Below are 56,399 nucleotides of genomic sequence, written 5' to 3' on the forward strand. Positions count from 1 at the left end.
GGGAAAAACACGCGCACGGAGCCGTGCGACAGGGGCAAAGCGCCCGTAGCGTAAGCGCATGATCGAGCTCACCGGCTTGACCAAGCACTACGGCGAGAAGGTGGCCGTAGACCACCTCACCTGCACCGTCCGCCCAGGCATCGTCACCGGCTTCCTCGGACCCAACGGCGCCGGCAAGTCCACCACCATGCGGATGATGCTGGGCCTGGACCGCCCCACCGCGGGCGACGTCCGCATCGACGGCAAGCACTACGCCGACCTGCACGACCCCCTCACCTACATCGGCGCCCTGCTGGAGGCCGAGCCCTGGCATCCGGGCCGTAGCGCGTACCACCACCTGCTCTGCCTGGCGCAGTCCAACCGCATCCCGGCCCAGCGGGTGCACCAGGTGCTGGACACCGTCGGCCTGACCTCGGTCGCCAGAAAGCGCACCAAGGGCTTCTCGCTCGGCATGGGCCAACGCCTCGGCATCGCCGCCGCCCTGCTCGGCGACCCGCGGGTGCTGCTGTTCGACGAACCGGTCAACGGCCTCGACCCCGAGGGCATCCACTGGATCCGCAACCTGATGAAGGACCTGGCGGCCCAGGGCCGCACCGTCTTCGTCTCCAGCCATCTGATGAGCGAGATGGCGCTGACCGCCGACCACCTGGTGGTCATCGGCCAGGGCCGCCTGCTCGCCGACACCTCGATGGCCGAGTTCATCGCGCGCAACTCGCGCTCCTTCGTACGCGTCCGTACCCCGCAGCCGGAAGCCCTGCGGGACGCCCTGCACTCCGCCGGAATCACCGCGCAGTCCTCCGCCGACGGCGCGTTCGAGATCCGCGACGTGGGCGCGGCGCGCCTCGGCGATCTGGCCGCGGAACACGGGATCGTGCTGCATGAACTGTCACCGCAACACGCCTCGCTGGAGGAGGCGTTCATGCGGCTGACGGCGGAGACGGTGGAGTACCACGCACATGACGGCGAGCCGCTGCCGGAGGAGAAGCAACCCGCCTGGGGTGCGGACTGGCGACAGCGGCGGGGCAAGGGAGCGTGACCATGGCGGCGACGGCGGCGGTTGTTCGGTCGGAGTGGACCAAGATCCGGTCAGTGCGGTCCACGGGGTGGACACTGTCACTGGCGGCGGTCATCACGGTGGGGCTCGGCCTACTGATCTCCTTGCTCACCAACAACGAGTTCACCAAGATGCCGCTCAACGAGCGGATCACCTTCGACCCGACGTACACCAGCTTCGCGGGCATGCGCATCGGCCAGCTGTTGATGATCGTCTTCGGGGTGCTGGTGGTGTCCAGCGAGTACTCCACCGGAATGATCCGCAGCTCGCTGGCGGCGGTACCGCAGCGCGGCAGGTTCCTGTTCGGCAAGATCGCGGTCGCCACCGCGCTGGCCCTGGTGGTCGGCGAGGTCACCTCGTTCGTCTCGTTCTTCGTCGGCCAGGCGGTACTGGGCAGCCACCGCACCGGGATCGGCAGCCCCGGCGTGCTGCGCGCGGTGGTCGGCGGTGGGCTGTACATGACGTTGATGGCGGTGTTCGCGATGGGATGTGCGGCGATGCTGCGCAGCCCGCTGCTGTCGTTGTCGATCCTGATGCCGTTCTTCTTCCTGATCTCCAACATCCTCGGCGGGGTCAGTGCCACCAAGAAGATCGCCCGCTATCTGCCCGACCAGGCGGGCCAGAAGGTCATGATGGTGGTCACCCGCAACGACGGCCGCCCGTACGGGCCTTGGCTGGGCCTGCTGATCATGGTGGCTTGGGTGGCCGCCGCACTGGTCGGCGGCTACGCGCTGTTGCGGAAGCGGGACGCCTAGGCGCGGTACCGTGGCGGTGTGGTGACACGGAGCCTTGAGGCGCTCGGGCTGGACGCCATCGCCGCCCAGCAGCCGCTGCGCTACCCGGGCGGCCGGGTGTCGGAGCCCGCGCTGCTGCACCGCGACAAACTGCTGCCGCTGCGCCCGCTGGCCGGACCGCTGGGCGGGTGGCAGGTCGATGGTTCGGGGCGCCAACTGGATGAGTTCCTCACCGAGTTGGACCTGCCGCCGACCGGCAAACGCGTTCCGGTCATGGCCGTCGGCTCCAACGGCTCCCCCGGCCAGATGCGGCACAAACTCACCTCGACCGGACTGACCGCGACGGTTCCCATGGTTCCGGTACGCGTCACCGGCATCGCGGTGGGCGTCTCCGCGCACGTCAGCGTGCACGGGTACGTGAGCGCTTCGCCGTATCTGGACGGCGCGCGGGAATCGACGCTCGTCACCTCCTGGCTCGACGCCGATCAGCTCAGGGCGATCGACGCCTCGGAAGCGCTCAACTTCCGCCGTGTGAAGATCACTTGTGACCGTTTCCCCATGCGGCTGGCGAGCGGCACCCCGCTGCCGGTCGCGTATCTGTACGCCAACATCCACGGCGTCCTGGCCCTGGACGGCCGCACCCCCCACCCCACCACGGACCAGCACACCCTGCTGACCGAACTCCTGGCCGCCTCCCCCCAGTTGCACGAGCTGCTGGGACCGACTCCCCAGTCCTGGGTACAACGCGCCGCCGCCACCCCGCAGGCTCGCACCCAGGCCACCCAGCTCTTCAAGTCCCAGGGCTGGACCCTCCCGCAGCCCGAACTCCTCTCCCACCAGGTCCACACCTGACCAGCACGGACCGCGCACCCAGCGCCGGAACGCCCGGGAGCGAAGCCCCCAGGGAAACCCCCACTCCGGGAACCCGCGCGGAGTCCCGCCTAGTGGCGCGGAGCGTTCCGGGATCGCAGGAGCTTCGCGCTCCGACGGTCCCTGGCCTCCCAGCAGGAGCGGTGCCAGTGGCGCCGGTCGTCCACTCCCCCGTACTCCGGCCAGGCCACGACATGGCCGACGCCGGGCGGAATCTCCTGGTCACAGCCGGGGCACCGGTACGTCTTGCCGCCGGTGCCCGCGACAGGGCGCATCACCCACTCCTCGCCCTGCCAGGTCTCCACCCGCTCCAGGCCGTGCCGGTCGCCCTCCGGCCGCGGTTCGAACTTGTCGGCCCGGTACGGGCGGTTTCGGCGCGGCGACACGGGACACCTCACGGACGGGTGGCTTGCCAAGGGTCACCACCAGCGTACGCGGCGCGCTCGCCCTCGGGTAACCGCCGGATTCCGGGGTGGACGCCTGTCCGACAATCACGCAGTCACGAAATAACGGCGCCACCCCGTGCCTTCGGCACGTGTCGCGCGTTATTGCCAATGGGGAGCCTCGCCGGGCGAGGAGAGGTGAATCAACAATGCGCGTAGGGCTGTTCGCGCTCTCGGCCCAGTTCCCGGGCCAGGGCCACACCGAAGCGCTGCACCGTACGCTGCGCACCGCGGACGCCGCCGAGGCCGCCGGGCTCGACGCCGTGTGGCTGGCCGAGCACCACTTCATGCCGTACGGGGTGTGCCCGCAAGGCGCCACGCTGGCCGCGATGCTGCTCGGCCGTACTCGCCGGATCGGCGTCGGCACCGCCGTCAGCGTGCTGCCCACCGCCCACCCGGTCACCCTCGGCGAGCAGGCCGCCCTGCTGCACCTGACCTCCGGCGGCCGCTTCACCCTGGGCGTCGGGCGTGGCGGCCCCTGGCAGGACCTGGAGGTCTTCGGTACCGGCCTGGCCGCCTACGAGGAGGGCTTCCCCGAGGCGCTCGACCTGCTGCTGCGCTGGCTGCGCGAGCCACGGGTCGGCGCGGACGGGGCGCGCTACCGGTTCCGTGAGGTCCCCGTGGTGCCCCGCGCCGACGAGTTGGAGGACTCGCCCGGACCACCGGTGGTGCTCGCCTGCACCTCACCGGCGAGCGTACGGCTCGCCGCGCGGCACGGTCTGCCGATGCTGCTCGGCATGCACTGCGGCGACGAGGAGAAGGCGGAGATGACCGCGCTGTGGCGCAACACCGCGCTGGTGCTGGGGCGTTCACCCGAAGAGGTGGACCGGGTAGCGCATGTCTCCGCCGGAGTGGTGCAGTTGGCGGACACCGAACAGGACGCCGTGGAGACGCTGACCAAGGCCATGCCGGAGTGGCTGCGTCAGGGCCTCGCCGCACATGTGACGGTGGACGGCCGGCCCCGCCGAATGCGGGACGCGGACGCGTACACCGAGTTGCTGTGCCGACTGCACCCGGTGGGCACCCCCCGGCTGTGCGCCGACCGACTCGCCGCGACCGCGGAGCGCACCGGTATCAGCCGCTTCGCGCTGCTCGCCGAGGGCTCCGGCGATCTGACCGGTACCGAACTGAACGTGGCGCGGTTGGGCAGCGAAGTGCTCCCGCTGCTGACGTAGCAGCGGGAGACCCAAGTCGGCGTCGGTAGGTACGCTCAGCAGTCCCTCAACTCGGGGGACTGATTGAGCAGTTGGGCCCGCACGGAAGTGAAGCGGGCGTACGTCGGGTCGACGGAGGAGTCGAGTGGGAAGACGGCGACCCGATGGCAGTTCTGGAATGCGAGCCGGACCCCGAAGTGCCGCTGCAGAGCGCCGCGTATGGCGTCGCTGGCGAGTGCGCGCAGCAACTGGCCGCGCGCCTGCTCGTCCGGCGGCGGGACCTGGTTGTCGGCGAACTCTCCACCGTCCACCTTCAGTTCGGCCACCAGTGAGCTGATCAGCTCCCATGCGTACGGCAGGGAGGTCCGGACGCAGTCGACGAATTCCGCTTCGTCAACCTCGCCTCGCTCGGCCTGTTCGAGGAGGGCCGGTGAGACGTCGAGCGACATGGGGTTCTCCTCTCGCGACCCCGCGCGGCGCACGGGGCCTAACGGATGTCGGAGGGAAGCCACCGAAATATCTCCCGCACGGCGGACTCCCGCTACCCACGGTATGGGGATCGGTACTGCCGCACCAGAAGCTTGCGCCCACAACCAGCCAACCTCGGTTGCCCGCCCTGTCCCCGAATGCGCCTCCTGTCGCGCGACCGGCGCGGATCCAGCACAGGTAGGGGTACGGGTTCCGGGACAGCCAAGATCAGAATGCGCGGCGGGGGCAGGTTCGAGTAGCGTTGCGGACCGTGCGTCTCGTCATTGCTCGTTGCTCCGTGGACTACGCGGGTCGGCTCACCGCCCATCTGCCGTCGGCGCCGCGACTTCTCCTGATAAAGGCCGATGGCAGTGTGTCGATCCATGCGGATGACCGCGCCTACAAACCCCTCAACTGGATGTCGCCGCCGTGCACCCTCAAGGAGGGGGACGGTGTGTGGACGGTGGTCAACAAGGCGGGGGAGAAGCTCATCATCACCTTGGAGGAGGTGCTGCACGACTCCTCCCACGAACTGGGCGTCGACCCCGGTCTGATCAAGGACGGTGTGGAGGCACACCTCCAGGAGCTCCTCGCCGACCGCATCGAGACCCTCGGTGCGGGCTGGACGCTCATTCGACGCGAATACCCCACGGCCATCGGCCCGGTGGACATCCTGTGCCGGGACGCCGACGGCGGTACGGTCGCGGTGGAGATCAAACGGCGCGGCGAGATCGACGGTGTTGAACAGCTCACGCGCTATCTGGAACTACTCAACCGCGATCCGCACCTGGCCCCGGTGAAGGGCGTCTTCGCCGCCCAGGAGATCAAGCCGCAGGCCCGCGTACTGGCCACGGACCGTGGCATCTCCTGCGCGGTCCTGGACTACGACGGCCTGCGCGGCATCGAGGACGACAAGCTACGCCTTTTCTAGGGCTTCGGGGCAACGCGCCCTCGCCCTGCACTTGGGAGCTCCGCTCCCCGAACCCCCGGTGCCAAACGCTCCGGGGGTTCGTCTTCCCTTGGGTTTCTTTGGGCGGCTTCGCCGCACATCCCCAACTCTGTTACGCGGTGCTGCCGCTGCGGGTCGCGCTGGGCGTCGCTGAACCGCCGCGGGAAGCTGGCCCGCTGACCGACTCGCTGGGTGCCGCCCCGCTGGCCGCCGTGGTCGTGCCGCTCGGAGGGACCGGGGACTTGGACGACGGCGAGGTCGCTGACGAACTCGGCGATGGCGAGGTCGACTTGGTCGGCGATGTCGTTGGCGATGACGGCGGCGCCTGGGTAGGTGGCGTCGTCGTCGGCGAGGTCGTCGACCCGGTACCGCCCGGCCAGGTCGCCCCGGTGGGCGGTGCCGCCGGTGCCGGGCTCTGCGACCTGGCCGCACGGTGGCTCGGCGAGCCGGACGGCGCCGCGTGCCGTGGGGTACCGCTCCTGGTCGACGGCTGCCCGGCGGGCAGATCACCGTCGTTGTTGGTGTCCTGGGTGGCCGATTCCGAGGTGTTGACATTCATCGGCGCGTTCTGCTCCGGATTGTGCCCGGAGGTCGCACCGATCGTCACCACGGTCCCGAGCACGGCGACCAGCACCGCCCCCGCCCCCGCGGCGACGAGGTTGCGCTTCGACCCGGCGAGCGCCCCGAACCGGCGGCGGCCCGGCGCCTCCTCGGCGGCGACGGCCCTCGGGGTCACCACGGTCGGCGCCGTCTGTTCCAGCGCGGACAGCGGCCGAAGGGTCAGCGGAGACGGCGACGCCTCACTACGGGAGACCGGGATCTCCTCCGCGGACTGGGTGCGCACCGGTGACGGCCCGGCCGCCCGGTCGGTGACCAGCGCGAGGGTGCGCCGCCCGACGATGGTGCCCTGCCGATCGGCCAGCACACCGCGCATCCCGATGGACGCCTCCAACTCGGTGCGGGCCCGCTCCAGATTGCCGGTGCACAGCGCGAGTACGCCCAACTCATGGTGGAAATAGGCCTCTTCGCCCACCTCACCGGCGAGCCGCGCGGCCTCCTGCCCGATCCGCAGCGCGCGCTCCCACGCGCTCCAGTTCAACGCGGCGGCGAACGCCGGTGCCGCGGTGTGCGCCAGCAGCACCGCCGCGCTGGGGTGGCCGCCGTCGCGGCTGGCGGACATCGCGGCGAGGATCGCGTCCGCCTCGGCGGCGACCCGTTCCGCGTCGACCGACGGATGCCCCGCCCACCACGCGTAGTGCTGTGCGGGCGCCTGGGAGCGTTCCCGCTGCCCGGCGTCGCCTCCGGCGGTGAGCTGCTGGAGCACCCCGGCGGCCAGCCGGAAGTGCGAGCCGACCGGGGTGGCCAGCCCGGCCTCGACGAGTTCGGCGAGCGCCGCGTCGGCGTGCGTGTCCCCGACCAGCGCGGGCAGGTGCGACTGGTGCGGGCACTCGCCGCCGAGCGCGATGGCGAAGGCGAGCGCCTCGGCGGCGTTCTCGCTCAGCCGGGAGGCGAGTAGCTGGGCCGGGGCGGCGCTCTCCGCCAGCGACGGCAGCGCGGTACGGCCGGATATCGCGTTGGGGTCGAACGGGTTGTCATCCACCCGTTCCGCGGACCGCTCGGCGTCCTCCGTCGCGGGCTGTAGCGCCACCTCGCGGTGCCGCAGCAGGGCGGCGGCCTGGACGAAGCGCAGCGGCAGGCCCTCGGACTCGAACCACAGGTCCGCCGACCAGGCTGTCTCCTCGTCGGTGAGCGGACGCTCGACGGCCCGCTCCAGCAGTTCCGCGCAGGCGGCCTTGGACAGGCCGGACAGGAAGACCTCTTCGAGGTGCGAGTCGGGCGAGGGGGCGGCCACCTCGGGGGTGGCGGAGATCAGGAAGGCGCATTCGGGAGCCGAGGCGAGGAACTCCTCCAGCGCCGCGCCGCCGAACTCGATGTCGTCCAGGACGACGACGGCGCCGACATCGGCCACCAGCTCCCGCAGCCGCGGCCGGTCCGGACGGTGGCCGTCCGCACGGTAGACCGCGGTGTAGAGGTCGTACAGCAGGTCGGCGGGGGTGCGCCGGTAGCCGGACAGCCGTATGACGCCGTCGGGCGCGAGGCCCACGCACCGGTCGGCTGTCACGGCCAGCAGCGCGGTGCGCCCGGAACCGGAGGGTCCGGTGACCCGTACCGAGCGGCCCCGGCCGAGCAGCCGTACCAGCCGCTCGATCTCCTCCGACCGCTCCAGCAACGGCCGTTCGGGCACCGGCGTACCGGCGGTGGCCACCGGACGCGCGGAGGGGGTACCTCCCATGCCCTTGAGGCTATGGGGCAGATCTCGGGCCGCCCGCTCCTCCGGGGTTCGGCGAGCGGCCGCGGGTATCCGGTCGGGCGGGCAGAGGACGACCTCGCTGCCGTCTATCGGGTTGACGGTCAGCAGGTACTCCCCCGCCACCACCTGGACGACCCGCGCGGCGGTCTGGCCGCCGGTGGCCGCTTCGCCGAGCGGGGTGCGCGGCGGGCGCCGGGTCGACAGGGTGTCCTCACTACCCGTCACCGGTGGTCCCGGCGTACCGGATGCCTCGTGGTCCTCGGGGCCACGGTTGTGTGGTTCCATCGTCTCCGCCCCCCATAGCGACTCGCGTACGGGATGTCGTACCGGAAGCCCGTACGCCCGAACATGGGACCGGCCCGGTTGCCTTGCGACGGCGTGCCGGACGGCACGCCGGGACCGAACCCTACTGTGTTCTCCCCCAGACCGTGACACCCCCGGTCGGCATCAGCGGAACCGGCCCCCGGCGCTAGGAGCGTGGCGACGGGTCCGCCGTGACACCGCGCTCGATGGTGAGGATCCGGTGCAGCCTGGTCGCCACCAGCAGCCGTTCCATCTGCGGGGGCACACCCCGCAGCACCAGCCGTCGATTGGCCCGTCCGGCGCGCCGGTGCGCGCCCATGATCACGCCAAGGCCCGTGGCGTCCCACGAGTCCAGTTCGGTCAGATCCAGCACCAGGTCCCCGTGGCCGGAGTCGACAGCGGAATGCAGGACGGTACGGGCGTCCGCCGCGCTCCGGACATCGAGGCGGCCCCCGACGCTGAGCTGGGCATGGTCGCCCCTGATGTGCATGCGCGCTCCCAAGGTGTGTGGATCCCCGTTGTCCGTACCGATCGTCTCTCCAGTCTCACCGCAACTGACGATTCGTCGCATCCGAGGGTTGCCGTCCGTGAGCGAACCGATACCGAATTCACTCGTCGGGGTGAAGGCGTGAGTACCAGCGCGGTTGTCGGCGCTGGTACTGACGCGCCGTTCGCCGCTTCAGTAACGGTAGAAGCCCTGGCCGCTCTTTCGGCCGATGTCACCAGCGTCAACCATGCGCCGCATCAGCTCCGGCGGGGCGAACTTCTCGTCCTGGGACTCGGTGTAGATGTTGCCGGTGGCGTGCAGCAGGATGTCGACACCGGTCAGGTCGGTGGTGGCCAGCGGTCCCATGGCGTGGCCGAACCCGAGCTTGCAGGCGGTGTCGATGTCCTCGGCGGAGGCGACGCCGGACTCGTAGAGCTTGACGGCCTCGACCACCAGGGCGGAGATCAGCCGGGTGGTGACGAAGCCCGCGACATCGCGGTTGACGACGATGCAGGTCTTGCCGACCTCCTCGGCGAAGGCCCGGGCGCGGGCCAGCGTCTCGTCGCTGGTCTTGTAGCCGCGCACCAGTTCACACAGCTGCATCATCGGCACCGGCGAGAAGAAGTGCGTACCGACCACGCGCTCCGGCCGCTCGGTCACCGCGGCGATCTTGGTGATCGGAATGGCGGAGGTGTTGGAGGCGAGCACCGCCTCCTCGCCCACCAGCTTGTCGAGGGCGCGGAAGATCTCCTGCTTGACCTCGATCTTCTCGAAGACCGCCTCCACCACGATGTCCGCGTCGGCGGCGGCGTCGAGGTCGGTGGTCGTGGTGATACGGGCGAGTGCGGCCTCGGCGTCCTCGGCGGCGAGCTTGCCCTTGGTGACGAACTTCTCGTACGACGCCTGGATCCCGCCCTTGCCACGGGCCAGCGCCTCGTCGGTGACATCGCGCAGGATGACCTCGTAGCCCGCCTGGGCGGATACCTGTGCGATGCCGGAGCCCATCAGACCGGCCCCGATGACGGCGAGCTTCTTCGCCACGACACACCCCTCTATTTGACGTCTTTGGGCGGACCTTAACGCCCGTTCACCACTGCGCGCAGTATGAAGAGGCTCGCGTCACTATGTGTTCTTCACCGCATAGTTGAGGACCCGCTCGCCCAGCAGGTCCTCCATCTCGTCCAGCAGGGCGAGCGCCTCCCGGGAGACCTCGGCGGGCTTGCGGCCCGCCACCATCTGGCGGCCGACGTATGCCATCAAGGTGGCCTGCAGCCAGGCCAGTTGGGAGCCGACGAGGAGCGGCAGCGGATCCCCGGCATCGGCCGCCGTCTCCTCGCGCAGGGCCCGCTCGGCGGCTTCGATGACCTCCTGTTGCAGGTACCACAGGCGCGCCTTGAGGGCGTGCGAGCCCTCGATGACGCGCATGAAGCGGTCATATCCGTCGAACAGCCCGACCGACGGCGACACTTCCTCCACCTGTCCGCGCAGTTCGCGCAGTACGGCCGCGGCGGCCGACTCCCCCCTGTCGCGGCCCCGCACATACCGGGGGAGACGGTCGATGACGCCCTTGCTCCGGTCGAAGAAGAGGTCCTCCTTCGCGGGGAAGTAGTTGTAGACGGTGTTGACGGAGACATCGGCCGCGGCGGCGATCTCCGCGATGGTCACCGCGTCGAACCCGCGCTCCAGGAACAGCCCGGTCGCGATGTCCGAGATGTTCTGCCGGGTCTGCCGCTTCTTCCGCTCCCTGAGCCCCTCTTCCGCCATGCACCCATCCTAGCTTCGCTGACCTCTCTTAAATTTTGGAGCCGTTGCAAAATTTAAGCGTCCCTGGTTTTCTTGCACCATGGCAGTCATCAGCACGGCCGGGCTCGCCCGGACCTTCGACACCAAACGCGGCCCGGTCCACGCGGTACGCGGCATCGACCTCACCGTGGAAGCGGGCGAGATCCTCGGCTTCCTCGGCCCCAACGGCGCCGGGAAGACCACCACCTTGCGGATGCTCACCACGCTGCTCGCACCGACCGGCGGAGCCGCCACCGTGGCGGGCTGCGACCTGCTCCGCGACCCGGTCGGGGTGCGGCGGCAGACCGGGTACGTCGCCCAGTCCGGCGGCGTCGACCCGAGCATCCGCGTACGGGAGGAACTGGTCACCCAGGGGCGGCTCTACCGGCTGTCCAAGGCCGAAGCCGAGGCGCGCGCCGAGGAGTTGGCCCACGAGCTGAACTTGACCGGACTCCTGGAGCGCAAGTGCGCGGCGCTGTCCGGCGGGCAGCGGCGGCGGTTGGACATCGCCATGGGCCTCACCCACCGGCCCGCGGTGCTCTTCCTGGACGAGCCGACCACCGGACTCGACCCGGGCAGCCGCTCCGACCTGTGGGACCTGGTCCGGCGGATCCGCGCGCAGTGGGGCACCACCGTCTTCCTCACCACGCACTACCTGGACGAGGCCGACGCGCTCTCCGACCGCCTGGTCGTCGTCGACCAGGGCCGGGTCGTCGCGGAGGGCACCCCGACCGCCCTCAAGACGCGGTACGCGGGCTCACCCGACGCGAGCTTGCAGGACACCTTCCTCGCCATCACCGGGCGCGGGGTCGCGCCGCAGGACACTACCCCCATCGCCGTCTAGGAGCCCACGTTGACCACTCTCGTCTCCGACACCGCGCTGGTCTTCGGGCGCTACGCGCGGCAGACGCTGCGCTCGAAGATGCAGATCTTCTTCGGCGCCCTGATGCCGGTGCTCTATCTGTTGTTCTACGGACCGCTTCTGACCGCTATGCCGCTTGCCTCCCGCGGCAGCTCCTGGCAGGTACTGGTGCCCGGGCTGCTGCTCCAACTCGGGCTGTTCGGCGCCGCGTTCTGCGGTTTCGCCATCATCATCGAGAAGCAGCACGGCGTCGTGGAGCGGATGCGGGTCACCCCGGTCAGCAGGCTCGCGCTGCTGCTGGGCAGGGTGCTGCGGGACGCGGCGCTGTTCGTCTTCCAGGCCGTGCTGGTGATCCTCGTCGCGCTGGCCATGGGGCTGCGCGCACCGCTGCCCGGCATCCTGATCGGCTTCGGGTTCGTCGCCGCGATGACGGTCTCGCTCGCCTCGCTGTCGTACGCGCTGGCGCTGCGGGTGTCCACCCCGCAGTCGTTCGGCCCGCTGGTCAACGCGGTCAACATGCCCGCGATGCTGCTGTCCGGCCTGATGCTGCCGATGTCCCTCGCGCCCGGCTGGTTGAACGTGCTCTCGCACTTCATGCCGTTCCGCTACCTGGTCGACGCGGTCCGCGCCGCCTTCGTCGGCGACTACGGCGGCACGGCGATGCTGTACGGGGTCCTGGTGACGGCAGCGTTGCTGCTGGCCTCCGTGGCCACGGGGACGCGCCTGTTCCGCCGAGCGGGGGCGTAGGGCTAGCGCGGGGGGTAGAGCTTGAAGGCCGAGGTGTCGAGCACGAAGTCAAAGGGCGCGGGAAGCGGGATGGGCTCGCCGAACTGGCTTTGGTGGATGGTCCGGTAGGTGCCGCCACGGGGTTCGGAGTGGAGTTCGCAGGAGCCGTCGTTGGGGTCGATCAGCAGGTAGAGCGGAATGTCACTGGCGGCGTACCACAGGCGCTTCTTGAAGTAGTCGGGACCCTTGTCGGTCGACACGATCTCGACGACCAGTTCCACACGGTCGGCGGGCAGGGGATTGGCGTTGTCGTCGGCCTTCCCCATGGCGGTGACCACCACGTCCGGTTTGGGCTCGAAGCCGGGTCGCGGCGACATGAGCGCCTGCTCGGTCATGGACCACCAGCCGCGCGTGACGAACGCGGCCGTCACGTGGGACTGGATGAAGTTGTGAATCGGAGGCGCCGATGCCTGCATCACGATGTTCCCGTCGATGAGCTCGATCTTGTAGCCGTCGAGCTCGGGAATCTTCTCCAGCAGGCGTACCACGTCGTGGGTGCTGCCCAGTTCCATCACCGTCATGGCACCTCCTCGCCTCCCCATCGTAGCCACGGCCCCTCAGCCCGAGGCTGACAGATAGCCTGACCCCATGGTTCACCTCACGCGTATCTACACCCGGACGGGTGATGACGGCAGCACCGCCCTCGGGGACATGAGCCGGGCGCCCAAGACCGACCCGCGGATCGCGGCGTACGCCGACGCCAACGAGGCGAACGCCGCGATCGGCGTGGCGATCGCGCTCGGCGCACTGCCGGACGAGGTCACCAAGGTCCTGGTCCGGGTGCAGAACGATCTGTTCGACGTGGGCGCGGACCTCGCGACCCCGGTCGTGGAGAACCCCAAGTACCCGCCGTTGCGCGTCGAACAGGGTTACATCGACAAGTTGGAGGCGGACTGCGACCGCTTCCTCGCCGACCTGGAGAAGCTCCGCAGCTTCATCCTCCCCGGCGGCACCCCGGGCGCCGCCCTGCTCCACCAGGCCTGCACAATCGTGCGCCGCGCCGAACGCACCACCTGGGCCGCACTGGAGTCACACGGCGAAACGATGAACCCGCTGACGGCGAAGTACCTCAACCGCCTCTCGGACCTGCTGTTCATCCTGGCCCGCACCGCGAACAAGGAACGTGGCGACGTGTTGTGGGTTCCAGGCGAGAACCGCTGAGCGCTCCGCTGGCAGTGCGGGGAATGTGCCGTCGCTCATCTGCGGAATCATCGTGGCTGGTCGCGCCCACGCGACGGTGCCGCACATGAACACAGCCCCGCGCCCCTTCGGGGCGCTGCCGACCGTGGCTGACTTCGCCCGGTCTATCAGGCCACGTTGACCCGCTGGCCCGGAGGCGCGGCCTCCAGCCAGGCCAGGAAGCCCGTGAGGGCGTCCTCGCTCATCGCGAGTTCGAGGCGCGCGCCTCGATGCGTACAGACCAGCACCACCGCGTCGGAGAGCAGCGCCAGCTCCTCCTCGCCCTGCGGGGTGCGTCGCTGGATGACCTCGATCGCGGAGCGTTCCAGAACGCGACGCGGCCGCGGGGCGTAGGAGAAGACCCGGAACCACTCGACCCGGTCACCGCTGTACCGGGCCACGCCGTACACCCAGCCCTTGCCGGTCGGCTCGACGGCCGTCTCCTCGGCGGCCCGCAGACTGCAGTCGAAGGTGCCGCCCGGCCGCTGGATCAGCCTGCGGCGAAGTCCGAAGACGAAAAGGCCGACCGCGGCCACCGCGACGGCCAGTCCGAACAACTGCAAGGCGAGGACCACGCTGACTGACCTCCTCGCCTTCAGGTCCGGGGTGCCCGGACACCTTTACAGACTGTTCCTACTGCGGCGGGGCCGCGGACCCCCGGTTCGGCGGTCCGCGGCCCAGCTCGCGTTTCAGTACGTGCCGGTGGCGACACGCAGTCGCGCCGCGGCCTTGAGTTCAGCCTGCGCGTCCGCGTCCGCCTTGGCGACCTCAAGCTCACGCTCGGCGCGCTCGACGTCGATCTCCTCCGCGAGCTCGGCGATCTCCGCGAGAATCGAGAGCTTGTTGTCCGCGAACGAGATGAACCCACCGTGCACCAGCGCGACGACCGGGCCGTCGGCGGTGCGGATGGTCACCGGACCGAACTCCAACACACTGAGCAGCGGCTGGTGGCCCGGCATGATGCCTACGTCGCCCGACACCGTGCGCGCGACGACGATGGTGGCCTCACCGGTCCAGACCTTGCGGTCGGCGGCGACCAGCTCGACGTGCAGCTCGGCCAAGATGGCTCCTCGGGTCTCCACCCACCGCTGCCGGCAGGTGTTGGGTCACAGGATAACGGGGTGCGAGACGGGGGGCGGGACCAGCCCGCCCCCCATCACACGTGCGAAGCGTCAGGCGTCAGGAGACGCCCAGATCCTTCGCGTTCTTCTTCAGGTCCTCAAGACCACCGCACATGAAGAACGCCTGCTCCGGGAAGTGGTCGAACTCACCGTCGGCGATCGCGGTGAACGCGGCGATCGACTCATCCAGCGAGACGTCCGAACCGTCCACGCCGGTGAACTGCTTCGCCGCGTGGGTGTTCTGGGACAGGAACCGCTCGATGCGGCGGGCGCGGTGGACGGTGAGCTTGTCCTCCTCGCTCAGTTCGTCGATACCGAGGATCGCGATGATGTCCTGGAGGTCCTTGTACTTCTGCAGGATGCTCTTGACGCGCATCGCGCAGTCGTAGTGGTCCTGCGCGATGTAGCGCGGGTCCAGGATGCGGGACGTGGAGTCCAGCGGGTCCACCGCCGGGTAGATGCCCTTCTCCGAGATCGGCCGGGAGAGCACCGTGGTCGCGTCGAGGTGCGCGAAGGTGGTCGCCGGGGCCGGGTCGGTCAGGTCGTCCGCCGGGACGTAGATCGCCTGCATCGAGGTGATCGAGTGGCCGCGGGTCGAGGTGATGCGCTCCTGCAGGATGCCCATCTCGTCCGCGAGGTTCGGCTGGTAGCCCACCGCGGACGGCATGCGGCCGAGCAGGGTGGAGACCTCGGAACCGGCCTGGGTGAAGCGGAAGATGTTGTCGATGAAGAACAGCACGTCCTGCTTCTGCACATCGCGGAAGTACTCCGCCATGGTCAGACCGGCCAGCGCGACCCGCAGACGGGTACCCGGGGGCTCGTCCATCTGACCGAAGACCAGCGCGGTCTTGTCCAGAACGCCCGACTCCTCCATTTCCTGGATGAGGTCGTTGCCCTCACGGGTGCGCTCACCGACGCCGGCGAAGACGGAAACACCTTCGTGCAGCTTCGCCACACGCATGATCATTTCCTGGATCAGAACGGTCTTGCCGACACCGGCACCACCGAACAGACCGATCTTGCCGCCCTTGACGTACGGGGTCAGCAGGTCGACGACCTTCAGACCGGTCTCGAACATCTCGGTCTTCGACTCGAGCTGGTCGAAGGCCGGGGCCTTGCGGTGGATCGACCAGCGCTCGGTGACCTCGGAGGCCGCCTCCGGCTCGTTCAGGATCTCGCCGAGGGTGTTGAACACCCGGCCCTTGGTGACATCGCCGACCGGCACCGAGATGCCCGCGCCGGTGTCGATCACCTCGGCCTGGCGGACCAGGCCGTCGGTGGGCTGCATCGAGATCGCGCGGACCAGGCCGTCACCCAGGTGCTGGGCGACCTCCAGGGTCAGCGTGCGCTTCTGCCCGGCGTTGGCCGGGTCGGCGACCTCGACGTGCAGCGCGTTGTAGATCTCCGGCATCGCGTCGACGGGGAACTCCACGTCGACGACGGGGCCGATGACCCGGGCGACCCGGCCGGTCGCCGCAGTCGTCTCAACAGTGGTGGTCATGATTAGCGGTCACTCCCCGCGGTCGCGTCGGCCAGGGCACTCGCGCCACCGACGATCTCGCTGATTTCCTGGGTGATATCGGCCTGGCGGGCCGCGTTGGCAAGCCGCGTGAGCGACTTGATGAGTTCCTCGGCGTTGTCGGTCGCCGACTTCATCGCCCGGCGGCGGGCGGCGTGCTCGGAGGCAGCCGCCTGCAGCAGGGCGTTGTAGACCCGGCTCTCGACGTACCGCGGCAGCAGCGCGTCCAGCACGCCCTCCGCCGACGGCTCGAACTCGTACAGCGGCATGGGCTTGCCGTCGTGCGCCTCAGCCTCCTCGACCGCTTCCGCGGTCTTCTCCAGGCTGAGCGGCAGCAGCCGGTCGCCCACCGGCGACTGCGTCATCATCGACACGAACTCCGTGTAGACGATGTGCAGTTCGTCGACGCCGCCCTCCTCCGAGCCCGCGACCACGGACTCGATCAGCGGGTCGGCGACCCGCTTGGCGTCCGCGTACGTCGGGCTGTCGGTGAAGCCGGTCCACGAGTCCGCGATGGCGGTACCGCGGAAGTTGTAGTACGCCACACCCTTGCGGCCCACGACGTACGACACGACCTCCTTGCCCTCGGAGCGCAGCCGCTCCGTGAGCCGCTCGGCCGCCTTGATGGCGTTGGCGGAGTACCCGCCGGCCAGACCGCGGTCACTCGTGATGAGCAGCACCGCGGCGCGCGCCGGGTTCTTCTTCTCGGTGGTCAGCGGGTGCTTGTCGTTGGAGCCGGTGGCCACCGCCGCCACCGCGCGGGTCAGCGCGGAGGAGTAGGGGGTGGAGGCCGCCACCGCGCGCTGCGCCTTGACGATGCGGGCAGCGGCGATCATCTCCATCGCCTTGGTGATCTTCTTGGTTGCGGAGACGGAGCGGATGCGGCGCTTGTAGACCCGAAGTTGAGCGCCCATGCTCAGCCCTCACCCAGCAGCTTGCCGTCCGAGGTCTCGAACTGCTTCTTGAAGGTGTCGACCGCCTCGGAGATCGCCTCGATGGTCGCGTCGGACATCTTGCCGCCCTCGCGGATGCTGTTGAGCAGCTCCTTCTTCTCGCGCTCCATCCAGTCCAGCAGCTCACGCTCGAAGCGGCGGATGTCCTCGACGGGCACGTCGTCCAGCTTGCCGTTGGTGCCGGCCCAGATGGAGACGACCTGCTCCTCGACCGCGTACGGCGCGTACTGGCCCTGCTTGAGCAGCTCGACCATGCGCTTGCCGCGCTCCAGCGACGCCTTGGAGGCCGCGTCCAGGTCGGAACCGAAGGCGGCGAACGCCTCCAGCTCGCGGTACTGGGCGAGGTCGACCCGCAGGCGGCCGGAGACCTGGCGCATCGCCTTGTGCTGCGCGGAGCCACCGACACGGGAGACCGAGATACCCACGTTCAGCGCCGGGCGCTGGCCCGCGTTGAACAGGTCGGACTCCAGGAAGCACTGGCCGTCGGTGATGGAGATGACGTTGGTCGGGATGAACGCCGACACGTCGTTGGCCTTGGTCTCCACGATCGGCAGGCCCGTCATGGAACCCGCGCCCATGTCGTCGGAGAGCTTGGCGCAGCGCTCCAGCAGCCGCGAGTGCAGGTAGAAGACGTCACCCGGGTAGGCCTCACGGCCCGGCGGGCGGCGCAGCAGCAGGGAGACCGCGCGGTAGGCGTCGGCCTGCTTGGACAGGTCGTCGAAGACGATCAGGACGTGCTTGCCCTGGTACATCCAGTGCTGGCCGATGGCCGAACCGGTGTACGGCGCAAGGTACTTGAAGCCCGCCGGGTCGGACGCCGGGGCGGCGACGATGGTGGTGAACTCCAGGCAGCCCGCCTCCTCCAGCGCGCCGCGCACGGACGCGATGGTGGAGCCCTTCTGGCCGATGGCGACGTAGATGCAGCGGACCTGCTTGTTCGGGTCGCCGGAGCGCCAGTTGTCGCGCTGGTTGATGATCGTGTCGACGGCGAGCGCGGTCTTGCCGGTCTGCCGGTCGCCGATGATCAGCTGACGCTGACCGCGGCCGATCGGGGTCATCGCGTCGACGGCCTTCAGACCGGTCTGCATCGGCTCGTGCACCGACTTGCGCTGCATGACCGTGGGGGCCTGCAGTTCGAGGGCGCGGCGGCCGTCCGTCTCGATCTCGCCGAGGCCGTCGATCGGGTTGCCCAGGGGGTCGACAACGCGGCCGAGGTAGCCCTCGCCCACCGGTACGGACAGCACCTCGCCGGTGCGGCGAACGGTCTGCCCCTGCTCGATGCCGCTGAACTCACCGAGGATGACGGCACCGATCTCCCGCTCCTCGAGGTTGAGGGCGAGGCCGAGGGTGCCGTCCTCGAACTTCAGCAGCTCGTTCGCCATGGCCGAGGGCAGGCCCTCGACGTGCGCGATGCCGTCACCGGCATCGCTGACCGTACCGACCTCCTCGCGCGAGGCCGCGTCCGGCTTGTACGCCTGGACGAAGTCCTCCAGCGCGCTCCGGATCTCCTCCGGCCGGATCGTGAGCTCCGCCATCTGGGTTCCCTGCTCTCCTTGTTGGGCCCTAAGTATCTTTACGGCCCAACTCGGGCCGCTTCAGTGCTAAGCGTGTTCTTCGGGGGCTGTCGCCAGCCCCCCATCGGTGGCTGGTCAGCCGGTCAGCCGCCGGGTCGCCTCTTCGAGGCGGCTGGCGACCGTGCCGTCGATGACCTCGTCGCCGACCCGCACGCTGATCCCGCCGAGGACCTCGGGGTCCACGTCCAGGTTCAGGTGCACCTGGCGGCCGTACAGCTTGGCCAGCGCCGCACCGAGACGCTGCTTTTGCTGGTCGGACAGCGGCACCGCCGACGTGACCACCGCGACCAGCCGACCGCGACGCTCCGCTGCCAGCTTGGAGAGGGCGTCGAGCCCTGCTTCCAGGCTACGGCCCCGCGGAAGTGCCACAAGACGCGCGACCAGACGGACGGTGACGTCGTGCGCCCGGCCGCCCAGCAGCGTGGTGATCAACTCCGCCTTGGCCGAGCCGCTGGTCGCGCCGTCGGTCAGTGCGGCGCGCAGCTCGGTGGACGAACCGACGATCCGCGCGGTGCGGAACAGCTCGTCCTCCACGTCGTCCAGCGCACCGGAGCGCTGGGCGCCGATGAGCTCCGCGGTGTCCGAAAGGTTCTCGACCGCGTCGACCAGGTCGCGCGACGCCGACCAGCGCGACCGGACCATGCCCGCGACCAGGTCGACGGCCTCGCCGCCGACCTGCCCGGCCAGCAGTCGCCGGACCAGTTCCGCCTTCTCCTCGCCGCCCTGTGCGGGGTCGGTGAGGAGTCGGCGCAGCGACACCTCTCGGTCGAGCAGTGCCGTTACGGCAGCCAGTTCCTCGGCGAGCTGCGCCGCGTCGACGGAGGTGTTGTCCGTCAGCGCGTCGAGCCGCTCGCGTGCGGCGGCCAGTGCCTCGCGGCTCGCTCCATTCATCGCGTGGCCTCGGCCTTCTCCTCAAGCTCGTCAAGGAAGCGGTCGATGACACGGCTCTGCCGGGCGTGCTCTTCGAGCGACTCGCCGACCAGCTTGGCGGCCAGTTCGGTGGCGAGCTTGCCCACGTCCTGGCGCAGTGCGAGGGCGGCCTGCTTGCGGTCGGCCTCGATCTGGGCGTGGCCCGCGGCGATGATCTCCTCGCGCTGGCGCTGGCCTTCGCTGCGCATCTCGGCGATGAGCGCGGCACCCTGCTCCTGTGCCTCCTGGCGCAGGCGGTTGGCCTCGTGGCGAGCCTCGGCGAGCTGCTGGCGGTACTGCTCCAGCGTCGCTTCGGCCTCGGCCTGGGCGGCCTCGGCCTTCTCCATGCCGCCTTCGATGGCCTCGTGCCGCTGCTCCAGCACCTTGTTGATGCGCGGCAGCAGCACCTTGCCGAGGAAGCCGAAGACGATGAAGAAGGCGACCAGGCCGATGACCAGCTCCGGCAGCGGCGGAACGAGCGGATTCTCCGCCTCCGCAGCAATCTGAAGGAGAGTCACATCGGGACCTTTCGTCGGTTAAGGGCTGTCGATCGGCTCGGTCAGTTCTGGCCGAACACGAACGGCATGACGATGCCGATGAGGGCGAGCGCCTCACAGAGCGCGAAGCCCAGGATCATGTTCTGGCGGATGAGGCCGGTCGCCTCGGGCTGACGGGCCATGGCCTGGACACCGTTACCGAAGATGATGCCGATGCCCACGCCCGGGCCGATGGCGGCGAGACCGTAGCCGATGGAGGCGACGGAGCCGTAGACGTGCGTCTTGGGGGTAGCAGCGGCGGCAAGAGTGACGAGCTCGTGCATCATGTCGTTTTTCTTCCTTAGTGTCTTGTCACAGCCGGTGGGCGGGCCACCGAGGGCGGGTCGGAGGTCTTGTCGGACGCGGCGTCCGTCAGTGGCCGGCGATCGCGCCGCGGACGTAGTCCGAGGCGAGGACGACGAACACGTAGGCCTGCAGTGCCTGGATGAACAGCTCGAAGAGGGTCAGCACCACGACCATCACGAACGCGACGGCGGAGTACGCGATCCCGATGCCGTTCAGCGTGTACCAGGCGCCGACCGTGAAGATCAGCAGCAGCAGGTGGCCGGCGAACATGTTCGCGAAGAGTCGGACGGTGTGGGTGAACGGCCGGATGATCAGGTTGGAGAGGAACTCCAGCGGGAACACCAGGAAGGCGACGGCACCGAGGCCCTTCTGGTAGCCGCAGAAGCTCTTCACCGCGCCGACGAAGCCGTGCCGCTTGAAGGTCAGCGTCACCCAGGTCAGCCAGACGATCGCGGCGAGACCGGCCGGGAAGGCGATGATCGACGTGACCGGGAACTGGGCGATCGGGATGATCGCCCACAGGTTCATGATCCAGATGAAGAAGAAGAGCGAGACCATGAGGGGAACGAACTTCTCCCCCTCCTTTCGGCCCATCGTCTCGTGGACCACACCGCGCCGCACGAAGTCGTAGCCGGCCTCGCCGACCATCTGGAGCTTGCCCGGCAGCACCTTCGGCTTGGCGAACGCGGCCCAGAAGAAGCCGACCACGACGATCGTGCTGAGCACGGCGAGCAGCATCGGCTTGTTGAAGTGGAAGCCGCCGACCGTGAACAGGGGCTTGAAGATGAAGGAGTTCAGGCCGGGAGACGGGAAGCCGCAACCGCTGAAGATGTGGCAGTTGGTCTCGAAGGCGAGCATCTGGGGGTCAGCACTCACCACGGGCTCCTTCGGCGGCTTGACGCATGGTTACGGCAACCTCGGTGTGTCGGCGTGACGCGTGGCCACGGTGCGGCACTGGACTGGTCTCACTGATCAGGGGGTGGGACCGCAGCGGGCCAAGAGGACCGGCGGTCAGCGGCAGCGGGGGCCGTCGCACCGGGTGGTGGCGCGACGCAGCCCGGATCCGCACGTCCGCGTGCTGGCACGGACCATAGCAGGACGTGAGGAACAGATAAGAACGGGGGATCACCGTACGGAAGCGGCTCACCATGATCACGGCTTGCGCTCCACCACGGGCTGTACGTAGAAGGTCTTCGCCTTCAGGTGCCCACGGGTCTGCCCGATGAGCCAGACCACAGTCGCGGCGATCACGGTGAAGGCGAACGCCCGGGGGCTGAGGAAGCTGACGCGCTGGAAGACGGCGATCAGGACGGCCATGGCCAGCAGCTGGGTCATGTACATCACCAGCCCGGCGGCCATGAACATCTCGGGGAACTTCTCCGCCGCCTTGTTCAGGCCGACCACGGCGAGGCCGAAGAACAGCCCGGCCACGGCGACTCCGATCACGGAACCGATCGCACCTTTGCCTCCGGCGAGGACGGTGCTGAGGACGACCGCGATGACTCCCACGGCGAACGTGGGAATCGCGGCGCTCCGCAGGATCCGGGCGTCGTTGGACTGCATGGGGGCGGCTCCGAAGCTGGAGTCGGGGGCGGAAGTTCGGGGCGATCGTACAACCGGGCGGAAGGCATTCTTCCGGCCGGAAGACCGTCTCGGCGGGGTCTTTCGGCTGTCGTCCCGTGTTTCGTGAACGGTATCACAAACTATTTGATGAGGTCTTTACCTACATCGTGTGCTCACAATCACACCTAGGGGTGACAGATGAGCGCGACCGGCTGACAGTCGTCCCAGTGCCTGCTATGCGAGGAAACGGGTCGTTCTGTCGGGTGGAAATCAGCGCGCGCTGCTGACCCGGCGCCGGTCCGGCAGCCGCGAGCGGTCGCCGATCGCCGTCGAGCCGTTCAGCCCGGCATGGGGCAGCGGCTGCTCCGCGGCGGTCGTCGCGGCGAGCGCCGAGTCGGCCTCGGCCACCATCGCGGCCTCGGGAGCCCGGGCCGCCTTCGCCGCCCGCGCGGCCTGCCGCCGACTGCTGCGGTAGCGCGGCGGAACGAAGGACTCCGCCCAACGCGGCGCCCGCGGCTTGAACCGCGGCAGCAGCAGCACGATCAGCCCGACCGCGCTGAGCGCCACCACCACCAGCACGGTCCACAGGCTGGACTCGGGCACCGAGAACGCCACCGTGCCGAAGGCGATCAGCGCCGACCAGAAGTACATGATCAGCACCGCCCGGCTGTGCGAGTGCCCGATCTCCAGCAGCCGGTGGTGCAGATGGCCGCGGTCGGCGGCGAACGGCGACTGGCCGTTCCAGGTGCGCCGCACGATCGCCAGCACCAGGTCGGCGGCCGGAATGGCGATCAGCGTCAGCGGCAGCAGCAACGGGATGTACACCGGCACCATCTGGTGCACCGCCTCGCGCACCGAACCCGCGTTGCTGGTGATCACGTCCGGGTCCACCTGGCCGGTGATCGAGATCGCGGAGGCGGCCATCACCAGGCCGATCAGCATGGATCCCGAGTCGCCCATGAAGATCCGCGCCGGGTGGATGTTGTGCGGCAGGAAGCCCATGCAGATGCCGACGAGGATGGCGCTGAACAGGGTCGCCGGAGCGGCGTTCTCCACCCCGTACCCGAACCACAGCCGGTAGGCGTACATGAAGAACGCGATGGCCGCGATGCCCACCATGCCCGCGGCCAGACCGTCGAGCCCGTCGACGAAGTTGACGGCGTTGATGGTGATGACCACCAGCGCCACCGTCAGCAGGGTGGACTGCGTCGGGCTGAGCGCGACCGGGCCGATGCCGGGCACCGGCAGGTAGAGGATCGTCAGTCCCTGCATGACCATCACGCCCGCGGCGATCATCTGGCCGCCGAGCTTGATCAGCGCGTCCACGCCCCACTTGTCGTCCAGCACGCCGAGCAGCCAGATCAGCCCGGCGCCCGACAGCAGCGCGCGCGGCTCGTTGGAGAGGTTGAACACATCGCCCAGGTTGGGCAGCGCCGAGGCCACCAGCAGCCCCGCGCACAGCCCGCCGAACAGCGCGATGCCCCCGAGCCGCGGGGTGGGCTCCCGGTGCACGTCACGTGCCCGGATCTCCGGCATCGCGCCCGCGGCGATGGCGAATTTCCGCACCGGGCCGGTCAGCAGATACGTGACCGCCGCTGCGACGCACAGTGTCAGCAGGTATTCGCGCACAGCGTCACACCTTATTCGCCTCCGAGCCGGGAGCGTGAACAAAGATGAGGACACACAGGAACCCCGAACGGTTCCACCGCGTCTTCACACTGTTCACAGTGGTGATCGGCTGCCGCATCACAACCGGGTGTACGGCGGAAAGGCGGCGGCCAGCTCGGCGACCTCCCCCGCGACTCCTTCCTCTCCGCGCAGCGCCCGCCCCAGCAGTTTCGCGATCCGCTCCATCTCCGGCTCCCGCATGCCCTGCGTGGTCACCGCCGCCGTGCCCAGCCGGATCCCGGTGACCGAACCGGCCGGGGCCGGATCGGTCGGCAGCGCGCACTTGTCCAGCGAGATCCGGGCGGCGGCGCACCGCCCGCGGGCCTCCAGCCCGGTCAGGCCGAGCGCCGAGACGTCGGCGGCGATCAGGTGGGTGTCGGTGCCGCCGGTCTGCGGGGTCAGCTCCTGGGCGCCGAGCGCGGCCGCGAGCACCTGGGCGTTGGCGACGACCTGGTGCGCGTACGCCGCGAACGCGGGCGTGGCGGCCTCGCCGAGGGCCACCGCGGTGGCCGCCACGGTGTGCATCTGCGGGCCGCCCTGGGTGAACGGGAAGACCGCGCGGTCGACCCGGTCGGCCAGCTCCGGGCCGCACAGGATGAGGCCGCCGCGCGGGCCGCGCAGCGTCTTGTGCGTGGTGGCGCACACCACGTCGGCGTACGGCACCGGGCTGGGCGCGGCACCGCCCGCCACCAGGCCCAGGGTGTGCGCGGCGTCCACGATCAGGTAGGCGTCCACCTCGTCGGCGATCTCCCGGAACGCGGCGTAGTCGATGTGCCGGGGGTACGAGGTGGAGCCCGCCACGATCGCCTTGGGGCGGCGGGCACGGGCCAGGGCGCGCAGCCGGGCGTAGTCGATCAGACCGGTGGCCGGGTCCACCCCGTACCCGGTGAAGTCGAACCACCGGCCGGAGAAGTTCGCCGGGCTGCCGTGCGTGAGGTGGCCGCCGTGCGCCAGCGACATGGCCAGCACGGCGTCGCCGGGCACCAGAAGGGCCGCGTAGACCGCCAGGACGGCCGAGGAGCCCGAATAGGGCTGCACGTTCGCGTGGGCGCAGCCGAACAGCGCACAGGCCCGTTCGACGGCCAGCCGCTCGGCCAGGTCCACCAGCTCGCAGCCGCCGTGGTGCCGGTGGCCCGGGTAGCCCTCGGCGTACTTGTTGGCGAACGGGGAGCCGAGCGCCGCCAGGACGGCGGGAGAGGCGAAGTTCTCGGCGGCGATCAGTTGGAGCCCGGCGGTCTGCCGCTCGTACTCGGCGAGCAGCACGCCCGCCATCTGCGGGTCCTGGCGGCGCAGCACGTCGAAGTCGGCGGCGTGCGCGGCGGCGTGCGGCGCCGTTGTGGCGTCCGTCTTGGGAGGGGTTCCGGCAACCGCCATAAACCCACGATAGGCGCGCTGTCACAACGGCGCGCCCCGGCGACGGTTCCTTTTGGGTCCGCGGGCCCGTTGGCAGCCGGGCGTTGCGGGGCGCGGCCGCCGAAAGGGGGTCTGGGGGGCGCGGCCCCCAGACGAAACCCTCAGCTCACCGGGGACGGTACGCCCGTCAGCGCCGTCACCACGGGATCGAGCGCGGAGTGGATCTCCGCGCCGATGTGCCGGAAGACGGTGACCGGCGCCCCGTACGGGTCGTAGACCTCGTCGTCCTCCGCGTTGGGCGCCTGCAGCCAGCCGCGCAGCGCCGCCGCCGCGCGGACCAGCGCACGGGCACGGTCGATCACGCAGCCGTCCGGCAGCGTCGCCGGGTCTATCGCCCGCACCAGCCGGGTGAACTCCTTGAGCGTGAAGGTGCGCAGGCCCGCCGCGTGCCCCATCGACACCACCTGGGCGCGGTGGTCACGGGTGGCGGTGAGCACCAGGTCGGCCTCGATGACGTGGTCGTCGATGAGTTCCCGGCCGCGGAAGCCGTCCGGGTCCGCGCCGTACTCGGTCAGCACGGTCGCGGCGTGCGCCTCCATGGGCGCGCCGACATGGCCCCAGGTGCCCGCGCTGCGCACGGCGATCTGCGACGCTCCGTCGCCCAGCCTGCGGTCGAGCTCCAGCCGGGTCAGCCGCTCGGCCATCGGCGACCTGCAGACGCTTCCGGTGCACACATACAGCACGCGGAAACGGTCCTCCGTGTTGCTGCCGCCCGTTATGCCCCGCTCCTCAGGGCTGGTCAGCACCATGGGTCCGCCCCGCCGCGGAAACAGCCGGTGGTACCGCTCACTGCGCTTCCTCCAGCTCCGGTACGACCTCGCGCAGCTGCGCGGCGCTGAGCGCACCGGCCCGCAGCAGCACCGGGACCTTGCCGGTGACGTCCACGATGGAGGACGGCACGTTGTCCGGGGTCGGGCCGCCGTCGAGGTAGACGGAGACCGAGTCGCCGAGCATGTTCTGGGCGGCGTCGCAGGTCTGCGGGGACGGCTGGCCGGTCAGGTTGGCGCTGGAGACGGCCATCGGCCCGGTCTCGGTGAGCAGTTCGATGGCGACCGGGTGCAGCGGCATCCGGATGGCGACGGTGCCGCGGGTGTCGCCCAAGTCCCACTGCAGCGACGGCTGGTGACGGGCCACCAGGGTCAACGCGCCCGGCCAGAAGGCGTCCACCAGTTCCCACGCCTGCTCGGAGAAGTCGGTGACCAGGCCGTGCAGCGTGTTCGGGGAGCCGACCAGCACCGGTGAGGGCATGTTGCGGCCCCGGCCCTTGGCCTGCAGCAGATCGCCGACCGCCTCGCCGTTGAAGGCGTCCGCGCCGATGCCGTACACGGTGTCGGTGGGCAGCACCACGAGCTCGCCACGGCGCACCGCCGAGGCGGCCTCGCGCAGCCCGGTGGCGCGGTCGGACGCGTCGGAGCAGTCATAACGCCGAGCCATTAGCTGTCCTCCATCTGATGGGCCTGGGGGTTGTACGGGCGAAGCGGGTTCACGGCATCGGGGAGACCCGGCACCATCATGGCGTCGCCTGACGGGCCGTGGTACCGCGATCTACCGGGGGACAACCCCCGGACCCCCGGCCGAACGCGAGGGAACCCAGCATCATCATGGCGCCGCCTTACGGGCCGTGGTGAAGCGCGGGCGGTTGTTCAGGTCGCGGTGGTCGGCCGCGTCGGCCCAGCCGGTCTCCTCGTTGAAGATCCACGGGACCTGGTGGCCCTGGGTGTCGGCGTGTTCCACCACCACGACACCGCCGGGCCGCAGCAGCCGGTGCGCGGCGCGCTCCAGGCCGCGGATGGTGTCCAGACCGTCCTCGCCGGAGAACAGCGCAAGCTGCGGATCGTGGTCCCTGGCCTCGGGCGCCACGTGCTCCCACTCGGTCAGCGGGATGTACGGCGGGTTGCTGATCACCAGGTCGAACTGGCCGTTCATCTCCGGCAGCGCGGTCAGCGCGTCCCCCTGGTGCAGCGTCACCCGGGAGCCCTCGACGTTCTTGCGCGTCCAGTACAGCGCGCCCTCGTCCAGCTCGACGGCGTGCACCCGGGACCGCGGCACCTCCTGGGCCAGCGCCAGCGCGATGGCGCCGGAGCCGGTGCACAGGTCCACGATGAGCGGCTCGGCGACATCCATCGCCCGTACCGCGTCTATCGCCCAGCCGACCACCGACTCGGTCTCCGGCCGGGGCACGAACACCCCTGGCCCGACCTGGAGTTCCAGGTACCGGAAGAAGGCGCGGCCGGTGATGTGCTGGAGCGGCTCGCGGTTCTCCCGCCGGGCGACCGCCTCCCAGTACCGGGCGTCGAAGTCGGCGTCGGCGACGTTGTGCAGCTCACCGCGCTTGACCCCGTGCACGTACGCGGCCAGTTCCTCCGCGTCGAAGCGGGGCGAGGGCACACCGGCATCGGCCAACCGCTGGGTGGCCTGGGCCACCTCCGCGAGCAGCAGGTTCACGCGCGATCCGTCCTTCTCGGTGAGCCGCCTGGGGCGGGCTTACTGTGCCGCGGCCAGCTTCGCCGCGGCGTCCGCGTCGACGCACGCCTGGATGACGGCGTCGAGGTCCCCGTCGAGTACCTGGTCCAAGTTGTACGCCTTGAAGCCCACCCGGTGGTCCGAGATCCGGTTCTCGGGGAAGTTGTACGTCCGGATGCGCTCGGAGCGGTCCACGGTGCGCACCTGGCTGCGGCGCGCGTCCGAGGCCTCCCGCTCGGCCTCCTCCTGGGCGGCGGCCAGCAGCCGCGAGCGCAGGATGCGCATCGCCTGCTCCTTGTTCTGCAGCTGGCTCTTCTCGTTCTGGCAGGAGACCACGATGCCGGTGGGCAGGTGGGTGATGCGCACCGCGGAGTCGGTGGTGTTCACCGACTGGCCGCCGGGTCCCGACGAGCGGTAGACGTCGATGCGCAGGTCGTTGGCGTTGATCTCCACCTCGACCTCCTCGGCCTCCGGGGTGACCAGCACGCCCGCGGCCGAGGTGTGGATCCGGCCCTGGGACTCGGTGGCGGGCACCCGCTGCACCCGGTGCACCCCGCCCTCGTACTTCAGCCGGGCCCAGACGCCCTGCCCGGGTTCGGCGTTGCCCCTGGCCTTGACCGCTACCTGTACGTCCTTGTAGCCGCCGAGGTCGGACTCGTTGGAGTCGAGGATCTCGGTCTTCCAGCCGACCCGCTCGGCGTACCGCAGGTACATCCGCAGCAGGTCTCCGGCGAACAGCGCGGACTCCTCGCCGCCCTCGCCCGCCTTGACCTCAAGGATCACGTCCTTGTCGTCGCTGGGGTCGCGCGGCACCAGCAGCAGCCGCAGCCGGTCGGTGAGCTGCTCGCGGTGGTGCTCCAGGTGCTTGACCTCCGCGGCGAACTCCGGGTCGTCCTGGCCGAGTTCGCGGGCGGTCTCGATGTCGTCGCCCGCCTGCTTCCACTCCCGGTACGTGCTGACGATGGGGGTCAGCTCGGCGTATCGCTTGTTGAGCTTGCGTGCCTCGGCCTGGTCGGCGTGGACCGCCGGGTCGGCAAGCCGCTTCTCGAGGTCGGCGTGCTCGCCGATCAGTTCCTCGACCGCCTCGAACATCTTCGGTTCCCTTGGTACGTACGGGATTGGGGGGTAGGACGCCAAAAAAGCCGGTCCGGCCGCCCCTGGCAAGGGGCGACCGAGGACCGGCGTACGGACCCGCTACTTCTTGGCGGAACCGGCGTTCTTGCCGAAGCGGGCCTCGAAGCGGGCGACGCGACCGCCGGTGTCGAGGATCTTCTGCTTGCCGGTGTAGAAGGGGTGGCACTCGGAGCACACGTCGGCGCGGATGGTGCCGCCGGCGACGGTGCTACGGGTGGTGAACGACGCGCCACAGGTGCAGCTGACCTGGGTCTCGACGTACTCCGGGTGGATCTCGCGCTTCAAGGGATTCTCCTAGGTTCGGGAGGGCACCGGGTCGTACCGCGGGATTGCGGGACGTGAACCGGGGCCGACGTACCAGTCTGCCAGCACTGGCCCGTACTCCCAAAACCGGGGAGCGAGGTCCCGTTATTCCCCGGGCTGGCCGCGGCCCCGGTGCCCGCTTTCCCGGCCCGGTCGCGTTGGGTTCGGGCCGCCGTCATCTGACCCAGCCGCGCGCCAGGGCCTCGTCCCCGGCGGAACCCCGCACCGCGCTGGCCGGGACCGGCCGGTCCGCCCGGAGCGCGGCCCAGACCTGCTGCGCCTTGGCGTCCATCGGAACCACCCGGTTCGGGTCGGCCTGGTCGTACTGGACCGGCATGGTCACCATGTCCAGATCGCCGGACCTGATGTCCTTCAGGCCCGACGCGAAGCCCACCAGCGCGTTGACCGACGCCAGCTCGGAATCGGTGGTGAGGGCCTTGGTCGCGGTGTCCGCGACGTCGTACAGCTTGGCCGGGTTGGTCAGCAGCCCCACGCTGTGCGCCTGGCCCAGCAGCGCCTTGACGAACGCCTGCTGCAACTGGATGCGGCCCAGGTCGCTACCGTCCCCGACGCCGTGCCGGGTGCGCACCAGGGCCAGCGCCTGCTCGCCGCCCAGGGTGTGGGTACCGGCGGGCAGGTCGAGGTGGCTGTCGTTGTCGTTGATCGGCTTGGTGGTGGTGACCGGCACCCCGCCCATCGCGTTGATCAGGTTCTTGAAGCCGGTGAAGTCGACCTCGACGTAGTGGTCCATCCGGATCCCGGTCATGGACTCGACCGTCTTGACCGCGCAGGCCGGGCCGCCCACCGAGTAGGCGTCGTTGAACATGCCGCGCGAGGCGGGCACCGTGGTGCCGTCGGGCTTGGTGCAGGCCGGGCGGTTGACGAGGGTGTCCCGCGGAATGCTCACCACCGTGGCCTTGCGGTGGCCCTTGTACAGGTGGACGATCATCGCGGTGTCGGACCGGGCGCCGCCCTCATCGCGGCCGTACTCGCCGTTCTTTCCGGCCCGCGAGTCGGAGCCGAGGACGAGGAGGTCCATCGAGCCGTTGTCGATGTTCTTCGGGCGGTCCTTGCCCAGCTGGGCGTTGATGTCGACGCCGGTGATGTTGCCGTTCAGCCTGAAGTAGGCGTACCCGAACCCCACGCCGCTGAGCGCGACGGCTCCGGCGAGCGTCCAGGCGGTGATCCACACCGCCTTGCGGCGCGGTTTGCGGCGGCGGCCCGGGCCGCGCGGTATGCGGCCGGTCGTCGACTGGTCGTTGTCGCCCATGCTGTCCTCGCTTCTTCCTCCGGGTACCCCCAATCGCCCGCGGGAAATGCCGTCGGAACGGTCCATTCCGGTGTGTCAGACGTCTGCTCGCTCCACACCAGTTCCAGTCCGGGACGTGGCGAACGTCTCGTATGCCGCCAATGCACCGGTACACAGCGAGGACAGAAGAAGGGCCGCCCCCGTCACCGAAGTGACGGGGGCGGCCCTTCTCCGACAACTCGCCTGCTACTCGCCGCCGTTGCCCGGCGTCGTCTTGGCGATCTGCATCAGGAACTCGGCGTTGGACTTGGTCTGCTTCATCTTGTCCAGCAGCAGCTCGATCGCCTGCTGCGAGTCCAGCGCGTGCAGCACCCGGCGCAGCTTCCAGACGATGCTGAGCTCCTCCGACGCCAGCAGGATCTCCTCCTTGCGGGTGCTGGACGCGTCCACGTCCACCGCCGGGAAGATCCGCTTGTCGGAGAGCTTGCGGTCCAGCCGCAGCTCCATGTTGCCGGTGCCCTTGAACTCCTCGAAGATCACCTCGTCCATCCGCGAGCCGGTCTCGACCAGCGCGGTGGCCAGGATGGTCAGCGAACCGCCGTCCTCGATGTTGCGCGCGGCACCGAAGAACTTCTTCGGCGGGTAGAGCGCGGTGGAGTCCACACCACCGGACAGGATGCGGCCGGAGGCTGGCGCCGCCAGGTTGTAGGCGCGGCCCAGACGGGTGATCGAGTCCAGCAGCACGACCACGTCGTGACCCAGCTCCACCAGGCGCTTGGCGCGCTCGATGGCCAGCTCCGCGACCGTGGTGTGGTCCTCGGCCGGGCGGTCGAAGGTCGAGGAGATGACCTCGCCCTTGACCGACCGCTGCATGTCGGTGACCTCTTCCGGACGCTCGTCGACCAGGACGACCATCAGGTGGCACTCGGGGTTGTTGTGGGTGATCGCGTTGGCGATCGCCTGCATGACCATGGTCTTACCGGTCTTCGGCGGGGCCACGATCAGACCGCGCTGGCCCTTGCCGATCGGCGCGACCAGGTCGATGATTCGCGGGGTCAGCTGGTTCGGCTCGTTCTCCAACCGCAGCCGCTCCTGCGGGTACAGCGGGGTGAGCTTGCCGAACTCCGGCCGCCCACGGCCGGTTTCGGGCGCCATGCCGTTCACCGAGTCGAGCCGGACGAGGGCGTTGAACTTCTCCCGCCGCTCGCCGTCCTTCGGCTGCCGCACCGCACCGGTGACGTGATCGCCCTTGCGCAGGCCGTTCTTGCGGACCTGGGCCAGCGAGACGTACACGTCGTTCGGGCCCGGCAGGTAGCCGGAGGTGCGGATGAACGCGTAGTTGTCCAGGATGTCGAGGATGCCCGCGACCGGGATCAGCACGTCGTCCTCAGCCAGCTGCGGCTCGCCCGCGAAGTCCTCCCGGCCCCGGCGGCCGCGGCGGTCGCGGTACCGGCCCCGGCGGCCACGGCGGCCGCCCTCGAAGTCGTCGTCGCCCTGGCCCTGGCGGTCCTGACGGTCCTGGCGCTCGCCCTGGGCGGCACCCTCCTCACCACGGCGGCGGTCGCGCTGGCGGTCCCGGCGGCCCTCGCGGTCGCCCCGCTCGCCGCGCTCCTGGCGGTCGCCCTTCTGGCGGTCCCGGCGGTCCTGGCGGTCGCCCTGGCCCTGCTCGGCGGCCTCGCCCTTGCCCTGCTCGGCGGGCGCCGGAGCCTTGGGCTCGACGGTGGCGGTGGCGGTGGCGGCGGGCTGCTCGGCGGCCTTCGGCTCGGCCTTCTCAGCGACGGCCTTCTCGGCCGCGGTACGGCGGCCACGGCGCTCGGCGGCGGGCTTCTCACCGGCCGGCTGACCCGGGATGTCGATCTGCTGCTGGCCCTCGGCGGACGCGGCGGCCTTCGGCTCGGCGGCGGCCTCGCCGGTGCGCGCCCGCGAGGTGGCGCGGCGCTTGGGCTTCTCGGCGGCGGGCGCGGCGGTGGTCGAGCCACCGCCCGCCTGCCGCTCCTTGATGACCTCGATCAACTGGCCCTTGCGCATGCGCGCGGTGCCCTTGATTCCGAGTGCCGAGGCCACCTGCTGGAGCTCAGCGAGGACCATGCCCTCAAGGCCGGTGCCAGACCGGCGACGCCTGGTGGCAGTACCGCTGGCAGGCGCGGCGGCATCGGATGCGGCGGCAGCGCTGTCTGCGCGCATCAGATCGGTGGTGTCGCTCACGAAGGGTCCTTCCCTGGAGCGGGCGTCGGCCTGATCGGCTCGGCGACCGGTTGTGCTGTCCGGATTCCGGGCTTTCGTTGCGGTGCCCGGATCCGGGGCGGTGGTCCGCCTGATGGCGGGCGAAATAACTGCGTGGTGGTTCGGTGCGATGAGGTCACACGGAGGTGGCCGGTCCTTCGCACCTAACTCCGGAGCGTGCTCGGCACTGCAAAGGCAGGCTGCTCAGGCAGTGTGGGAGGCTCCCGGAAGAATGGCGATCCCGCGACGGAAATCCCCGATACGGGACACACAGCACCGCGGCACCATACGTGTGCATGGTCCGTCGAGTGCAGACTTGAGGTTAACACTACCTGATCCAACAAATATTCCCCCTCTCCGCGCCCGGCATTCGTGCTTCGGGACTGTGCCGGTCGTACCACCGCCGGTGCGGCGGGTACGGGGCGCGGTGCTGCCGCGCGCAGTTCTTCCCTTGTCGCCCATTGGCTCAAACCCCCGCCTTGTCCCCCGGGTCATTGGACGGCCGCCCCCGAGGCGTCCGTACCCGCACTGGTCAACGGGAGCACACTGGCCCCCGCGGCGTCCATCGTCAGCCGGTTGGCCGCCCAGCCCACTCCGGCCACCGCGGCCACCTTGTCGGCCGTACCGTCCTCCGCCAGCGCCAGTACGGTCGGTCCGGCGCCGGAGATGACCGCGGGTACGCCGTCCGCCCGCAGCCGGTTGACCAGCGCCACGCTCTCCGGCATCGCCGGTTCCCGGTACTCCTGGTGCAGCCGGTCCTCGGTGGCCGCCAGCAGCAGTTCCGGGCGCCGGGTGAGCGCCTCCACCAGCAGCGCGGCGCGCCCGGCGTTGACCGCCGCGTCCACGTGCGGGACGGTGCGCGGCAACAGCCCCCGCGCGGTTTCGGTCAGCACCGGCTTGGCCGGTACGAAGACCACCGGGACGACGGACGCCGCCGGGTCCATCCGGATCGCTCTGGCCGCCCCGGACTCGGTCCAGGCCAGCGTGAATCCGCCGAGCAGGCAGGCCGCCACGTTGTCCGGGTGGCCCTCGATCTCGGTGGCCAGCTCCAGCATCGCGGCGTCGTCCAGCCGCTCGGGCCCGCCTATGGTCACCGCGCGCGCGGCCATGATGCCCGCGCAGATGGCGGCGGACGACGAGCCGAGGCCGCGGCCGTGCGGGATGCGGTTGGCGCAGACCACCTCAAGGCCCCGCGGCTGGCCGCCGAGCAGGTCGAACGTGGTGCGCAGGGACCGTACGACCAGGTGCCGTTCGTCGCGGCTGAGGCTGTCGGCGCCTTCACCGGCGATGTCGACGTGCAGCCCGGAGTCGGCGACCCGGACCACGACGTCGTCGTACAGCCCCAGGGCCAGGCCGAGGGCGTCGAAGCCCGGTCCGAGGTTGGCGCTGGTCGCGGGGGTGCGCACTCGGACGGCGGCTGCGCGGAAGGCTGGACCGGCCATCGGTCGAAGAGTCTCCTTGTGTGGCAAGTGCAGTTGCCTGACGGGCCTTGGCGGCATCAGCCGAAGGGCAACGCGAGGGCTTGTCCGTCGCCCGGAGGCGACGACGGTGGCGACGGGGGCCAATGCCAATGGCATGGGCCGGAGCGGCACACGACGGCGCCGATGGGTGCAAGCCTATCGAAGGAAGGTTCTGCTGCGACATAGGGCGCACACACGGCGCGCGATGCGTGTCGCACGCCGTGCGGTGCGCTCCCGCAGGTCGGGGGGCGTTCGCGGGTTACGGTGCCCGCGGCCGGGGGCCGCTGACGGATGGAGCGGCACCGCCGGGCTCCGGCGTCGCGGTCGCTCACCGCTGCGGCGGCTGTCAACCGGGGGCAAGCCCCCCAGACCTGGGGGCTTCACGCTCCCGGAACGGCCGCTAGGCCAACCCCAGCCGCTCCGCCGCCGCGTCAGCGTCCACCGGAACGGTGATCGGCTGCGGGGCACCCGCCACCGCCCAGTCCGGGTCCTTCAGGCCGTTTCCGGTCACCGTGCAGACGATCCGCTGGCCCGGGTCCACCCGCCCCTCCTCCGCCGCCTTGAGCAGACCGGCCACCGAGGCGGCCGACGCGGGCTCCACGAAGACGCCCTCGCGCGCGGCCAACAGCCGGTAGGCGGAGAGGATTTGACGGTCGGTCACCGCCTCGATGAGCCCGCCGGACTCGTCCCTGGCCGCCTCCGCGAACTTCCAGGAGGCGGGGTTGCCGATCCGGATCGCGGTGGCGATGGTCTGCGGGTCGCGCACCGGCGCACCGGTCACGATCGGCGCGGAACCGGCCGCCTGGAAGCCCCACATCCGCGGGGTGCGGGTCGACATCCCGTCGGCCGCGTACTCACGGTAGCCCTTCCAGTAGGCGGTGATGTTGCCCGCGTTGCCCACCGGCAGCACATGGATGTCCGGTGCGTCGCCGAGCGCGTCCACGATCTCGAACGCGGCGGTCTTCTGGCCCTCGATGCGCACCGGGTTGACCGAATTGACCAGCGCCACCGGGTACTTCTCGGACAGTCCGCGGGCGAGATCGAGACAGTCGTCGAAGTTCCCGTCGACCTGCAGGATCCGCGAGCCGTGCACCAGGGCCTGGCCCATCTTGCCGAGCGCGATCTTGCCCTGTGGGACCAGTACCGCGCAGACCATCCCGGCGCGTACCGCGTAAGCGGCCGCGGACGCCGAGGTGTTGCCGGTGGACGCGCAGATGACCGCCTGGGCACCGGCCTCCTTGGCCTTGGAGATGGCCATGGTCATGCCGCGGTCCTTGAACGAGCCGGTGGGGTTGGCCCCCTCGACCTTCAAGTAGACGTCACATCCGGTGCGTTCGGAGAGCAGCTGCGCGGGAACGAGCGGAGTGCCACCCTCCAGCAGCGTGACCACGGGGGTCTCGGCGGTCACCGGGAGCCGGTCCCGGTACTCCTCGATGATGCCGCGCCACTGGTGGGTGCCGGACATTCGAGGGTTGTCCATGACGGTCATCTCGGGTTACTCCCCTTCCACACGCATGATGCTCGCGACGCCCCGTACGGTGTCGAGTTTCCGCAGGGCCGCGACGGTCGCCGACAGGGCGGCGTCGGGCGCGCGGTGGGTGACGACGACGAGGGAGGCCTCGCCGCCCTCAACGGCGGCGCCTTCGGCGCCGGTGCCACGGTCCCTGCTCTGCTGACGAACGGTGTCGATCGACACCTGATGCTCCGCGAAGACCGTGGCGACCTGGGCCAGTACGCCGGGTTTGTCGGCCACGTCCAGGCTGATGTGGTAGCGCGTGACCACCTCGCCCATCGGGCTCACCGGCAGCTGGGTGTACGCGGACTCGCCCACGCCGGTGGTGTTCGCCAGCTTGTTGCGGCAGGCCGCCACCAGGTCGCCGAGGACCGCGGAGGCGGTCGGCGCGCCGCCCGCGCCGGGACCGTAGAACATCAACTGCCCGGCCGCGTCGGCCTCCACGAAGACCGCGTTGTACGCCTCGCGGACGCTGGCCAGCGGGTGGTTGAGCGGGATCATCGCCGGGTGGACGCGCGCGGTCACCGACTTCCCGTCCGCGCTGCGCTCGCAGATCGCCAGCAGTTTGACCGTGCAGCCCATCCGCTTGGCCGAGGCGATGTCGGCGGCGGTGACCTCGGTGAGGCCCTCACGGTGCACGTCGTCGATGGTGACCCGGGTGTGGAAGGCGATCCCGGCCAGGATCGCGGCCTTGGCGGCGGCGTCGAACCCCTCGACGTCGGCCGTCGGGTCGGCTTCCGCGTAACCCAGCGCGGTGGCCTCGTCCAGCGCCTCGGAGTAACCGGCGCCGGTGGTGTCCATCCGGTCCAGGATGAAGTTGGTGGTGCCGTTGACGATGCCCAGCACCCGGTTGACCTTGTCACCGGCGAGCGACTCGCGCAGCGGCCGGATCAGCGGGATGGCACCGGCCACCGCGGCCTCGTAGTACAGGTCCACGCCGTGCTGGACGGCGGCGGCGTGCAGCGTGGCGCCGTCGGCGGCGAGCAGCGCCTTGTTGGCGGAGACCACGCTGGCGCCGTGCTCGAACGCGGTGGTGATCAGGGTGCGCACCGGCTCGATGCCGCCGATGACCTCCACCACCACGTCGATGTCACCGCGTTTGACCAGGGCGGTGGCATCGGTGGTGATCAGCTCGGCGGGTACGCCCCTGCGCACCCGGTCCGGGCGGCGCACCGCGATCCCGGCGAGCTCCACCGGGGCGCCGATCCGGGCCGTGAGGTCGTCCGCGTGCGTCGTCATGATGCGCGCCACCTCTGAGCCGACCACTCCACAGCCCAGCAGCGCCACCTTCAGCGGACGCGTACGCATCATCCGACCTCGTCTCTCGACAAACCCTTGAACAACTTTTTGATTTTAGGGTGAAACCAGCCTGCCCAGTCTCACCCACCGAACGGGAGTTTCTACTCCCCGTCCAGCATCCGAGACCAAGATCTTGCTAGCCGATATCGAGCCGCAGAAGATCCTCCTCCGTCTCCCGCCGCACGATCACCCTGGCCTGCCCGTCCTTGACCACCACCACCGGCGGCCGCAGCGCGTGGTTGTAGTTGCTGGCCATGGAACGGCAGTACGCGCCGGTGGCGGGCACCGCCAGCAGATCACCCGGCGCCAGGTCCGCGGGCAGGAACGCGTCGCGCACCACGATGTCACCGGACTCGCAGTGCTTGCCGACCACCCGCGAGAGCATCGGCTCCGCGTCGGACGACCGGGACACCAACGCCACGCTGTACTCGGCGTCGTAGAGCGCGGTACGGATGTTGTCCGACATACCGCCGTCCACGCTGACGTAAGTGCGCAGCCCCTCAAGCGGCTTGATGGTCCCGACCTCGTACAGCGTGAACGCCGTCGGCCCGACGATCGCCCGGCCGGGCTCCACCGACAGCCGCGGCACGGACAGCCCGGCGGCCGTGCACTCGCGGGTGACGATCTCGGCCAGCGCCTTGGCGATCTCGTGCGGCTCGCGCGGGTCGTCCTGCGAGGTGTAGGCGATGCCCAGACCGCCGCCGAGGTCGATCTCCGGCAGTTCCACACCGTGCTCGTCCCGCACCTGCTTCAGCAGCCCGACCACGCGGTGCGCCGCCACCTCGAAGCCCGAGGTGTCGAAGATCTGCGAGCCGATGTGCGAGTGGATGCCGATGAGTTCGAGACCGTCCAGCATCAGCGCCCGGCGCACCGCCTCTGCGGCCTGGCCGTCGGCGAGCGCCAGGCCGAACTTCTGGTCCTCGTGCGCGGTGGCGATGAACTCGTGGGTGTGCGCCTCGACGCCCACGGTCACCCGGATCTGCACCCGCTGCCGCCTGCCGAGCCGCTCGGCGACGGAGGCGACCCGGACGATCTCCTGGAACGAGTCGAGCACGATCCGGCCGACGCCCGCCTCGACCGCCCGCTCGATCTCCCGGACGCTCTTGTTGTTGCCGTGCAGCGCGATCCGCTCGGCGGGCATACCGGCGGACAGCGCGGTCGCCAACTCGCCCTCGGAGCACACGTCGAGGTTGAGCCCCTCCTCGTGCAGCCAGCGCACCACCGCGCGGGAGAGGAAGGCCTTGCCCGCGTAGAAGACGTCGGCGTCCGGCCCGAACGCCTCCCGCCAGGCCCGGCAGCGGGCCCGGAAGTCGTCCTCGTCGAGTACGTAGGCCGGAGTGCCGAACTCCGCGGCCAGCGACCGGACATCGACCCCGCCCACCTCGACCGCGCCGTCGGCGTTGCGGGTGACGGTACGGGACCAGACCTTCGGGTCGAGCGCGTTGAGGTCGGCGGGCGGCGCGGTGTAGTGCCCTTCCGGCAGTACGTCGGCGTAGCGGGGCCCAGCGGGGTGTGCGGAACGGGACATGGTGCTGCAGAACTCCTCAGAGGTGTTCGGGCGCGGAGATGCCGAGCAGGGTCAGGCCACCGGCGAGCACCGTCCCGGCCGCTTCGGCGAGCGACAGCCGGGCCCGGTGGGCGGCCGAGGGTTTCTCGTCACCGCGCGGCAGCTGGGGACACGCGTCGTGACAGGCGAAGAAGGCGTCGGCGGTCAGCTCCAGGTGCCGGGCGACCCGGTCCGGTGAGCGGTGCCGGGCGGCGGCCTGGACGATGCGCGGGAAGTCGGCGATCACACCGAGCAGCCGGTGCTCCGCCGGATGCCCGTAACGGCCGTCGGGATCGGGCGCGATGCCCAGGTCCCGGGCGTTGCGCAGCAGCGCGCGGGTACGGGCGTGGGCGTACTGCACACGGAAAAGGGGGTTCGACTCGCGTTGCGTGAGGAGTTCGGCGGGGTCGAGCCGGGGGGTGTCGCCGGGCGGCGGGCGCAGCAGCGCCCAGCGGGCCGCGTCGCGGGTGAGGGCGGGGAAGTCATCGCAGGGTCTGGCCGGGGCGCCGGGGGCGTCCGGCCGGGTACCTACCGGGCGCACCCGTACCGCCTCCGGCGGCCCCGGCCGTGCCCCGCAGGCCCGCAGCAGCCGGTTGCCCGCATCGGCGACGGCGGCGGCGCGCGGTTCGCCGTTGTGCGCCAGGGTGACGCGGGTGGCGGCCAGCGAGTCGTTGTGGCCGTAGGCCGCGCCCTGCGCCAGCACCTCCCGGACCAGTCCGGCGTGCGCGGCGGCTTCGAGCGTGATGTTCAAGAACCCCGGGTCGGCGATCTCCACGCGGGCGATGCCCGGGCACCGGGCGAGCCGCCCGGCGAGGATCTCCGCGACCTGCCGTGGCTGCCGACCGGCGGCCCTGGCCAGCCGCAGCGCGACGTTGGTCGCGTAGTCCCCCTGCCGCGGCCCGCGCGGCCGCTCCACCACCACCCGCTCGGGCACGGCGACGCTCAGCTCATCAGCCTCGACGGCACGGCGCACCGTGCTCAGCACGGTACGGGAGAGCTCAGCGGGGGTCACAGGGAAAGCGTAGGCGAGAAGGGGGGTGGTCCCGCGAATGGGTTTCACGTACTGGGCACTCGGTGCGTCGGCCCCGGGCACGAACAAGACCCCGCTTCCAGCGTCACCGTCTGGCAGCGGGGTCCTTCGGCACCTCATCCAAGGTGCCCCCGGCAGGATTCGAACCTGCGCACACGGCTCCGGAGGCCGTCGGGTTCTCGCGCGTTTTCCCAGGCCAGACACTTACCTGACGGATTGCCAGGTCCGTCGTCCCGCGCATGTCCCGCGGAAATGAAATGCCCTATTTGCTCGCCTTGCCTCGATCATTCCCTGCGGCGGTCGATCTGTGTATCGTGATGTGGATCACGACCTCTCGGGCAAGCGTAGGGGGTGTATGTTGCGCCCTTCAATCGAACAGCGGGGCGTTCCGGAGTGCCCGGGCAAGCGGAGTGAGCGGGTTGCGCGCCTGGTTCGCTGGGGACGCTCGCCGGGGGCGAACGGTGGTCGGTGGCCGTGTCCCATGGCTTGTCGTTCGGATGTGCTGGGGGCGTGTGTCCATGTTGAGTTTCCGGCTTCCAGCGAGGGCTCGGCGAGCCGCTGGTCGCCGACGCTTTGCCCGCGGGCTGGCGCTGCGGCCCTGCCCTGCATGGTGAGTGGCGTTGGCCGGAGGGCGGGACTCTAACGGGCCCCGACGGCGAACGTGCGAGTCGGACGCCGGGCGGATTGCCGACGGCTGCAGGCCGGCAGGCGAAGGCCGGCTCGGGCCGGTCAGTGCATTCCGACGCCGGGACGTACAGTCGGGATGCGCGGTGGGGGCTGTGAGCCCTTTTGTGTCGTAGCCCTGGGTACGCGGACCACTGGTGAGTCGACGGTGCCCCGGAAGGCTTGGCCGCACCTGGTCGTGAATGCAGGCGGCTGTTATGTGAAGTTGTGGGCTTGGTTCGGGGTGCGGCCTTTCGACGTGCGGGCATGTAGTGGCGGTGGACTATTGATCCGCATGATCGCCGGTTTGGCTAACCGGCGATCCCGGGCTATGTTGCGCTGCTCGAAGCGGAGAACGTGACCGAGGGCGGTCTTCTGAACTCCCGTGCTGGACGGTGCGTTGTCGGGAGTTGATTCAGGGCGCGGACCTTCTGCGGATGGGCAGGATGCTCAGGGCCATGACGGTGCCGTCGTCGTGGAACGAGATCGGGCCGTTCCATTTCCCGGCTGCATCGGCGGTACTTATTTTCGAGCGGAGTTCGTAGGCCGCTTGCCGGTATTCTTCCACGCGGCCTTTCTTGATGAGTTCGTACAGTTCTGGGACCATGCCGGAGAATGCCTCGATGCGTACGGTCTCCATGCGGAAGACGTGGTCCGTGCCGACGAATTTCGTGTCGCCGACCTCGATGTCTGCGTCGTGGAAGCTGGAGGTGGCGGCGAACGTGGGCGCGGCGTAGTGCTTTTGTCCTTGGCGGGCGGTGAGGTATTGGGCTGTGTTTGGTCCTCCGCCCGCGAACGCGGTCAGGCCGGCTGCCGCGGTGCGGGCCAGGAGCTGGCCGAACCAGCTGAGGTCCTTCTCGGGCACCTGGAAGCCGTCGACAGTCCGTGCCCTTTTGCTTCTGCTGGCTGGTATGTGAATGGCGTTGGGGTAGGGGATGCCTGGCTTGTCTCGGATCTCTTCGTCGGCGTTTCCCGGGGCGCCCGGTGCGCGGACGGGGAGAAGCGCTTCGCCGGGTGATTGCAGGACGTTGACCACGACTCCGCCCTGGCCCATGAGTTCGGTGGACAGCATCAGGCACGGCGTGGTGTTCCACGGGCCGATCTGCATGCCCTCGGTCAGCTCGGAGCCCTTGACCAGCTGCTGGATCGTGGTGCTGCGGGTCCGGCTGGTCCGCTTGCTCGGCTTCTGGTGGTTTCCTCGGCAGACCGCGAACGTGACCTTCGACGGCTCGCCGGGCTTCCATGCCTCGATGAGGTAGTCAGGGCGGGGCCGTGAGCCCTTGTCCCGTTGGAAGCCGCCCAGGGCCCAGCCGGCTCGCAGTACCGTGCTCGTGTCCACGACCGAGACGATGTGGTCGGGGTAGCGCTGTTGCACGATGTGTTCTGCTGCGGCGAGTCCGAAGCCGACGGCCAGCTCCCGCGCTTGCATGGCCTTGTACCACCGCTCGGAGCTGCGGCCTTTCTCGGTGAGATCCATGGAGCCGGCGCGATTGCTGTCCAGTGCCTCGCAGTACTTCAGGCTCAGCCAGTGCTCCGCGAGTCCGCGTCCCATTCCCTGGCTGGCCAGCACGTAGCCCCGCGCCAGGGCGTGCAGTACCTGCCACGGTGTCAGTTCGATGGACCGGGCGCACTCGGCCTGTGTGACGGTGCGCAGTTCGGGTTTCCTGCGTAGTGCTTCCTGGCCCTTTTCCCGGCGTTTCTTGTCGATGGTCACCGCTGCGGAGTCGACATGGTCACAGAGTTCTGCCGTCGACCGGATGTGAACGCTCCTTTGGTGGCTGAGTGCGTTCAGGATCTGTCGCGCGGTTCTTGCCATGCATCCCCCCCACGGTGTCCGCGTGCCCTGGCCGACCGAGAACGGTAGTTCGGAGCATTGGGGCGCATACAAGTGCGCATGATGCGCCATGGTGCAGAACCGGCCACATGGTGACCGGGTAGGACCAGCGGCGGCGGAATCCATGCTGAACGTCCGAAAATCCGCACTCGTCAACCGGGCACCGCCCGAGTGCCCTCTTGCCGGGGGATGTTCGAGTGGATGAGCCGGGCAGTCATGCCCCCGCCGATCAGAAGGAGGCGAGCATGGACCCGAACGAACGTCACGACGGAGCTACACCGGAGCCCGCACAGCCGGCGGACCAATCCCCGGCACAGCCGCACGGTGATGGACAGCCCGGCCGCCGCAGCGCGGTCGCGGACTTGGCGGGCGAGTTCGGTGCGGAGCTGGTGCGGGCCATCCGCGCGGGCCTGAGCCAGGGCGCCAGCCCTATGTACGGTCCCCGGGGTCCGTCACAGCTGACCTGGTATGCCTTCGCGACCGAGTACGCGCGGGCACACTGGCCCGGCCGGGCGGCGAAGACCCGGGACGAGGTCAGCGAAGCGCTGACAGCCGTCACTCTGGCGATGCTCTTCGACCTTCCTGGCCGGCCGAAGGAGCAGCTGCTGCGCCGTGCCCTGCGGCACTGGGCCTTTGTCGTGCCTGGGCCGGGGCAGGGGGAGATGCCGGCGGAGGACCGGCTGCTGCTGCAGTGGGTGGCGAAGGCGTCCCGGCCACTGGCCGACCTGCACGATCCGGTCCTGGCGCGCGATGTGCTGGAGTCACTGCGCCGCAAGCTCGACGGCGGAGAGGCGGCGGTGGAGACGATGCGCCGCAAGCGCAAGGTGTTGGTGCACGCGCTCCACTACGCCGTAGAACGGGGCGAGTTGGGCAGCCACCCGCTGAACAGGGTTCGCTGGCGGGTGCCCAAGCCGGCGGTGGCAGTGGATCCGCGGGTGGTGGCCAACCCCCACCAGGCACGGGATCTGCTGAGTGCCGCCTCCTACGTGGGCGGCTACCGCCGGGCCCGTGGCCGTCGGCTGGTCGGGTTCTTCGCCGGCATGTACTACGCGGGCTTGCGCCCGGAGGAGGCGGTCGCGGTGGCGCTGCCGGACTGCCGCCTGCCCCGAACCGGTTGGGGGCGCTTGATTGTGCACCGCACGCTGCCTCAGGCGGGCAAACGGTGGACCGACACCGGCGAGTACCACGATGACCGCGGGCTGAAGAACCGCCCGCCGGGAGAAACACGGGTGGTCCCGCTGCCGCCGCACCTGGTGACCCTGTGGCGCGAGCACGTCGCCACGTTCGGCACGGCCGACGACGGCCGGCTGTTCTTCACCGAACAGGGCCGGATCATCAGCTACACCACCTACCACCGGGTCTGGCACGAGACCCGCGACCTCGCCCTGCCACCCGCACTCACCAGCACCCCGCTCGCGAAACGCCCTTACGACCTGCGGCACTCGGCGCTGTCCACGTGGCTGTGCGCGGGTGCGGACCCGGCCGAGGTCGCCCAGCGGGCGGGGAACAGCGTCGAGGTCCTGCTGAGCCGGTACGCAAAGTGTCTCTATGACCGGCAGTCCATCAACAACCAGCGCATCGAAGGGCTGTTGAGTGCCTACGACCGGCCACCCGACCTGGATCAGTAGCGGCTGGGCCGAGAGGCGCCGCCCGATTGAGGATGGGCCGGGTCAGACTTTGATCATCGTGGCGTGTCCGCTGCACAGCGCGGTCAGGTCTTCGGGGTCCGAGGTGAGGATGGTGACCGGGCCGGGGGCGGCTAGGGCGGTGGCGCTGAGCATGGCGTCGATGGCGTACTTGTGGCCGTGCAGGCCGGCGTCGGCGAGGAGAGCGGCGGCGTCGCGGGCGATCGGCTCGGTGACCGGTTCGACGACCAGGCGGGACAGCGTCCACTCCAGCGCCGGGCGGTTGATCCGAGGGTGGACCACCTCCACCAGGGTGGCCGCAGACGTGATCACCCGGAGGTCGTCGGCGCGGGCCAGGGCGAGCCAGCCGGTGACCGTACGGTCGCGCAGCACGGCCTTGGCCAGCCCCTCGCTGTCCAGGACCAGGGTGCCGCCGGGAACAGTGCGGGAGCGGGTCACGCGGCGCTCGCCCCACCCGTCTGCTGCTGTCGGGCCTGGTGGAGCTGGTCGCGCAGCGCCTGGATCTCCTCGTCGGTGACGGGACCGTGCTCGGCCTCGGCGACCTGGATGAGTTCGTTGAGATTGTCGCGCTCGATCTGCCGGGCCACGGCGGCGGCGACGTAGGCGGACAGGCCGGAAGGGCCGCTGCGGGCCTTGGCGGCCTCGGCGATGTCGCGCGGCATGGTGATCGAGTACTTGCCGGTAGGCTCGCTCATGCTACCTATCCTACCTCTGATCCTCCCATCCGAGGCAGGGATGTAGAGATCGTCGCGCTGCTTGCCCCGCTGTGCGCTCGGGCGTCGCCCGAGTTGGCCAACGGGGCAGGTGATCCGGACGCCATCGACTCGGGCTCGTTCAGCCCGGAGCGGTATGAGGAATACGAGCAGCACACACCCTGGAAGATGATCTTCTTGAACGTGTCCGTCAGGAAGATGCGCGCACTGGGAGATGTATCAACGGCCCATCTCGGCCGAGACCTTGCGCAAGCGATTTCGTATCGGAGCGGCCAGGTCCAGGACGCTGGTGGAAATGGTCCGGAAGGACGGTTCGCCGTGGGCAACGTAGGCGGGGCTCGGAACGGCCAGCCCTCCACCCCGCTCGTTCGCGCCTCGGCGATGAAGGGGAGTAGGCCCTACCCGGATTCCCCTGCTCCGGGCGGTGCGGGGCCGGGGCCGGCTTTGGTGATGTCGGCGGGCTTTTGCGGGGATGCGGCTGCGGCCGTTTCCTGGGCGAGGAAGGATCCGAGTTCGCCGATGGTGCTCATGAGGGGGGCCGGGAAGACGACGGTGGTGTTCTTGTCCAAGCCGATCTCCACCAGGCTCTGAAGATTGCGGAGCTGCAGTGCGAGTGGGTGGGCCATCATCGTGTCCGAGGCGGCGCCGAGGGCTGCGGCGGCGAGCGATTCCCCTTCGGCATTGATGATCTTGGCGCTCTTCTCCCGCTCCGCCTCTGCCTGGCGGGCCATCGCGCGCTTCATACTGTCGGGTAGCTGGATGTCCTTCAGTTCGACCAAGGTGACCTCGACGCCCCATTCGGCGGTCGTACCATCGAGAATCTCGCGGATGCCCAGGTTGATACGGTCCGTCTCCGACAGCGTCTCGTCCAGCGTGTGCGGGCCGACGACCTTGCGCAGCGTGGTCTGTGCGATCTGGTTGGTCGCCGCATGGACATTCTCGATCGCGATGACTGACTTCACGGCGTCGACAACCCGGAAGTAGGCGACCGCCGAGACGTCGACACTGACGTTGTCCCGGGTGATGATGCCCTGGGACTGGATCGGCATCGTGACGATCCGCAGTGACACCCGGTGCAGGACATCGACGACCGGGATGATGAACCGCAGCCCGGGGGAACGTGCTCCTACGAGCCGGCCGAACCGGAACAGCACTCCTTTCTCGAACTGCCTGACGACCTTCACGGCCATGGCGAGTACCAGCAGGACGAGAAGTGCGACGATAACCACAAGGAAGATCAGAACTCCCATGGCGTTGCTCCTCAGGATGAGGGCCGCATCGTTCCGCACGAGGCCCTGAAAATGCGTCGGCGGAGGAGGGGTACTGAGCGCTCCGCTCGCCGGGCCCGTTTTGCGTGGCCCTGATGCTACGTCTGTTACGTGCCGGGGTGGTTGGCCCCGATAGGTTCGGGGACGGTGGTTTTTATAACAAGCATTGCTCGTTTTTCAGGCGCCGAATGGTCCCAAGCGCACCGTAGTCGACATTCCAAGTCTGACCGGCATCCGCCGGTACAGTCCCCGCCAGCAGATGGGCGAGCGCCGTGACTGCGGTGCCCATCCATGCGCGTGAAGAAACCCGCTGGCCCCCCGCGACCGGTGTCTCGGCGTCGGGCGGTTCTCCTCTCCCGACCACGCCTCTCGAAGGCCGGTGGCGCGTCTGGTGGCCGCATCGTTGTCCTGGCCGCTGACCTCTCTGTAGCCGCTGTGCGGCTTCGCGGAGGAGTAGGCGCCCCACCTCTGGGGCCCGATCTCCGACGTGTTCACAGTGCACGGTAGCCCCACGTGGTGATTGCGATCGGGACCACCGTCGGGCGCTGGTCAAGAAGGCCGAGGTGCGTATGGGTCGAGTCCGCGATCGGCGGGCCTGGCGGTCGGAGCCGGACCCGGGAGTGACACTGAGTGGTATGCCGGGCACGGATCCGAACCTGAGTCGAAACAGCGGAGAGCGGGACGTCGGTGCGCCGGGCCCGTCCGCCATGCTGCCGACACTGGATGAGGAGCAACTTCGGGTTCTGCGACGCGTCGGACGGGAGTGGGATCGGGTGTCCGGCGATCCTGGGTTGTGGCGGCGTGCGTTGCCTGTGGATCCCGACCTCGGGAGTTACCCCGCTCCTGGGGAGATTCGGCCGGCCCGCTTCGGCCGCTTCGTGCCCATCACCCCGCCCGGTGGTCGGCCGCCCGCCGTCGAAGCGGCCGGTGAGGCCGAGATCCCGGCGTCGTTGCCTGGGCGCGTCGGCTACAACGTGCGTCGCGTCGTGCTCGGGGCTCCGCTGAAGAGCACGGCGATCGCCCACGAGCGGATGCGCAAGTTGGTGGCGTTGCCGGTGCTCTCCGCCGACGCGCTCTCGTCGGTCGCCTACGGTCCCGAGGCGATGCTCGCCATCCTCGTCCTCGGCGGCACCGCCGGGCTGCGCTACTCACCCCCCGTCGCAGCGACCATCGTCTTCCTGATGCTTGCCGTCGGCGTGTCCTACCGCCAGACGATCCGTGCGTACCCGCACGGCGGCGGGTCGTACATCGTGGCCAGCGACAACCTCGGCCGCGTCCCCGGACTGGTGGCCGCCGCCGGGCTGATGACCGACTACATCCTGACGGTCGCCGTCTCGATCGCCTCGGGCATCGCGGCGATCACCTCGGCGGTTCCGTCCCTGGTCCCAGACACCGTCCCGATCGGAGGCGCAGTGATCGCCGTACTGCTCGCAGGAAACCTGCGCGGCGTACGCCAGGCAGGCGCACTGTTCGCCGCACCCACGTACGCGTTCATCATCGCGGTCTTCGCCCTCGTGGCCGTCGGCCTGTACGACGCCGCAGGCCGCGGCTTCCACCCCACACCCACCCCGCACCTGACCGCCACGGAGGGGATCAGCGTGCTTCTGGTGCTCCGCGCCTTCGCCTCCGGATCGACGGCCATGACCGGCATCGAGGCGATCTCCAACGCCGTACCGGCCTTCACACCCGTCGAATGGCGCAACGCCCGAACCACACTGACCTGGATGGTCGGCCTGCTCATCGCCTTGTTCGCAGGCACGATCGCCATGGTCCAGCTCGACGGCGTCGTCCCCAACACCACCGAGACCGTGCTCTCCCAGCTCGCCCACCGCAGCTTCGGCACCGGCTTGATGTATGTCTTCACGCAAGCGGCGACGGCGGCGATCCTGCTGCTCGCGGCGAACACCGCCTACAACGATTTCCCCCGCGTCCTGTTCCTCCTGGCCCGCGACCACCACGCACCGCGGATCTTCCTGCGGCTGGGTGACCGCCTCGCCTTCAGCAACGGCATCATCGTGCTCTCGGCGGCGGCAGCCGTCGTCTACGTTGCGTTCGGCGGCAAGACCGAACCTCTGATCCCGCTGTTCGCCGTCGGCGTTTTCCTGGCCTTCACGATGTCGCAGGCCGGAATGGTGGTCCACTGGTGGCGTCTGCGCGACCGCCACTGGCGCAAGAGCCTGTTCTTCAACGCCACCGGAGGCTTGCTCTCGGCGATCGTCTTCATCACCGCCGGCATCACCAAGTTCACCGCCGGAGCGTGGGTCGCCATCCTCGCCGTCGCGTTGTTCATCCTTGTCACGATGCGGATCCGGCACCACTACGCCAGGGTCGCCAAGGCTGTCGCGCTGCATCCCCACGCCATCGAGGTGCCCCAGCAGACACTGGCCCTGCGGATCGGCGAGCAGCAGGCGGCTCGGGCCGCTTCGCAGGCAGGGGAGAGCGAGGCGGAAGCGGAGGAGACCCCGGAGGAGGTCCAGCACCTGGTGGTCGTGCCGGTCGCTGCGTTGGACCTTGCCGGTATGCGCGCGCTCGCCTACGCGGCCTCGCTCCAGCAGCCCGTCCTCGCGCTCCACGTCAGCCCCGACGAGGACGAGGCCGAACGCTTCCGCGCATACTGGCGCCTGTGGGGCGACCACCTACCGCTGGAAGCCATCCTCTCCCCGTACCGGGCGATCGTCGTACCACTCGTCAACTACATCGAGTCCTTGCACCGCCAACGCCCCGATGTCACCCTGACGGTCATCCTCCCGGAGATCGTCGTACGGCACTGGTGGCACCGTGTCCTGCACAACCACATCGCCGCACGCCTGCGCCGCGCACTCCGGCCCCTGCCGAAGATCGTCGTCACGACCGTCCCCTTCCACGTGTAGAGGAGAGGCTGCCCCCGTCCGACGCGGGTGTAGGGAAGCGGTCACGTCACCCCTGGCGTTCTACGGCCGCCCCGGTGCCAGGTGTCTGGTAGCTGCGGCCCGCGCGACCCAGGCCGACGTCGCCCTTGCCGACTCGCGTCACGACATCCGTGCCACCCGGACCGGCGCAGGCGAGAACCCCTGCCACCGGGCTGCGCCGCCCGCTCACCCATGGCTCATGCAGCGGGCCCCGACCGCGAAATCCACCGCCAGGCGCGGTTTCGCGGCGCCTGCCCACGGCGCCCCACCCCCGCTTGCCCGTGGCACCCGCGAGGAGGCGCGCTCAGCCCGTCGTGACAGAACACCCGTCCAAGGAGGACCATGGAGGCCAGGGCGCACTGCCAGGAGTCAGCCATGTCCGATCATGCCTCGGCCTACATCTCGGTCCACTTCAACGACGAAGCCCCGGAGGCCGCTCGGCAAGCAGTCCGGGATGTTGTGTTGGCCGCCTTCACCGAAGCCGGAGAGGGCGCGCAAGCAGACCAGGATCCGATCAGGTGGTTCATTGTGGAAGCCTCCCGAGCCGCGGACCCCTCGCTCGACCACGCGAAGCCGCGACCCGGAACCAGCCCGGTGCAGGTCTTGCTGCGCGGTGAGTCCCTTCCCGCCTCGCGCGTGGCCGATGTCATCGCGCGGAGTTTCCTGACCGAGCAGGACACCACGCACACCGTCGCCAACGTCTACGCCCAGCTCACCGTGGACCCCTCACGCCCACCCGGGGGGAAGTTCGCCTTCACCTCCGAGGTTCGAAGCCGAGGCCGACTGAACAGCGAAGCTCCTCTCCCGGCCACGGGGCAAGGCGCGGGGCGCGATGGGTCTGGTTGCCGCCGGCATCACGACTCGTGTCACCACTGGGTACGAACACCAGACCGAAGCGAACGGAAAACGGCCCCGGTGCGTGTACGCATCGGGGCCGCCCCTTTCGGGCCGTCACACGTGAGAGTGCTCGACCCACGCCAAACTTACCGCAGAAGATGTCCACTTTGCCAGGTAATCATACGATTTAAAGGAGTTTATCGGTCTCAAGCGCGGCCTCTCCGGGGGGTGCTCGGTCCGTCCGCCGCCCGTTGTCGGATCCGTGGGTACTTCGTCAGGCCGGCGCACCAGCTACGCACACCACGAGAGCCAACGATGAGGCGTGGTGGGGGAGCGGCTGCCGTCACAGTGTGGTGCCGTGCCAGAGGCCCTCGACCCGGAACCAAAGACCTGGTGCGAGGACCGAGTTGACGATGGGCCCCGCTCCCTGTGGCACCCGCAGGATCCTCAGTGCCCCACTGGGGAGTACGTCGTACTGGTAGGTGACCGCCGACTCGCCTTCGGTGATATCGGTGAAGACGATGTCTGTCGCAGGCTCGTCCGCGTACTCCTTGGGTGTGCGGTTCTCGACCAATTTGATAAAAACGCCCATGTTTCAACGTTAGGGCCATCTTGTGGTTCGCGCTCGCCACGGGCATGCCGAAGTGGCGTGACCGACTGGAAAGGGTGCGATGTGCCTGCTTTCGCGCAGGTCGGCAGCACCCACGTTACGCCGCTGAGGCGTCGGAGTGGTGGGTCCGTCCGTCTGCCGAACCGGATCACAGGCCACTCGTCGCCCCGGGGCGTCGACCGGCATCGACGGGCAGCCGCCTACCGGCGGCATATCCTTTGATCATCACGTCGATACGGTCGAACATCCCAGGTGCACGCCAAAGTCACGGAACGACCGACAGGTAGAGAAAATCATGAATTGTGCAGCGGTGGATACGTTCATCGCCTGAAATGTCGCAACGACACGCGCCAGCCGCCGACCTGACGAGATAGCCAGAAGAACGGTGGCGAAACCTGGAAAGCACGACGGTCCGAGCCGAAATCGGTGAGTGCGGAGAAAACCGAGCCCCGTCGATGGACCCGTCCGGCCTCCGGTCGGAGTAACCTTAAGGAATACCGGGATCATTTCGTATATCGACTTCCGTGTCGGTGTCGCTCTCGGCGCACAAAAATCCCGGGCACTGGAATACGCCCGGGGGCAGGTCTGCATCATGACCATGACCACCGACCACACGTCGGCAACAAACGAGCGCCTCTTCCCGCCACCGGCCCGAGTGTCCCTGACCCCGGCGAACGCCGCCCTCGGCCTCCTCGACGGCGCCTGGTGGCCCCACTCCCGCGACCTCACACGCGAACTCCCCGCTCTGACAGAGGCGTTGGACCGCCTCTGGGGGCGAATCACCCGCGTCACAGTCAACCCTCATCTCTGGCCGGTCATCCCGCGGAAGGTGTCCGTGGGCGGGCATGTGGTGAAGGTAGGTTGGTTCATCGCCGAGCAGGACCCGCACAAGCTGCTGCTCATCTGCGAGGACGTCGGCCGAAGGGACCTGCTGGTGGTCCCGCCGCAGACCGGTGTGACCGCGGCCGCCCGGCTGATGTCCGCCGCAGCCGACCCGCACAACACGCTCACCGCCACCGGACTCATGGCGCAGGAAGCGGCTCGGAACGCCGCAGAGATCGACCGCACCCTGGAAGAAGAGTGGGAGTCCGAAGGCGGACTCCTGGCAACCTCTCCCGAACTCCCTGGGACGCCGACAGGCTTTCCGCGCCAGGCCGTAGGGGTGTGAGAGTGATGGGGACCATCGTCACCGTGGCGGTCATTCTCGCGATGATCGCCGCGGGAGGGATCCTGATTCATCTACTCAACGTTCAGCACGACGAGCGCGTCGCCGTCTACCCCTACAGCCGCTTCCGAATGGGGCGCCGCGGCCGGACACCCGCCAAGCCGATGGCTCCGACCGCGCAGCATCCCGGGCTCGTCGGCACTCCGCCCGCCCGCGACACGCGCCGCGACCACCGTGACGGCGGCCGAGGGCGGCTGCGCCCGCGACGCCGCATGGTGCGCGCCCGGCGCCAGAATGCGTGAGCCCGCTTACCCGCGGGCGCCTGCGCCGGTAAGCCACGTCCTGCGTTGCCGTCGGTCACCTGTAAAAGCACACCGACTCCGGTACCGACTCCGTCCGGCCCGAGGACGCGCAAGTGCCGGAAGGTCGGGTGAGGTGACGCTCCTTGGCGGAGTTCGCCCTTGATCGTCTTGTTCTCTCCCGTGCGCTCACCGGGAAATCGGAAGCCCGTGGCCAGCGCCAAGTGGTGGTCCTAGGGCACGATCGCCAGGTGGTCGGCGGTGCCGCCCCGCCACTCGATGAGGAAGACCGTCGCGTCGTCGCTGGTGATCCCGCCCCGCTCCTGCTTTAGCATGTGGGACAGCGTACGAACCATCGCGCGCACCCCTGTCTCCGCACGCCCGACGCGCATGACGACGTCGACCAATTGTTCCAGACCGAACTGCTCCCCACCGACCTCGTGCTCTTCGATGAGACCGTCGGTGAAGCACAGCACCCGATCGCCGGGCTGCAGCATCTGCTCGCTGACGCGGGGCTCCTCACCACCGAAGCCGACCGGCAAGGTCGTCCGGCTCTCCAGCACCCGGATGACATCGTGGTTCCGGATCAGCAGTGGAGCCGGGTGGCCGGCGTTCACCCACTGCAAGTGTCCGGTCGCGGTGTTCAGGCGCATCATCTGCGCGGTGACGAAGTGCTCGGGCCCGAACTGCTCCGCGATGACCTGGTCCATGAACGCGTAGATCTCGGACAGACCGACATCGGCGCGCCTGGAGTGGCGGTAGGCACCAATGGCAGCCGTCGCCATCACAGCAGCGCCCAGGCCGTGGCCCATCGCGTCGATCACGGCAACGTGCAGGACGTCGTCGTTGAGTGCGTAGTCGAAACTGTCGCCCGCGACCTTGTAAGCGGGCTCCAGGATCCCCGCCACCTCGACCTGCGGGACGGACAACCTCAGCGGCGGCAGCAGTGACCACTGGATCTCCGCGGCCACGCTCATCTCGCCACAACGCCGGGCCTGGAGGAACTGGTCGGTGTAACTGCCCTTGGTGACCAGCAGGTCCGCGACCAGACGCGTGAGCCGCCGCAGCAGCCGCCGGTCGTCGTCATCCAGGGTGTCCACGGTGAGGGCCAGCACCCCCACCTGGTCGCTGCCGTCCAACAGCGGCAGGTACATCCGAACGCCGTCGGCCTGCGGTACCTCGACCACAGCCGCGCCCAGGAATGCCCTCCCGGCGTGGGAGTCGTCAATCGGTTCGGGCTCACCGGCCACGAGCCGCCTGCCGGGCAGCGGCACCAGCGTCAGCTGTTCGTAGTCCTGCAGGAGCACCGACACGTCACGGCCGCCGATCTTGCCCACTTCCTCCGCGATCAGCGGAGCGATCAATTGCGGAGGCAGCTCGTGAGCGCGATCCAGCAGCAGACCCAGCAGCCGCTCACCGAACCCTTCGGACCGATCAACCGCGACTTTACCGGGTTTCCGCGCACCCTCCGCCATAACCCCTCATACCATCACGTGCCCCTCCATCCCGCGAACCGCACACATGCGGGGGTGGCTCCGCTCGCCGTGGCGGTGCTCATCCCCGCTGGCGCGCACGCCTTCAATGCCGACGTGGCCCTGGTACTGGTCGTGGTCATCCGGCAGTCGGTGCACCCGAACGAGCGGCCGTGCGCCCTGGACGGACGCACCCACCGGGCGGGTAGTTGGTGCCCGCAGGCTCGCGCAGGAGGCTGGAGCAGACGTCCCACAAGGAAAGGTGCCACCGTGGCGATCACCCCCGCCCGTCCAGCGGAACCCCTGGCCGTGCGGCCGTACTCGGTCGCTGACCAGGACGCGGTGCTCGCCCTGGTGGAGGGCGACCGGCTGCCTGGGCAGCCGCAGGCGACGCCCGGGATGCTCGACCAGGCGCTGGCCGGACACTCGCCGGTGGACGGCGACTGGTGGGCCGAACTGGACACGCCCCGCACCGATGTCGTGCACGATCCGAACGGGCGAGTGCGGGGAGTCGTCTCCTAGGCGACGCGCCCCCGGGACGGGGCCGGGCTGATCCTGTGGCTGCACGCCGAGGAGGAAGACCAGACGGTCGCCGAGACGCTGGTCGGCCGCGCCCTCGACCAGCTTGGGCCACGCACCGTGCACGCGTTCGAGTTCGCCTCCGCGCTCACCCTTGGGATGGAGGGCCTGCCGGTACGCAACCGCCCGGCATTGGAAGCAGCCGGGTTCACCGGTCGCGACCTGTGGCGCTATGTCCACCGCGGCCTCGACGGCCCGCTGCCGACCACCACCTACCCCGTCGCGACTATAGGAGGTGCGCCGTGACCGTGCTGCCCCGCCTACTGCTGGGCGACGTCGAACAACTGGTGGACCGAACCCCGCCGATTTCGCTACGCGCGGCGGTGCACACCGTCTGGGAGGACCGTGGGCAGACTCGCGTGCGCGCGTTGCTCACCCAGGCCCCCGATGCCCCGCGTGGAACTGGTGAGCCTGCGCTCCCATGACACAGACACCGGGGCGGCGGCCCTTGAGGCAACCGTCGCCATCACCGGCCCCGCCACCGCACGGCTGGGACGAGTCCTCACCCTCGTATGGCTTAACCCTGCTGTCCATGCCGTCCGCTGGACCCTGCCGCCCGGAGCGCAGCGCAGTACCGGAGCATGCCCTGGCCTGAAGAGGGCCGGGTGTCCTTTGATCGTGCATGGCGTCCGGGCCCATATTGGGAAAGGAAGCTGAAGGGGGCTTCGATATGAAAGTGCCAGCGCGCCCACAGACTGAGGACGGCGTCCTGGGAGCTCTTCTCCTGATCGTCTTGGAAGGTGTCGCGCTCGTCATTGCCCGAGCCCGGTACGTACCGCTGGTCAGCAGTGCTCTGGTCGGTGGCGCGACCTGCACGGTGATCGTCGTACTCGCCGTGGCGCACCACCACCGGACAGCCACCCGGAAGGCCCGCCAGCGATTGCCGGAAGCCGTGGACGAGCCGCTGTTCAGCGCCGACGCGTTGGCAGGCTTCCCTATGGAAGCCTTCCGCCCGCTCTTGCTCGCCCCGGACCCCCTGACTTGAACCGCCTGTACACCGCCTGGATCTTCGCCACCCACGGTTACGACGCGGCCTGATCGAAGGGCACCCAGACCTGGCCGCTGACATCGTCCATACGCTGATCAAGGCGGCACATCAGCGAGGCCAATACCGCACCGCGTTGACGGCTCCGCACGCCAGGACGAAGTTTCCCGACTGCCTCGATGCCTGCCAACACACAGGGATGCGCGCAGGTCGGCGAGTTGGGCGGTGTGGCCCAGGCCGGGGATTTTCGACCTGCAGACCCCGACAGACGGTGACGGTGCAGCGGGCGGCGCTGCGGACCAGGCGGTCATGACCCACCGAGGCAATGACCAGTCCTGGCGGAACATGCTCATGCGCTGGCGGAGGAGAACTAGGCACGGTATCTGTCCGAGTATTCGACCCTCGGTGTAGCCGATGACATCGACCCGTATGCCATGGAGGCAAAGTGACCGCCCACGACGAGCTCCACAAGTGGCTGACGAAGTCCATCAGCACGCCCACCGCTGAGCGACTGCTGCGTGACTACGCCCACGAGCTGGCGGAGGAGATCCGGGGCGCCGCAACAGGCGTGAACGGCGGCACCGCCGATTTCCCGCGTGGCATGCGTGAGGCCGCCGACCTGATCGATCCATGCCCTCAGGAGGAGGAGTGACCGACCACACTCACCCGCACAGCGACTCCGAGGGCTGGTGCTACTGGCGGTGCGCGGAGGGCATCACGGCTGAGACCGGCGCAACGTCGGTGTGCCGCTGCACGGCGGCCCCTGCCTCGTCAAGGGTGGGGCGGGCGCTGGTCCCGCCCCACCCGCCGCGGGAGCCACCGTGTGATCGCTCGACATGGCGGGGCTAGGTGTAATGCCAGAGGCCAGTGACTTTGCGGCTGCCGGGACCGCCGGAGGACAGTGCTTCCGCAGGTGAGACGGTCGAACGGCCTATGTCACTGGTATTGCCTCTAGGCCGCCTCGTCGCGCACCCGCGACGCATCCACAGCTGTGGACAGCTGACCCACGCTTCACCATGGGCGGCATGCACCGAGGGCGCAGGGGCCGGTGCCGTCACGCCGGCGGCGACGATCAGCCACCTGAACCGGCTCGGTAGTGTCAGGCCGAACGGTAACGACCCACCAGACCGTTTGCATTTCCGTGTGGCGTCAGCCACATTCAGGCAGGTCGCACGCGGTTTTCGGGAGTCTACGATGCTGGGTTCCCCGGCCTGAGGTGCGTCGGTATATTTGGCCGTGAGTACGGCCAACGAGCGTTAACGAAGGACCCTTGACCTGCAGTTATATGTCAGCAGAAGGGGTCAGACCTAGCGTCGGGGACGCCGCGCGGCTCGAAAGAGCAACGGTCAATAGACCGTGTGCGTTTTGGCATGAACGCAAGAAGCCCTGATCTGCATTCCTGCAGGTCAGGGTCTTAGTCCGGAGTGCCCCCGGCAGGATTCGAACCTGCGCACACGGCTCCGGAGGCCGTTGCTCTATCCCCTGAGCTACGGGGGCTTGTCGGCCGTTGTTTCGGCGACGGGTAGAACCCTACCAGCTTCCGGAGGGTGGGCGTGTACAGGGTTTTCACCGGCCTACCGCATGGTCCGCGGGGGTGTCCCGGCCACGGGGAAAGCTCCCTCGCACGGGGAAGAAGTGGGTAAAACGCGGACGCAACCGGTGGTGCGCGCCTAGGCTTCAGATGTGCAGGGCGCGTCCGGGCGGGTTCTTGTTGTCGACGACAACAAGGTCATCCGACAGCTGATCAGGGTCAACCTCGAACTGGAGGGCTTCGAGGTCGTGACCGCGGCTGATGGTGCGGAGTGCCTGGACATCGTGCGGCAGGTGCGGCCCGATGTGGTCACCTTGGACATGGTCATGCCGCGGATGGACGGACTGCGGGCCGCCGCGCTGCTGCGGGCGGATCCACGCACCCGGCACCTGCGGATCGCGATCGTCAGTGCGTGCAGTCGGCCGGAGATCGAGGGCGGGGAGCGGGCCGCGGTCGATGCCTTCCTCGCCAAGCCGTTCGAGCCCGCCGAGTTGGTGCGACTGGTACGGCGGCTGATGCACGCCGGTCCCGTGGCCGCCCCCGAGCAGCCGGAGGGACTTCCGGCGTCCAGCCCGCGCTGCTCGTAACCTCCGCACCCGCCGACCGGCCCCGGCGTACCCTCGCCCCATGTTGCTGTGGATCAACGGACCGTTCGGTGGCGGGAAGACGCAGACCGCCTATGAGCTGCGGCGGCGGTTGGCGGGGGGTGTGGTGTGCGATCCGGAGCATGTGGGGTTCGGGTTGC

At 69.5% G+C, this 56,399-nt stretch carries 55 protein-coding genes and 2 tRNA genes (1 of these 57 running past the window's edge); 18 read left to right on the plus strand and 39 right to left on the minus strand.

Features of this window, described 5'->3' with window-relative positions; genetic code table 11:
- Nucleotides 1-58 precede the first annotated feature (58 nt).
- Genes NON19_RS25830 through NON19_RS25840 form a run of 3 tightly spaced genes read left to right on the plus strand, consistent with a single transcriptional unit; the run spans nt 59 to nt 2,640 of the window.
- Complete coding sequence (locus tag NON19_RS25830) at nt 59-1,036, plus strand: ABC transporter ATP-binding protein (RefSeq protein WP_255931475.1); 978 nt, start codon at nt 59-61, stop codon at nt 1,034-1,036.
- Nucleotides 1,037-1,038: 2 nt separating this feature from the next.
- Nucleotides 1,039-1,809: an ABC-2 transporter permease gene (locus tag NON19_RS25835; protein ID WP_255931476.1), complete on the plus strand. Its 771-nt coding sequence runs from the start codon at nt 1,039-1,041 to the stop codon at nt 1,807-1,809.
- Nucleotides 1,810-1,827: 18 nt separating this feature from the next.
- Nucleotides 1,828-2,640, plus strand: a complete 813-nt coding sequence (locus NON19_RS25840) for a hypothetical protein (protein ID WP_255931477.1) — start codon at nt 1,828-1,830, stop codon at nt 2,638-2,640.
- An 89-nt stretch (nt 2,641-2,729) separates the two neighbouring features.
- Here NON19_RS25840 and NON19_RS25845 read toward each other — a convergent pair whose 3' ends face one another.
- Nucleotides 2,730-3,044, minus strand: a complete 315-nt coding sequence (locus tag NON19_RS25845; protein WP_255931478.1) for an Rv1322 family protein — start codon at nt 3,042-3,044, stop codon at nt 2,730-2,732.
- Between the two features lie 206 nt (nt 3,045-3,250).
- Here NON19_RS25845 and NON19_RS25850 point away from each other — a divergent pair, with 206 nt between their 5' ends.
- Nucleotides 3,251-4,276, plus strand: a complete 1,026-nt coding sequence (locus NON19_RS25850) for an LLM class flavin-dependent oxidoreductase (RefSeq protein WP_255931479.1) — start codon at nt 3,251-3,253, stop codon at nt 4,274-4,276.
- A 35-nt stretch (nt 4,277-4,311) separates the two neighbouring features.
- Here NON19_RS25850 and NON19_RS25855 read toward each other — a convergent pair whose 3' ends face one another.
- A complete protein-coding gene (locus NON19_RS25855; RefSeq protein ID WP_255931480.1) occupies nt 4,312-4,704 on the minus strand; it encodes an SCO5389 family protein in 393 nt (130 codons plus the stop codon).
- A 290-nt stretch (nt 4,705-4,994) separates the two neighbouring features.
- Between NON19_RS25855 and nucS the strand changes: the two genes are divergently transcribed.
- Nucleotides 4,995-5,654 carry an endonuclease NucS gene (gene nucS / locus NON19_RS25860; protein ID WP_255931481.1) on the plus strand — a complete coding sequence of 220 codons (660 nt, stop codon included), beginning with the start codon at nt 4,995-4,997 and terminating at the stop codon, nt 5,652-5,654.
- A gap of 130 nt (nt 5,655-5,784) precedes the next feature.
- Here the strand turns inward: nucS and NON19_RS25865 are convergent, their stop codons facing one another.
- From NON19_RS25865 to NON19_RS25880, 4 genes are all read right to left on the minus strand, one after another.
- A complete protein-coding gene (locus NON19_RS25865; protein WP_255931482.1) occupies nt 5,785-8,268 on the minus strand; it encodes a P-loop NTPase family protein in 2,484 nt (827 codons plus the stop codon).
- A gap of 184 nt (nt 8,269-8,452) precedes the next feature.
- Nucleotides 8,453-8,776, minus strand: coding sequence for an STAS domain-containing protein (locus tag NON19_RS25870; protein ID WP_255931483.1), 324 nt, complete (start codon nt 8,774-8,776; stop codon nt 8,453-8,455).
- Nucleotides 8,777-8,965: 189 nt separating this feature from the next.
- Nucleotides 8,966-9,814, minus strand: a complete 849-nt coding sequence (locus NON19_RS25875; RefSeq protein ID WP_255931484.1) for a 3-hydroxyacyl-CoA dehydrogenase family protein — start codon at nt 9,812-9,814, stop codon at nt 8,966-8,968.
- An 81-nt stretch (nt 9,815-9,895) separates the two neighbouring features.
- On the minus strand, nt 9,896-10,537 hold the full coding sequence (locus tag NON19_RS25880; RefSeq protein WP_255931485.1) for a TetR/AcrR family transcriptional regulator: 642 nt from the start codon (nt 10,535-10,537) through the stop codon (nt 9,896-9,898).
- A 79-nt stretch (nt 10,538-10,616) separates the two neighbouring features.
- Here NON19_RS25880 and NON19_RS25885 point away from each other — a divergent pair, with 79 nt between their 5' ends.
- Together NON19_RS25885 and NON19_RS25890 are read left to right on the plus strand one after the other, a co-directional pair.
- Nucleotides 10,617-11,399: an ABC transporter ATP-binding protein gene (locus tag NON19_RS25885; RefSeq protein ID WP_255931486.1), complete on the plus strand. Its 783-nt coding sequence runs from the start codon at nt 10,617-10,619 to the stop codon at nt 11,397-11,399.
- Between the two features lie 9 nt (nt 11,400-11,408).
- Complete coding sequence (locus NON19_RS25890) at nt 11,409-12,164, plus strand: ABC transporter permease (RefSeq protein WP_255931487.1); 756 nt, start codon at nt 11,409-11,411, stop codon at nt 12,162-12,164.
- 2 nt (nt 12,165-12,166) lie between these two features.
- On the opposite strand, the gene NON19_RS25895 is transcribed toward NON19_RS25890, so the two are convergent.
- Entirely contained in the window at nt 12,167-12,715 is a 549-nt protein-coding gene (locus NON19_RS25895) for a Uma2 family endonuclease (RefSeq protein WP_255931488.1), read from the minus strand.
- A gap of 76 nt (nt 12,716-12,791) precedes the next feature.
- Here NON19_RS25895 and NON19_RS25900 point away from each other — a divergent pair, with 76 nt between their 5' ends.
- Nucleotides 12,792-13,364, plus strand: coding sequence for a cob(I)yrinic acid a,c-diamide adenosyltransferase (locus NON19_RS25900; protein ID WP_255931489.1), 573 nt, complete (start codon nt 12,792-12,794; stop codon nt 13,362-13,364).
- Between the two features lie 146 nt (nt 13,365-13,510).
- On the opposite strand, the gene NON19_RS25905 is transcribed toward NON19_RS25900, so the two are convergent.
- From NON19_RS25905 to NON19_RS26030, 26 genes are all read right to left on the minus strand, one after another.
- Entirely contained in the window at nt 13,511-13,957 is a 447-nt protein-coding gene (locus NON19_RS25905) for a DUF2550 domain-containing protein (RefSeq protein WP_255931490.1), read from the minus strand.
- Nucleotides 13,958-14,071: 114 nt separating this feature from the next.
- The gene (locus NON19_RS25910) at nt 14,072-14,446 is read right to left on the minus strand and encodes a F0F1 ATP synthase subunit epsilon (protein ID WP_255931531.1); all 375 of its coding nucleotides are present in this window, start codon (nt 14,444-14,446) and stop codon (nt 14,072-14,074) included.
- Nucleotides 14,447-14,561: 115 nt separating this feature from the next.
- Complete coding sequence (gene atpD / locus NON19_RS25915) at nt 14,562-16,004, minus strand: F0F1 ATP synthase subunit beta (RefSeq protein WP_255931491.1); 1,443 nt, start codon at nt 16,002-16,004, stop codon at nt 14,562-14,564.
- 2 nt (nt 16,005-16,006) lie between these two features.
- Nucleotides 16,007-16,936: a F0F1 ATP synthase subunit gamma gene (locus tag NON19_RS25920; protein WP_255931492.1), complete on the minus strand. Its 930-nt coding sequence runs from the start codon at nt 16,934-16,936 to the stop codon at nt 16,007-16,009.
- A gap of 2 nt (nt 16,937-16,938) precedes the next feature.
- On the minus strand, nt 16,939-18,510 hold the full coding sequence (gene atpA, locus NON19_RS25925) for a F0F1 ATP synthase subunit alpha (RefSeq protein ID WP_255931493.1): 1,572 nt from the start codon (nt 18,508-18,510) through the stop codon (nt 16,939-16,941).
- Nucleotides 18,511-18,624: 114 nt separating this feature from the next.
- Nucleotides 18,625-19,440 (minus strand): F0F1 ATP synthase subunit delta, encoded by an 816-nt coding sequence (locus tag NON19_RS25930; RefSeq protein WP_255931494.1) that lies wholly within the window; start codon nt 19,438-19,440, stop codon nt 18,625-18,627.
- Nucleotides 19,437-19,976, minus strand: coding sequence for a F0F1 ATP synthase subunit B (locus NON19_RS25935; protein ID WP_255931495.1), 540 nt, complete (start codon nt 19,974-19,976; stop codon nt 19,437-19,439). Before NON19_RS25935 ends, NON19_RS25930 begins: the two co-directional genes overlap by 4 nt.
- Before the next feature lie 41 nt (nt 19,977-20,017).
- Nucleotides 20,018-20,278, minus strand: a complete 261-nt coding sequence (gene atpE / locus NON19_RS25940; RefSeq protein ID WP_255931532.1) for an ATP synthase F0 subunit C — start codon at nt 20,276-20,278, stop codon at nt 20,018-20,020.
- 88 nt (nt 20,279-20,366) lie between these two features.
- On the minus strand, nt 20,367-21,158 hold the full coding sequence (gene atpB / locus NON19_RS25945; protein WP_255931533.1) for a F0F1 ATP synthase subunit A: 792 nt from the start codon (nt 21,156-21,158) through the stop codon (nt 20,367-20,369).
- A gap of 294 nt (nt 21,159-21,452) precedes the next feature.
- On the minus strand, nt 21,453-21,863 hold the full coding sequence (locus NON19_RS25950) for a Cg1360 family ATP-synthase-associated protein (protein WP_255931496.1): 411 nt from the start codon (nt 21,861-21,863) through the stop codon (nt 21,453-21,455).
- A 270-nt stretch (nt 21,864-22,133) separates the two neighbouring features.
- Nucleotides 22,134-23,492 (minus strand): MraY family glycosyltransferase, encoded by a 1,359-nt coding sequence (locus NON19_RS25955; RefSeq protein ID WP_255931497.1) that lies wholly within the window; start codon nt 23,490-23,492, stop codon nt 22,134-22,136.
- 117 nt (nt 23,493-23,609) lie between these two features.
- Nucleotides 23,610-24,905 (minus strand): serine hydroxymethyltransferase, encoded by a 1,296-nt coding sequence (gene glyA, locus NON19_RS25960; RefSeq protein ID WP_303654342.1) that lies wholly within the window; start codon nt 24,903-24,905, stop codon nt 23,610-23,612.
- A gap of 140 nt (nt 24,906-25,045) precedes the next feature.
- Nucleotides 25,046-25,687, minus strand: a complete 642-nt coding sequence (locus NON19_RS25965) for an arsenate reductase/protein-tyrosine-phosphatase family protein (protein ID WP_255931535.1) — start codon at nt 25,685-25,687, stop codon at nt 25,046-25,048.
- Between the two features lie 43 nt (nt 25,688-25,730).
- Entirely contained in the window at nt 25,731-26,378 is a 648-nt protein-coding gene (locus tag NON19_RS25970; protein ID WP_255931498.1) for an L-threonylcarbamoyladenylate synthase, read from the minus strand.
- Between the two features lie 165 nt (nt 26,379-26,543).
- Nucleotides 26,544-27,389, minus strand: coding sequence for a peptide chain release factor N(5)-glutamine methyltransferase (gene prmC / locus NON19_RS25975; protein ID WP_255931499.1), 846 nt, complete (start codon nt 27,387-27,389; stop codon nt 26,544-26,546).
- A 39-nt stretch (nt 27,390-27,428) separates the two neighbouring features.
- On the minus strand, nt 27,429-28,499 hold the full coding sequence (gene prfA / locus NON19_RS25980; RefSeq protein WP_255931500.1) for a peptide chain release factor 1: 1,071 nt from the start codon (nt 28,497-28,499) through the stop codon (nt 27,429-27,431).
- Between the two features lie 102 nt (nt 28,500-28,601).
- Nucleotides 28,602-28,826 (minus strand): 50S ribosomal protein L31, encoded by a 225-nt coding sequence (gene rpmE / locus NON19_RS25985; protein WP_255931501.1) that lies wholly within the window; start codon nt 28,824-28,826, stop codon nt 28,602-28,604.
- A gap of 193 nt (nt 28,827-29,019) precedes the next feature.
- Entirely contained in the window at nt 29,020-30,114 is a 1,095-nt protein-coding gene (locus NON19_RS25990) for an LCP family protein (RefSeq protein ID WP_255931502.1), read from the minus strand.
- Nucleotides 30,115-30,339: 225 nt separating this feature from the next.
- Nucleotides 30,340-32,298: a transcription termination factor Rho gene (gene rho, locus NON19_RS25995; protein ID WP_255931503.1), complete on the minus strand. Its 1,959-nt coding sequence runs from the start codon at nt 32,296-32,298 to the stop codon at nt 30,340-30,342.
- A gap of 509 nt (nt 32,299-32,807) precedes the next feature.
- A complete protein-coding gene (gene thrB / locus NON19_RS26000) occupies nt 32,808-33,758 on the minus strand; it encodes a homoserine kinase (RefSeq protein WP_255931504.1) in 951 nt (316 codons plus the stop codon).
- A 418-nt stretch (nt 33,759-34,176) separates the two neighbouring features.
- On the minus strand, nt 34,177-35,241 hold the full coding sequence (thrC, locus tag NON19_RS26005; protein WP_255931536.1) for a threonine synthase: 1,065 nt from the start codon (nt 35,239-35,241) through the stop codon (nt 34,177-34,179).
- A gap of 30 nt (nt 35,242-35,271) precedes the next feature.
- Nucleotides 35,272-36,600 carry a homoserine dehydrogenase gene (locus tag NON19_RS26010; RefSeq protein WP_255931505.1) on the minus strand — a complete coding sequence of 443 codons (1,329 nt, stop codon included), beginning with the start codon at nt 36,598-36,600 and terminating at the stop codon, nt 35,272-35,274.
- Between the two features lie 124 nt (nt 36,601-36,724).
- A complete protein-coding gene (gene lysA, locus NON19_RS26015) occupies nt 36,725-38,116 on the minus strand; it encodes a diaminopimelate decarboxylase (protein ID WP_255931507.1) in 1,392 nt (463 codons plus the stop codon).
- A gap of 16 nt (nt 38,117-38,132) precedes the next feature.
- Nucleotides 38,133-39,146 carry an ArgS-related anticodon-binding protein NrtL gene (gene nrtL / locus NON19_RS26020; RefSeq protein ID WP_255931508.1) on the minus strand — a complete coding sequence of 338 codons (1,014 nt, stop codon included), beginning with the start codon at nt 39,144-39,146 and terminating at the stop codon, nt 38,133-38,135.
- A gap of 144 nt (nt 39,147-39,290) precedes the next feature.
- A tRNA-Arg gene (locus NON19_RS26025) sits at nt 39,291-39,361 on the minus strand.
- Nucleotides 39,362-40,242: 881 nt separating this feature from the next.
- Nucleotides 40,243-41,541, minus strand: a complete 1,299-nt coding sequence (locus NON19_RS26030) for a hypothetical protein (protein ID WP_255931509.1) — start codon at nt 41,539-41,541, stop codon at nt 40,243-40,245.
- Nucleotides 41,542-41,906: 365 nt separating this feature from the next.
- Between NON19_RS26030 and NON19_RS26035 the strand changes: the two genes are divergently transcribed.
- Nucleotides 41,907-43,289, plus strand: coding sequence for a tyrosine-type recombinase/integrase (locus NON19_RS26035; RefSeq protein WP_255931510.1), 1,383 nt, complete (start codon nt 41,907-41,909; stop codon nt 43,287-43,289).
- A 42-nt stretch (nt 43,290-43,331) separates the two neighbouring features.
- Here the strand turns inward: NON19_RS26035 and NON19_RS26040 are convergent, their stop codons facing one another.
- The 3 genes from NON19_RS26040 to NON19_RS26050 all read right to left on the minus strand — a co-directional run bounded on the left by NON19_RS26040 (nt 43,332) and on the right by NON19_RS26050 (nt 45,270).
- Nucleotides 43,332-43,745, minus strand: coding sequence for a PIN domain-containing protein (locus NON19_RS26040; protein ID WP_255931511.1), 414 nt, complete (start codon nt 43,743-43,745; stop codon nt 43,332-43,334).
- Nucleotides 43,742-44,002 carry a CopG family transcriptional regulator gene (locus tag NON19_RS26045; protein WP_255931512.1) on the minus strand — a complete coding sequence of 87 codons (261 nt, stop codon included), beginning with the start codon at nt 44,000-44,002 and terminating at the stop codon, nt 43,742-43,744. Before NON19_RS26045 ends, NON19_RS26040 begins: the two co-directional genes overlap by 4 nt.
- 416 nt (nt 44,003-44,418) lie before the next feature.
- Nucleotides 44,419-45,270 (minus strand): slipin family protein, encoded by an 852-nt coding sequence (locus tag NON19_RS26050; RefSeq protein ID WP_255931513.1) that lies wholly within the window; start codon nt 45,268-45,270, stop codon nt 44,419-44,421.
- 725 nt (nt 45,271-45,995) lie between these two features.
- Between NON19_RS26050 and NON19_RS26055 the strand changes: the two genes are divergently transcribed.
- Nucleotides 45,996-48,158 (plus strand): APC family permease, encoded by a 2,163-nt coding sequence (locus NON19_RS26055; RefSeq protein WP_255931537.1) that lies wholly within the window; start codon nt 45,996-45,998, stop codon nt 48,156-48,158.
- A 1,198-nt stretch (nt 48,159-49,356) separates the two neighbouring features.
- Here NON19_RS26055 and NON19_RS26060 read toward each other — a convergent pair.
- A complete protein-coding gene (locus tag NON19_RS26060) occupies nt 49,357-49,605 on the minus strand; it encodes a hypothetical protein (protein ID WP_255931514.1) in 249 nt (82 codons plus the stop codon).
- A gap of 616 nt (nt 49,606-50,221) precedes the next feature.
- Here NON19_RS26060 and NON19_RS26065 point away from each other — a divergent pair.
- Together NON19_RS26065 and NON19_RS26070 are read left to right on the plus strand one after the other, a co-directional pair.
- Nucleotides 50,222-50,791, plus strand: coding sequence for a DUF5994 family protein (locus tag NON19_RS26065; protein WP_308213734.1), 570 nt, complete (start codon nt 50,222-50,224; stop codon nt 50,789-50,791).
- Between the two features lie 5 nt (nt 50,792-50,796).
- Nucleotides 50,797-51,090: a hypothetical protein gene (locus NON19_RS26070; protein ID WP_255931516.1), complete on the plus strand. Its 294-nt coding sequence runs from the start codon at nt 50,797-50,799 to the stop codon at nt 51,088-51,090.
- A 230-nt stretch (nt 51,091-51,320) separates the two neighbouring features.
- Here the strand turns inward: NON19_RS26070 and NON19_RS26075 are convergent, their stop codons facing one another.
- Nucleotides 51,321-52,562, minus strand: a complete 1,242-nt coding sequence (locus NON19_RS26075) for a PP2C family protein-serine/threonine phosphatase (RefSeq protein ID WP_255931517.1) — start codon at nt 52,560-52,562, stop codon at nt 51,321-51,323.
- 54 nt (nt 52,563-52,616) lie between these two features.
- On the opposite strand from NON19_RS26075, the gene NON19_RS26080 reads away from it, so the two are divergent.
- The 4 genes from NON19_RS26080 (at nt 52,617) to NON19_RS26095 (ending at nt 54,775) form a co-directional block, all read left to right on the plus strand.
- Nucleotides 52,617-53,081: a hypothetical protein gene (locus tag NON19_RS26080; protein WP_255931518.1), complete on the plus strand. Its 465-nt coding sequence runs from the start codon at nt 52,617-52,619 to the stop codon at nt 53,079-53,081.
- Nucleotides 53,082-53,198: 117 nt separating this feature from the next.
- Nucleotides 53,199-53,384, plus strand: a complete 186-nt coding sequence (locus NON19_RS26085; protein WP_255931519.1) for a hypothetical protein — start codon at nt 53,199-53,201, stop codon at nt 53,382-53,384.
- Nucleotides 53,385-53,808: 424 nt separating this feature from the next.
- A complete protein-coding gene (locus NON19_RS26090) occupies nt 53,809-54,123 on the plus strand; it encodes a hypothetical protein (protein ID WP_255931520.1) in 315 nt (104 codons plus the stop codon).
- A gap of 445 nt (nt 54,124-54,568) precedes the next feature.
- Nucleotides 54,569-54,775: a hypothetical protein gene (locus NON19_RS26095; protein ID WP_255931521.1), complete on the plus strand. Its 207-nt coding sequence runs from the start codon at nt 54,569-54,571 to the stop codon at nt 54,773-54,775.
- A gap of 773 nt (nt 54,776-55,548) precedes the next feature.
- On the opposite strand, the gene NON19_RS26100 is transcribed toward NON19_RS26095, so the two are convergent.
- Nucleotides 55,549-55,620: transfer RNA gene (locus NON19_RS26100), tRNA-Arg, on the minus strand.
- A gap of 186 nt (nt 55,621-55,806) precedes the next feature.
- Here NON19_RS26100 and NON19_RS26105 point away from each other — a divergent pair.
- Together NON19_RS26105 and NON19_RS26110 are read left to right on the plus strand one after the other, a co-directional pair.
- On the plus strand, nt 55,807-56,241 hold the full coding sequence (locus NON19_RS26105) for a response regulator (RefSeq protein ID WP_255931523.1): 435 nt from the start codon (nt 55,807-55,809) through the stop codon (nt 56,239-56,241).
- 40 nt (nt 56,242-56,281) lie between these two features.
- A protein-coding gene (locus NON19_RS26110) for an AAA family ATPase (RefSeq protein ID WP_255931524.1) crosses the window boundary here: on the plus strand, nt 56,282-56,399 show its 5' portion. 485 nt of this gene lie beyond the right edge of the window; the window shows 118 of its 603 coding nt (coding positions 1-118); its start codon is at nt 56,282-56,284; its stop codon lies beyond the right edge, outside the window.

The organism is Streptantibioticus rubrisoli, assembly GCF_024436055.1.
GTDB classification, from domain to species: domain Bacteria; phylum Actinomycetota; class Actinomycetes; order Streptomycetales; family Streptomycetaceae; genus Streptantibioticus_A; species Streptantibioticus_A rubrisoli.

Bases quoted from the DNA above. Each gene is read 5' to 3' on its own strand.
- NON19_RS25970 (WP_255931498.1), bottom strand. From the start codon at position 26,378: ATGGCTCGGCGTTATGACTGCTCCGACGCGTCCGACCGCGCCACCGGG.
- NON19_RS25870 (WP_255931483.1), bottom strand. From the start codon at position 8,776: ATGCACATCAGGGGCGACCATGCCCAGCTCAGCGTCGGGGGCCGCCTC.
- NON19_RS26060 (WP_255931514.1), bottom strand. From the start codon at position 49,605: ATGGGCGTTTTTATCAAATTGGTCGAGAACCGCACACCCAAGGAGTAC.
- thrB (WP_255931504.1), bottom strand. From the start codon at position 33,758: ATGGCCGGTCCAGCCTTCCGCGCAGCCGCCGTCCGAGTGCGCACCCCC.
- NON19_RS26045 (WP_255931512.1), bottom strand. From the start codon at position 44,002: ATGAGCGAGCCTACCGGCAAGTACTCGATCACCATGCCGCGCGACATC.
- NON19_RS25855 (WP_255931480.1), bottom strand. From the start codon at position 4,704: ATGTCGCTCGACGTCTCACCGGCCCTCCTCGAACAGGCCGAGCGAGGC.
- NON19_RS26010 (WP_255931505.1), bottom strand. From the start codon at position 36,600: ATGATGCGTACGCGTCCGCTGAAGGTGGCGCTGCTGGGCTGTGGAGTG.
- NON19_RS25835 (WP_255931476.1), top strand. From the start codon at position 1,039: ATGGCGGCGACGGCGGCGGTTGTTCGGTCGGAGTGGACCAAGATCCGG.
- atpA (WP_255931493.1), bottom strand. From the start codon at position 18,510: ATGGCGGAGCTCACGATCCGGCCGGAGGAGATCCGGAGCGCGCTGGAG.
- NON19_RS25865 (WP_255931482.1), bottom strand. From the start codon at position 8,268: ATGGAACCACACAACCGTGGCCCCGAGGACCACGAGGCATCCGGTACG.
- prfA (WP_255931500.1), bottom strand. From the start codon at position 28,499: ATGTTCGAGGCGGTCGAGGAACTGATCGGCGAGCACGCCGACCTCGAG.
- NON19_RS26065 (WP_308213734.1), top strand. From the start codon at position 50,222: ATGACCACCGACCACACGTCGGCAACAAACGAGCGCCTCTTCCCGCCA.
- NON19_RS26070 (WP_255931516.1), top strand. From the start codon at position 50,797: ATGGGGACCATCGTCACCGTGGCGGTCATTCTCGCGATGATCGCCGCG.
- NON19_RS25830 (WP_255931475.1), top strand. From the start codon at position 59: ATGATCGAGCTCACCGGCTTGACCAAGCACTACGGCGAGAAGGTGGCC.
- NON19_RS26055 (WP_255931537.1), top strand. From the start codon at position 45,996: ATGCTGCCGACACTGGATGAGGAGCAACTTCGGGTTCTGCGACGCGTC.
- NON19_RS26090 (WP_255931520.1), top strand. From the start codon at position 53,809: ATGAAAGTGCCAGCGCGCCCACAGACTGAGGACGGCGTCCTGGGAGCT.
- NON19_RS25880 (WP_255931485.1), bottom strand. From the start codon at position 10,537: ATGGCGGAAGAGGGGCTCAGGGAGCGGAAGAAGCGGCAGACCCGGCAG.
- NON19_RS25850 (WP_255931479.1), top strand. From the start codon at position 3,251: ATGCGCGTAGGGCTGTTCGCGCTCTCGGCCCAGTTCCCGGGCCAGGGC.
- atpD (WP_255931491.1), bottom strand. From the start codon at position 16,004: ATGACCACCACTGTTGAGACGACTGCGGCGACCGGCCGGGTCGCCCGG.
- thrC (WP_255931536.1), bottom strand. From the start codon at position 35,241: ATGTCCGGCACCCACCAGTGGCGCGGCATCATCGAGGAGTACCGGGAC.
- NON19_RS26035 (WP_255931510.1), top strand. From the start codon at position 41,907: ATGGACCCGAACGAACGTCACGACGGAGCTACACCGGAGCCCGCACAG.
- NON19_RS26050 (WP_255931513.1), bottom strand. From the start codon at position 45,270: ATGGGAGTTCTGATCTTCCTTGTGGTTATCGTCGCACTTCTCGTCCTG.
- NON19_RS25950 (WP_255931496.1), bottom strand. From the start codon at position 21,863: ATGCAGTCCAACGACGCCCGGATCCTGCGGAGCGCCGCGATTCCCACG.
- NON19_RS25885 (WP_255931486.1), top strand. From the start codon at position 10,617: ATGGCAGTCATCAGCACGGCCGGGCTCGCCCGGACCTTCGACACCAAA.
- NON19_RS25990 (WP_255931502.1), bottom strand. From the start codon at position 30,114: ATGGGCGACAACGACCAGTCGACGACCGGCCGCATACCGCGCGGCCCG.
- lysA (WP_255931507.1), bottom strand. From the start codon at position 38,116: ATGTCCCGTTCCGCACACCCCGCTGGGCCCCGCTACGCCGACGTACTG.
- NON19_RS25900 (WP_255931489.1), top strand. From the start codon at position 12,792: ATGGTTCACCTCACGCGTATCTACACCCGGACGGGTGATGACGGCAGC.
- NON19_RS25920 (WP_255931492.1), bottom strand. From the start codon at position 16,936: ATGGGCGCTCAACTTCGGGTCTACAAGCGCCGCATCCGCTCCGTCTCC.
- atpB (WP_255931533.1), bottom strand. From the start codon at position 21,158: ATGCTCGCCTTCGAGACCAACTGCCACATCTTCAGCGGTTGCGGCTTC.
- atpE (WP_255931532.1), bottom strand. From the start codon at position 20,278: ATGCACGAGCTCGTCACTCTTGCCGCCGCTGCTACCCCCAAGACGCAC.
- glyA (WP_303654342.1), bottom strand. From the start codon at position 24,905: ATGGCGGTTGCCGGAACCCCTCCCAAGACGGACGCCACAACGGCGCCG.
- NON19_RS26075 (WP_255931517.1), bottom strand. From the start codon at position 52,562: ATGGCGGAGGGTGCGCGGAAACCCGGTAAAGTCGCGGTTGATCGGTCC.
- NON19_RS25930 (WP_255931494.1), bottom strand. From the start codon at position 19,440: ATGAATGGAGCGAGCCGCGAGGCACTGGCCGCCGCACGCGAGCGGCTC.
- NON19_RS25895 (WP_255931488.1), bottom strand. From the start codon at position 12,715: ATGGAACTGGGCAGCACCCACGACGTGGTACGCCTGCTGGAGAAGATT.